At 47.0% G+C, this 57,671-nt stretch carries 53 protein-coding genes and 1 pseudogene (1 of these 54 running past the window's edge); 43 read left to right on the top strand and 11 right to left on the bottom strand.

All coding sequences use genetic code 11. The features are described 5' to 3' along the window. The 13 genes from WH43_RS19500 to WH43_RS19440 form a co-directional block, all read left to right on the top strand. Window positions 1-20: the end of a TraV family lipoprotein gene (locus WH43_RS19500; RefSeq protein WP_286050032.1), read on the top strand. 418 nt of this gene lie to the left of the window's left edge; only the last 20 of its 438 coding nucleotides appear in the window; its start codon lies off the left edge, out of view; its stop codon occupies window positions 18-20. Further along, on the top strand, window positions 17-403 hold the full coding sequence (traA, locus tag WH43_RS19495) for a TraA family conjugative transfer protein (RefSeq protein ID WP_000180225.1): 387 nt from the start codon (window positions 17-19) through the stop codon (window positions 401-403). Before WH43_RS19500 ends, traA begins: the two co-directional genes overlap by 4 nt. 219 nt (window positions 404-622) lie before the next feature. Further along, a complete protein-coding gene (locus WH43_RS19490; RefSeq protein ID WP_053426198.1) occupies window positions 623-1,414 on the top strand; it encodes a type IV toxin-antitoxin system AbiEi family antitoxin in 792 nt (263 codons plus the stop codon). Further along, a complete protein-coding gene (locus WH43_RS19485; RefSeq protein ID WP_053426197.1) occupies window positions 1,407-2,345 on the top strand; it encodes a nucleotidyl transferase AbiEii/AbiGii toxin family protein in 939 nt (312 codons plus the stop codon). Before WH43_RS19490 ends, WH43_RS19485 begins: the two co-directional genes overlap by 8 nt. Before the next feature lie 131 nt (window positions 2,346-2,476). After that, the gene (locus tag WH43_RS19480) at window positions 2,477-3,169 is read left to right on the top strand and encodes a DsbC family protein (RefSeq protein WP_001228924.1); all 693 of its coding nucleotides are present in this window, start codon (window positions 2,477-2,479) and stop codon (window positions 3,167-3,169) included. Next, window positions 3,169-5,568: a type IV secretion system protein TraC gene (gene traC, locus WH43_RS19475; protein ID WP_053426196.1), complete on the top strand. Its 2,400-nt coding sequence runs from the start codon at window positions 3,169-3,171 to the stop codon at window positions 5,566-5,568. The genes WH43_RS19480 and traC overlap by 1 nt, the downstream gene beginning before the upstream one ends. Further along, entirely contained in the window at window positions 5,561-5,908 is a 348-nt protein-coding gene (locus WH43_RS19470; protein WP_001044650.1) for a hypothetical protein, read from the top strand. The genes traC and WH43_RS19470 overlap by 8 nt, the downstream gene beginning before the upstream one ends. 9 nt (window positions 5,909-5,917) lie before the next feature. Further along, on the top strand, window positions 5,918-6,403 hold the full coding sequence (locus tag WH43_RS19465; RefSeq protein WP_502694058.1) for a S26 family signal peptidase: 486 nt from the start codon (window positions 5,918-5,920) through the stop codon (window positions 6,401-6,403). Between the two features lie 7 nt (window positions 6,404-6,410). Further along, window positions 6,411-7,538, top strand: a complete 1,128-nt coding sequence (locus WH43_RS19460; protein WP_286050031.1) for a TrbC family F-type conjugative pilus assembly protein — start codon at window positions 6,411-6,413, stop codon at window positions 7,536-7,538. Continuing rightward, entirely contained in the window at window positions 7,522-8,550 is a 1,029-nt protein-coding gene (locus tag WH43_RS19455) for a TraU family protein (protein WP_001170921.1), read from the top strand. The genes WH43_RS19460 and WH43_RS19455 overlap by 17 nt, the downstream gene beginning before the upstream one ends. 2 nt (window positions 8,551-8,552) lie before the next feature. Continuing rightward, window positions 8,553-12,245 carry a conjugal transfer protein TraN gene (gene traN, locus WH43_RS19450; RefSeq protein WP_053426194.1) on the top strand — a complete coding sequence of 1,231 codons (3,693 nt, stop codon included), beginning with the start codon at window positions 8,553-8,555 and terminating at the stop codon, window positions 12,243-12,245. Between the two features lie 554 nt (window positions 12,246-12,799). Further along, window positions 12,800-14,752: an ATP-dependent nuclease gene (locus WH43_RS19445; protein ID WP_053426193.1), complete on the top strand. Its 1,953-nt coding sequence runs from the start codon at window positions 12,800-12,802 to the stop codon at window positions 14,750-14,752. Between the two features lie 9 nt (window positions 14,753-14,761). Continuing rightward, entirely contained in the window at window positions 14,762-16,666 is a 1,905-nt protein-coding gene (locus WH43_RS19440; protein WP_053426192.1) for a UvrD-helicase domain-containing protein, read from the top strand. A gap of 166 nt (window positions 16,667-16,832) precedes the next feature. Here the strand turns inward: WH43_RS19440 and WH43_RS19435 are convergent, their stop codons facing one another. Continuing rightward, window positions 16,833-17,435: a hypothetical protein gene (locus WH43_RS19435; protein ID WP_053426191.1), complete on the bottom strand. Its 603-nt coding sequence runs from the start codon at window positions 17,433-17,435 to the stop codon at window positions 16,833-16,835. Between the two features lie 367 nt (window positions 17,436-17,802). On the opposite strand from WH43_RS19435, the gene WH43_RS19430 reads away from it, so the two are divergent. The 19 genes from WH43_RS19430 to WH43_RS19350 all read left to right on the top strand — a co-directional run bounded on the left by WH43_RS19430 (window position 17,803) and on the right by WH43_RS19350 (window position 35,821). Next, the gene (locus WH43_RS19430) at window positions 17,803-18,129 is read left to right on the top strand and encodes a hypothetical protein (RefSeq protein WP_053426190.1); all 327 of its coding nucleotides are present in this window, start codon (window positions 17,803-17,805) and stop codon (window positions 18,127-18,129) included. Window positions 18,130-18,144: 15 nt separating this feature from the next. Next, a complete protein-coding gene (locus WH43_RS19425; protein ID WP_012368368.1) occupies window positions 18,145-18,564 on the top strand; it encodes a single-stranded DNA-binding protein in 420 nt (139 codons plus the stop codon). Window positions 18,565-18,643: 79 nt separating this feature from the next. Further along, entirely contained in the window at window positions 18,644-19,462 is an 819-nt protein-coding gene (bet, locus tag WH43_RS19420) for a phage recombination protein Bet (RefSeq protein ID WP_001963281.1), read from the top strand. Window positions 19,463-19,543: 81 nt separating this feature from the next. Next, a complete protein-coding gene (locus WH43_RS21020) occupies window positions 19,544-19,687 on the top strand; it encodes a hypothetical protein (RefSeq protein WP_015066581.1) in 144 nt (47 codons plus the stop codon). Between the two features lie 60 nt (window positions 19,688-19,747). Continuing rightward, the gene (locus tag WH43_RS19415) at window positions 19,748-20,764 is read left to right on the top strand and encodes a YqaJ viral recombinase family nuclease (RefSeq protein WP_000862954.1); all 1,017 of its coding nucleotides are present in this window, start codon (window positions 19,748-19,750) and stop codon (window positions 20,762-20,764) included. 209 nt (window positions 20,765-20,973) lie between these two features. Next, window positions 20,974-21,933, top strand: coding sequence for an AAA family ATPase (locus WH43_RS19410; protein ID WP_053426205.1), 960 nt, complete (start codon window positions 20,974-20,976; stop codon window positions 21,931-21,933). After that, window positions 21,933-22,700 (top strand): hypothetical protein, encoded by a 768-nt coding sequence (locus WH43_RS19405; protein WP_053426189.1) that lies wholly within the window; start codon window positions 21,933-21,935, stop codon window positions 22,698-22,700. The genes WH43_RS19410 and WH43_RS19405 overlap by 1 nt, the downstream gene beginning before the upstream one ends. Before the next feature lie 98 nt (window positions 22,701-22,798). Next, complete coding sequence (locus WH43_RS19400) at window positions 22,799-23,752, top strand: DUF3150 domain-containing protein (protein WP_053426188.1); 954 nt, start codon at window positions 22,799-22,801, stop codon at window positions 23,750-23,752. A gap of 61 nt (window positions 23,753-23,813) precedes the next feature. Then, window positions 23,814-24,248: a hypothetical protein gene (locus WH43_RS19395; RefSeq protein ID WP_053426187.1), complete on the top strand. Its 435-nt coding sequence runs from the start codon at window positions 23,814-23,816 to the stop codon at window positions 24,246-24,248. Window positions 24,249-24,323: 75 nt separating this feature from the next. Next, window positions 24,324-25,268: a hypothetical protein gene (locus WH43_RS21240; protein WP_502694057.1), complete on the top strand. Its 945-nt coding sequence runs from the start codon at window positions 24,324-24,326 to the stop codon at window positions 25,266-25,268. Continuing rightward, a complete protein-coding gene (locus tag WH43_RS21235) occupies window positions 25,244-25,978 on the top strand; it encodes a VWA domain-containing protein (RefSeq protein ID WP_502694056.1) in 735 nt (244 codons plus the stop codon). Before WH43_RS21240 ends, WH43_RS21235 begins: the two co-directional genes overlap by 25 nt. A gap of 49 nt (window positions 25,979-26,027) precedes the next feature. Further along, window positions 26,028-26,558, top strand: a complete 531-nt coding sequence (gene radC / locus WH43_RS19385) for a RadC family protein (protein ID WP_425425097.1) — start codon at window positions 26,028-26,030, stop codon at window positions 26,556-26,558. After that, window positions 26,558-26,899, top strand: coding sequence for a hypothetical protein (locus tag WH43_RS19380; RefSeq protein ID WP_053426186.1), 342 nt, complete (start codon window positions 26,558-26,560; stop codon window positions 26,897-26,899). Before radC ends, WH43_RS19380 begins: the two co-directional genes overlap by 1 nt. A 90-nt stretch (window positions 26,900-26,989) precedes the next feature. Further along, window positions 26,990-28,057 carry a DUF7146 domain-containing protein gene (locus WH43_RS19375; RefSeq protein ID WP_053426185.1) on the top strand — a complete coding sequence of 356 codons (1,068 nt, stop codon included), beginning with the start codon at window positions 26,990-26,992 and terminating at the stop codon, window positions 28,055-28,057. An 88-nt stretch (window positions 28,058-28,145) separates the two neighbouring features. Beyond that, complete coding sequence (locus WH43_RS19370; protein ID WP_053426184.1) at window positions 28,146-28,334, top strand: hypothetical protein; 189 nt, start codon at window positions 28,146-28,148, stop codon at window positions 28,332-28,334. 456 nt (window positions 28,335-28,790) lie between these two features. Further along, window positions 28,791-29,636 carry a DUF8453 domain-containing protein gene (locus WH43_RS19365; RefSeq protein ID WP_053426183.1) on the top strand — a complete coding sequence of 282 codons (846 nt, stop codon included), beginning with the start codon at window positions 28,791-28,793 and terminating at the stop codon, window positions 29,634-29,636. Between the two features lie 276 nt (window positions 29,637-29,912). Continuing rightward, on the top strand, window positions 29,913-30,857 hold the full coding sequence (locus WH43_RS19360) for a thioredoxin family protein (RefSeq protein WP_053426182.1): 945 nt from the start codon (window positions 29,913-29,915) through the stop codon (window positions 30,855-30,857). A 2-nt stretch (window positions 30,858-30,859) separates the two neighbouring features. Continuing rightward, window positions 30,860-32,248 (top strand): conjugal transfer protein TraH, encoded by a 1,389-nt coding sequence (locus WH43_RS19355; RefSeq protein ID WP_053426181.1) that lies wholly within the window; start codon window positions 30,860-30,862, stop codon window positions 32,246-32,248. A gap of 3 nt (window positions 32,249-32,251) precedes the next feature. Next, on the top strand, window positions 32,252-35,821 hold the full coding sequence (locus tag WH43_RS19350; protein WP_053426180.1) for a conjugal transfer protein TraG N-terminal domain-containing protein: 3,570 nt from the start codon (window positions 32,252-32,254) through the stop codon (window positions 35,819-35,821). Between the two features lie 32 nt (window positions 35,822-35,853). Here WH43_RS19350 and eexS read toward each other — a convergent pair whose 3' ends face one another. From eexS to WH43_RS19315, 7 genes are read right to left on the bottom strand one after another with little or no spacing between them, the layout of a single operon-like run. Then, window positions 35,854-36,285, bottom strand: coding sequence for an entry exclusion protein EexS (gene eexS, locus WH43_RS19945; RefSeq protein ID WP_082335864.1), 432 nt, complete (start codon window positions 36,283-36,285; stop codon window positions 35,854-35,856). A 54-nt stretch (window positions 36,286-36,339) separates the two neighbouring features. Then, window positions 36,340-36,873 carry a FlhC family transcriptional regulator gene (locus tag WH43_RS19340; RefSeq protein WP_000566753.1) on the bottom strand — a complete coding sequence of 178 codons (534 nt, stop codon included), beginning with the start codon at window positions 36,871-36,873 and terminating at the stop codon, window positions 36,340-36,342. Then, window positions 36,870-37,169 carry a flagellar transcriptional regulator FlhD gene (locus WH43_RS19335; RefSeq protein WP_000210563.1) on the bottom strand — a complete coding sequence of 100 codons (300 nt, stop codon included), beginning with the start codon at window positions 37,167-37,169 and terminating at the stop codon, window positions 36,870-36,872. Before WH43_RS19335 ends, WH43_RS19340 begins: the two co-directional genes overlap by 4 nt. Further along, window positions 37,166-37,714 carry a lytic transglycosylase domain-containing protein gene (locus tag WH43_RS19330; protein ID WP_000848909.1) on the bottom strand — a complete coding sequence of 183 codons (549 nt, stop codon included), beginning with the start codon at window positions 37,712-37,714 and terminating at the stop codon, window positions 37,166-37,168. The genes WH43_RS19335 and WH43_RS19330 overlap by 4 nt, the downstream gene beginning before the upstream one ends. After that, the gene (locus WH43_RS19325) at window positions 37,701-38,363 is read right to left on the bottom strand and encodes a DUF6475 domain-containing protein (protein ID WP_053426178.1); all 663 of its coding nucleotides are present in this window, start codon (window positions 38,361-38,363) and stop codon (window positions 37,701-37,703) included. The genes WH43_RS19330 and WH43_RS19325 overlap by 14 nt, the downstream gene beginning before the upstream one ends. Beyond that, window positions 38,350-39,219, bottom strand: a complete 870-nt coding sequence (locus WH43_RS19320; RefSeq protein ID WP_053426177.1) for a hypothetical protein — start codon at window positions 39,217-39,219, stop codon at window positions 38,350-38,352. The genes WH43_RS19325 and WH43_RS19320 overlap by 14 nt, the downstream gene beginning before the upstream one ends. A 55-nt stretch (window positions 39,220-39,274) precedes the next feature. Next, entirely contained in the window at window positions 39,275-39,526 is a 252-nt protein-coding gene (locus WH43_RS19315; RefSeq protein WP_000451746.1) for a helix-turn-helix domain-containing protein, read from the bottom strand. Between the two features lie 117 nt (window positions 39,527-39,643). Between WH43_RS19315 and WH43_RS19310 the strand changes: the two genes are divergently transcribed. From WH43_RS19310 to WH43_RS19290, 5 genes and pseudogenes are all read left to right on the top strand, one after another. Further along, window positions 39,644-40,291 carry a LexA family protein gene (locus WH43_RS19310; RefSeq protein WP_000854920.1) on the top strand — a complete coding sequence of 216 codons (648 nt, stop codon included), beginning with the start codon at window positions 39,644-39,646 and terminating at the stop codon, window positions 40,289-40,291. A 256-nt stretch (window positions 40,292-40,547) separates the two neighbouring features. After that, window positions 40,548-42,134 carry a peptide chain release factor 3 gene (gene prfC, locus WH43_RS19305; protein WP_053426176.1) on the top strand — a complete coding sequence of 529 codons (1,587 nt, stop codon included), beginning with the start codon at window positions 40,548-40,550 and terminating at the stop codon, window positions 42,132-42,134. 21 nt (window positions 42,135-42,155) lie between these two features. Next, window positions 42,156-43,895 (top strand): arginine--tRNA ligase, encoded by a 1,740-nt coding sequence (gene argS / locus WH43_RS19300; protein WP_053426175.1) that lies wholly within the window; start codon window positions 42,156-42,158, stop codon window positions 43,893-43,895. A gap of 53 nt (window positions 43,896-43,948) precedes the next feature. Further along, window positions 43,949-44,586 (top strand): annotated as a pseudogene (gene pdxH / locus WH43_RS21145) (pyridoxamine 5'-phosphate oxidase). Next, window positions 44,577-45,383 carry a TatD family hydrolase gene (locus WH43_RS19290; protein ID WP_053426174.1) on the top strand — a complete coding sequence of 269 codons (807 nt, stop codon included), beginning with the start codon at window positions 44,577-44,579 and terminating at the stop codon, window positions 45,381-45,383. Before pdxH ends, WH43_RS19290 begins: the two are co-directional and overlap by 10 nt. Here the strand turns inward: WH43_RS19290 and WH43_RS19285 are convergent. Beyond that, window positions 45,380-45,994, bottom strand: a complete 615-nt coding sequence (locus WH43_RS19285; protein ID WP_053426173.1) for a hypothetical protein — start codon at window positions 45,992-45,994, stop codon at window positions 45,380-45,382. The genes WH43_RS19290 and WH43_RS19285 overlap by 4 nt on opposite strands. An 83-nt stretch (window positions 45,995-46,077) precedes the next feature. Here WH43_RS19285 and serB point away from each other — a divergent pair, with 83 nt between their 5' ends. Together serB and WH43_RS19275 are read left to right on the top strand one after the other, a co-directional pair. After that, complete coding sequence (gene serB, locus WH43_RS19280) at window positions 46,078-47,139, top strand: phosphoserine phosphatase SerB (protein ID WP_053426172.1); 1,062 nt, start codon at window positions 46,078-46,080, stop codon at window positions 47,137-47,139. After that, complete coding sequence (locus WH43_RS19275) at window positions 47,139-48,047, top strand: alpha/beta fold hydrolase (protein ID WP_053426171.1); 909 nt, start codon at window positions 47,139-47,141, stop codon at window positions 48,045-48,047. The genes serB and WH43_RS19275 overlap by 1 nt, the downstream gene beginning before the upstream one ends. A gap of 8 nt (window positions 48,048-48,055) precedes the next feature. Here the strand turns inward: WH43_RS19275 and WH43_RS19270 are convergent, their stop codons facing one another. Continuing rightward, window positions 48,056-50,605 carry a PilZ domain-containing protein gene (locus WH43_RS19270; RefSeq protein ID WP_053426170.1) on the bottom strand — a complete coding sequence of 850 codons (2,550 nt, stop codon included), beginning with the start codon at window positions 50,603-50,605 and terminating at the stop codon, window positions 48,056-48,058. 112 nt (window positions 50,606-50,717) lie between these two features. On the opposite strand from WH43_RS19270, the gene radA reads away from it, so the two are divergent. Continuing rightward, window positions 50,718-52,076: a DNA repair protein RadA gene (gene radA / locus WH43_RS19265; RefSeq protein WP_053426169.1), complete on the top strand. Its 1,359-nt coding sequence runs from the start codon at window positions 50,718-50,720 to the stop codon at window positions 52,074-52,076. Window positions 52,077-52,281: 205 nt separating this feature from the next. On the opposite strand, the gene WH43_RS19260 is transcribed toward radA, so the two are convergent. Then, window positions 52,282-53,034 (bottom strand): outer membrane protein assembly factor BamD, encoded by a 753-nt coding sequence (locus WH43_RS19260; protein WP_053426168.1) that lies wholly within the window; start codon window positions 53,032-53,034, stop codon window positions 52,282-52,284. A gap of 126 nt (window positions 53,035-53,160) precedes the next feature. Between WH43_RS19260 and rluD the strand changes: the two genes are divergently transcribed. The 3 genes from rluD (at window position 53,161) to clpB (ending at window position 57,548) form a co-directional block, all read left to right on the top strand. Then, on the top strand, window positions 53,161-54,135 hold the full coding sequence (gene rluD, locus WH43_RS19255) for a 23S rRNA pseudouridine(1911/1915/1917) synthase RluD (protein WP_053426167.1): 975 nt from the start codon (window positions 53,161-53,163) through the stop codon (window positions 54,133-54,135). Continuing rightward, complete coding sequence (pgeF, locus tag WH43_RS19250) at window positions 54,135-54,869, top strand: peptidoglycan editing factor PgeF (protein ID WP_053426166.1); 735 nt, start codon at window positions 54,135-54,137, stop codon at window positions 54,867-54,869. The genes rluD and pgeF overlap by 1 nt, the downstream gene beginning before the upstream one ends. A 93-nt stretch (window positions 54,870-54,962) precedes the next feature. Then, entirely contained in the window at window positions 54,963-57,548 is a 2,586-nt protein-coding gene (gene clpB, locus WH43_RS19245; protein ID WP_053426165.1) for an ATP-dependent chaperone ClpB, read from the top strand. Window positions 57,549-57,671 lie beyond the last annotated feature (123 nt).

Raw genomic sequence — 57,671 nt, 5'->3', positions numbered from 1 at the left:
ACGGAGAAACTAACGAATGACAAATGCAGTTCGCACTATTCAAACTCAGCGCCTAATGACCATTGGTGCGCTTGGTTTAATGGCGTTAATGATTTCGGAGCCCTCATTTGCGGGCACCGGTGGTGATGCTTTCACTGATGTGTGGGATACCCTAAAAGATTGGACCCAAGGTACTTTGGGGCGGATCGTAGCGGGAGCCATGGTTCTGGTGGGTATTGTGGGCGGTATCGCTCGCCAAAGCTTGATGGCTTTTGCCTTGGGCATTGGTGGCGGTATGGGTCTCTACAATACGCCAACCGTCGTTGAAAGTGTTATGTCTGCAACCTTACCTGTTGTTGCTAGCACTCAAGAAGTCATTGGCACAACAGTTCCAGCAATCAGCGCCGTTTTACTGGGCACCTGAATGTGAGCCACAGTAGGCAGTTCACTTAAGGTAATCAAACTAGGTCTACACAACATTGGGTTATTGGTGATGTTGTGTAGACTTTTTCATTTCAGCGACACCACATTTGCGACCCTGGTTTATATTATTTGGTATGTTAATACCTAAAGTGTTAAAATCACTGTCACAATAAACTATATAGTTTATACTGTTCGTGATATTCATACTTTGGGTATTAAAATGTCATCTAAGATAAACTGGCTTGTTACTCATACTTCTCCTGGTGCGCTAGTACTTCAGCAATGGCTGACTGAAAACGGTGTGAGCTATTCCTTGGCTCAAAAGTACGCGCAGAACGGTTGGCTAAAGAGGCTATGTTCTGGCGTGTATTATCGTCCAGATGCGCAGGGCGATATAAAGCCAACTTGGGTTGATGCCATTCAAGCATTAGATGTGCAATTGGGCGTTTCAGTTCATTTGGCTGGATTGAGCAGCTTAACTCACCAAGGACTGAGTCACTACTTACAGCTGAACAAAGAGCAAGTTTGGATTTGCGTTAAAAACAAGTCGTCCTTACCGAAATGGTTTCGTGAATTCCCTTATCAGAATTGGCTTTACTGTGGAAACCATAAGCTTGAAGTGAATCCCGAGAAAGATTTGAAAAGGATCACGGTTAAAGAGAAAGAACTCACTGTCAGCTGCCCAGAACTTGCTTCCTATGAGGTGGTAGACGCGATTGGGAAGCTGATTTCATTTGAGCATGTCGCAGAATTATTTCAGGGTTTAGTCAATCTTAGCCCTAGAAAAGTACAAGATATTCTTGAACGAAGCAGCTCTGTTCAGGCAAACCGAATATTTCTATTTCTGGGTCGATACTACGATCACCAGTGGGTCAATCGCATAGATGAAACAAGAATTAAATTGGGTGCAGGAAAGCGGCAGGTTGTCGAAAAAGGACGTTTTGATGAGCGATATCAAATCACAGTGCCAGAGATATTAAGCGTCAAAAAAGGTGAACAACATAATGGATAAAGATAGCCCATATTACAAACAGGTTTCCTTGCTCATAAGAATGCTTCCTGTGGTAGCAACAGAGACGGTTTTTGCACTTAAAGGTGGCACCGCCATTAATTTATTTGTGAGAGATTTTCCTCGGTTATCTGTAGATATTGATCTTGCTTATCTTCCACTTGAACCAAGAGATGAGGCTTTGGTTAATGTCAGGGCTGCATTGCAGCGGATTACAGACAGAATAAATACTCAACCAGAAATCCGAGCGGCATTTCAGGATAATAAAGCTGATGAACTGAGAATCGTTGTATCAAGTCCGGTTGCGACAATCAAAATTGAAGTGTCGCCCGTCGCCAGAGGTACACTGCATAGTGCAGAGATAATGCCAGTTAAAGAGTCTGTTGAAGACGAGTTTGGTTATGCTGAGATTCAGGTAGTCAGTCTTCCCGATCTGTATGGTGGGAAATTGTGTGCTGCAATGGATCGCCAACATCCTCGCGACTTATTTGATGTGCGTATGTTACTTGGCAGTGAAGGGATTTCGAGAGAGATTTTAGTGGGCTTTTTAACCTATACACTAAGTCATCCTCGGCCTATTAATGAAGTCATGTCGCCAAACTGGCAGCCTCTGAATGAGAAATTTCAGGCAGAATTTGACGGAATGACTTTTGAAAAAGTTGAATGCGAAGACTTAGCCTCTGTTAGGCCCATGATGTTAATTGAACTGCAAAAACATTTCACAGAAAGGGATCATGCTTTCCTTATGTCATTCAAAAGAGGGCAGCCTGACTGGGCATTGTTTGACTATCCTAATGCAGCAGACTTGCCAGCGATTCGTTGGAAGTTGCAGAACATAAACAAATTGGCAAAGAATCAAGCAAAACATCAAGAGCAATTAGATAAATTGAAGCAAGTGCTTGATGATTGGCTTGTTAACGCAAACGCTGAGTAATTCGTTTATAACAAACCTCAACGAGCTATAAGCCCCCTAGTTAGATTGCGATTTCTTCAATCTATCTAACCGAGTCCACATAGGACAACTGCATAGACTGGAACCTCGATTTACATTAACGAGGACTCCTCATGCGAAAACTATCTCCAATTATTCTGGCGCTTGCGCTGTCTCCATTGGTTCAAGCTGAACCTGTGTCTGAAGTGTCGCCCGTTGGCAAAATTGACGGCATGGTTTCTTTACCTGTCACGGGTATGAAAGCGGTCGAAAGCAATGGCCGTATTGTTTTCATGTCAGACAGTGGCCGGTTCGTCATTGATGGCACGCTCTATGATGCCTGGTCGAAAAAGCCGCTTACCAGCCTTGAAGAAATTCGTGAAGCGGGTAACACGCTGGACTTAAGTCGTCTTGGCTTAAAAATGGATGATTTGAACCCACTGACGCTGGGCGAAGGCAAAAAGAAAGTGGTGGTCTTTGTTGACCCACGATGCCCGCACTGCCATGAGCTTTTGAAACAAGCTTTACCGCTAACCAAAGAATACACCTTCCAAATACTCCCTGTGCCAGTGCTTGGTCCTGATTCAGAGCGTCAGGTTCGCCAGCTTGGCTGTGCGCGTGACAAGAAAGCGGCCACCGATGCATTGCTCAATGGCCGGATTGGTAACCTAGAACAGGATGATGCCTGCAACTTGGAGCCAATGCAGCGTACTTTGGTGACGGCTCAAATCCTGGGCATTCAAGGTGTGCCTTTCATTGTCGCCAATGATGGTCGCATCAGCCGAGGCCGTCCTTATGATCTTTCTGCTTGGTTGGAGGGGCGTTAATGAAAGCCTCTCTGTATTCAGGGCAACGCGCTTCTGAGCTGTTGCCAGTATTGGCCTATTCCGACGATGAGCAACTGTTTTTCATGGAAGACCAAAGTGTTGGCTTTGGTTTTCTATGTGACCCCTTGCCCGGTGGTGATGAGTCTGTTGCAGACAGGGTTAATGTTCTACTCAACAACGACTGGCCAAAAGACACTTTGCTGCAATTTGGTCTGTACGCCTCGCCTGATATTCAAACCGACCTTCAACGCATGATGGGTTTACGGCATCGTCAATCCGATCTATTGCTCAGGGCGTCGATACGCAAACGTGCGGATTTCCTCGATGGGGGCACGGTTCAACCGATAGAAGAATCGACCCAGACTCAGGTACGCAACTTTCAACTGATCGTCACCTGCAAATTGCCTTTGGAAAGTTCTATACCGACGGAGCGTGAGTTGAGTCGAGCATCCGCGCTTCGGGCTTCTTTCTCGCAGGCGCTGGCAACGGTTGGTTTTCGCGTCACTGAGATGACTGACCGAAACTGGCTCGCGGCATTAAGTGCGCAGCTTAACTGGGGAAAAGATGCTTCCTGGCGCAATCCATCACCGATTCGAAGTGAGGCAGATAAACCACTTCGAGAGCAAGTGTTGGACTATGACCGAGCTATCAAAGTGGATAGTCAAGGTCTGATGCTGGGTGATTACCGAGTTAAAACCTTATCGTTTAAGCGCTTGCCTGAGCGGATCTGGTTTGGTCATGCCGCAAGTTTTGCGGGCGATATGATGACGGGCAGTCGCGGTTTACGCGGAAGCTTTTTGCTAAATGTCACCATTCACTTTCCCTCAGCCGAGGCCATGCGATCTCGTTTAGAGACGAAGCGTCAATGGGCGGTCAATCAGGCCTATGGCCCGATGCTCAAGTTTGTGCCGGTGCTTGCAGCCAAGAAAAAGGGGTTTGATGTTCTTTTTGAAGCCTTGCAAGAAGGTGATCGTCCTATTCGGGCAAATATGACCTTAACGTTGTTTTCACCAACGGAAGAGGCGTCCATCAGTTCTGTTTCAAATGCTCGAACTTACTTCAAAGAACTCGGATTTGAGCTGATGGAAGACAAGTACTTCTGTTTGCCCATTTTTCTGAATGCCCTGCCATTTGGTGCTGACCGTCAGGCGATGAACGACTTGTTTCGATTCAAGACTATGGCGACACGACATGTGATCCCTCTGTTGCCTTTGTTTGCGGATTGGAAAGGTACAGGCACGCCAGTGATTAACTTTGTTTCCCGTAATGGCCAGATCATGAGTGTGTCCCTTTATGACTCGGGCAGTAATTACAACTGTTGCATAGCGGCGCAATCGGGGTCGGGCAAGTCTTTCCTGGTGAACGAAATCATCTCCTCCTACTTATCAGAAGGCGGGCAATGCTGGGTGATTGATGTTGGCCGCTCTTATGAAAAGCTGTGTGAAGTCTATGACGGTGAGTTCTTACAGTTCGGGCGGGACAGTGGCATTTGCTTAAATCCGTTTGAAATCGTTGAGGACTATGACGAAGAAGCGGATGTACTGGTTGGATTATTGGCCGCAATGGCCGCGCCTACGCAGTCATTAACTGATTTTCAGATGGCCAACCTAAAGCGTCAGACCCGTGAACTTTGGGAGAAAAAAGGTCGTGCCATGTTGGTTGATGATGTGGCAGAGGCCCTAAAAAATCATGAAGACCGTCGTGTGCAAGACGTGGGTGAGCAGCTCTATCCGTTTACGACACAGGGCGAATATGGCCGCTTCTTTAATGGTCACAACAATATTCGCTTCAAAAACCGTTTCACCGTTCTGGAGTTAGAGGAGCTCAAGGGGCGTAAGCATCTGCAACAAGTGGTGTTGCTTCAACTTATCTACCAAATCCAACAGGAGATGTACTTAGGTGAGCGGGATCGTCGCAAGATTGTGTTCATTGACGAAGCCTGGGATCTGCTGACTCAAGGTGATGTCGGTAAGTTCATCGAGACGGGTTACCGTCGATTTCGAAAATATGGCGGCAGTGCTGTAACGGTAACGCAGTCGGTCAATGATTTGTATGACAGCCCTACAGGTAAAGCCATTGCTGAAAACTCGGCCAATATGTACCTGCTTGGTCAAAAAGCCGAAACCATCAACGCGCTCAAAAAAGAAGGTCGCTTGCCACTCGGTGAAGGCGGTTATGAGTACCTGAAAACCGTTCATACCGTCACTGGTGTCTATTCCGAAATTTTCTTTATTACCGAGATGGGCACCGGGATTGGCCGCCTCATCGTCGATCCGTTTCACAAGCTGTTGTACTCGTCCCGTGCAGAAGATGTAAACGCGATTAAGCAGTTAACGCGCAAAGGCCTTTCTGTTGCTGATGCCATCGCCCAGTTGTTAAAGGAGCGAGGCTATGAATAAGACCACGCTTTGGCCATTTATGGCTTCTATTACTTTGTCTATTGCTGGTAGCGGTTTAATGACCAGCTGGCTCTTAATGAAAACACTCGAACCCATCCACAGCCAGTTGGCGTTAAGTACGCCCATTGCAGTCGTGGATTTTGGGGAGGCGGTGTTGTCACTGGGTCCTAATGCCAGCGAACAAGACATCGAATCCAGGTTGCTTCAGACCAATCAGCAAATTGAAAAGTTAAAAGCAGCCGGTTTTATCGTGCTGGATGCCCAAGCGGTGGTGGGTGCTGATGATTCCGTATTTGTGCCCGTAGGCTCAAAGGAGGTGTCTCATGCAGATACTCCGTAAAAGAATGCCTTGGCGGCCATACCTCATCCGGTTGACCGTTCTTGCGTTAATCATGCTTTGGTAGGCACCTACGCCATGATGCGCTACCGAATAGGTATTGATACCCAGCAAGAGCGCTGCCTGCCTGATACCACGGTGTATCTGATTGACCTATGGAATAAAGAGCCCGTTAAGGATGGTTTGTATGCCTTCCATTCAAAAGGACTCACTCCGTTATATAACGACGGTACTCGTATGCTGAAACGCCTAACAGGGATGCCTGGGGATGAAGTCAATGTGACTCCTGAGCATGTGCTGGTGAATGGTGCTCAAGTCTCTACCGGCATGGCATTAGCCCAGCGTCTTGGTGTGGCTGAAACAGAATTTAGCCGTTCATTGACGCTGCAAGAAAACGAATATTGGTTTTCCGGCGAGGCTGCAACAAGTTTCGACTCCCGATATTGGAATGCCGTTAAGCGCGAGCAGATTGTCGGTCGCGCTTGGCCGCTTTGGTAGGAGGTGGATGATGAGAAGACTATACCTCTTATTTTTGTTGGTTGCTCCATTGGCTTGGGTTCAAGTGTCCTGGGCACAAGAGCCTTATCCGTTGTCTGACGAGGACAAAAAGATCGTCGAAATGAGCCGCAGCATTTTACAAAGTGCTGTGGATGGTTCATCTGAATTTATCGAGCCTTTTGCACCGGTTGAACAACCTGTGTCGCTCAAACACAACGATGAATGGTTGATATTTGCGTCGTCCTCACTGGGGGATTCCTCACTGAAGCAACTATTTAAAGAGGCCAGTGTTACCGGCGCTATTGTGTTGTTTCGGGGAATTCCTGAAGGAAAGACCTTGGGGGCGGCTATCCGTGATTGGCATACCCTGATGGCGGGACTTGATCCTGTTCCTCAGGTTCGAATCGATCCGAAAGCCTTTGTGCACTGGCGGGTGACTAGCGTGCCTGCCATTTTTCGCATAGACGATGACAAGGTGACTGCAAGTGCACTAGGGGTTTACAGCAAGGACTGGTTGCAACGCCAAATTGAAACCGGCAATACCGGTTCATTGGGTCAACGCGGTCCAATTCATTCGATTTTAGAACCGGATTTGATGCAAGTGGCGATGCAGCGTTTACAGTCGCTTGACCTCGGCGCGTTAAAGAAAAAAGCCATTGAGCGTTTCTGGTCTCGCCAAACATTTACTGACTTACCCAAAGCCACGCAGTATCGGATAAGAATGGTTGATCCAACCATCGTCATGCAGCGGCCACTATTGGATGCCAATGGCCGAACATTGATCCCAGCAGGAACGCGTATTAACCCGCTAAAAGCCTTGCCATTTACTCAGCAGCTTGTGGTGTTTAATGCGTCGAACGCTGAAGAAGTGGACGCAGTTGCGCATTGGCTTGAGACGCAAGATAGGACACTGCGCCGCATTACGCTTATCACCACGCAGCTCGACCGTGCTCAAGGTTGGAATAGCCTCAATGCGCTCGAAAAGACATTGGACAGTCCGGTTTACCTTCTCAATGCCTCGCTAAAGCAGCGCTTTGATTTGCAAGTCACCCCGTCGTTTGTTCAAGCAAAGGGGCTCGCGTTTGAAATAGAAGAAATTCCAGCAAAGGAGCTTGTTCATGCAAAAGCTCAATAATACGTATCGTCGGTTGCGGACTCTCGTTGTCATGCTTGTCCTGGGCGCATCTATTCCTGCAAAAGCCGAACTGACCTGCCCAGACGCGGGTTTATTGTCGGGCAAGTTGCTGACGGATGTTTGCTGGTCATGCATTTTTCCTATCCGGGTTGCAGGGCTTCCTCTTGGCTCTGGCAATGTCCCAAGCGGCGCATCAAACAAGTCATTTTGCTTGTGTGAAGACAACTTAGGCGTGCCAAGGCCAGGTATTGTTACCAGCATGTGGGAGCCAGCGCGTCTGATTGAATTGGTCAGAACGCCGGGTTGTTCGCCTTCCCTGGGAGGGATTCGTTTACCGTTAGGTGATAGGAGACTGCAAGGTGGTCACGGCGAAGGTGAATACGACACCGGTGATCTCGCTTTCTACCATTACCATTATTACGCCTTTCCGCTTTTGGTCATGCTCGATTTGTTCATGGATGGCAATTGCAATGCCGATGGTTACATGGACTTTGACTTGATGTATTTGTCGGAATTGGACCCAACATGGCTGAACGATGAACTGGCCTTTTTTACTCAGCCTGAAGCGGCTGCCGTTGCCAATCCATTGGCTATATCTGCTTGTACCGCTGACGCTGCCTCATCAACGCTTGGTAAACCCATCGACCAGTTGTTTTGGTGTGCTGGCAGTTGGGGGCATCTCTATCCGTTATCTGGCCATACCTTAGCCTTTGGCTCATTAGCAGAAAACACCAGCCATTTAGCGGCACGTGCAATCGCAGCTCAACACCGGCGTGGTCTTGCAAGGCGAACAATGGGAAATAGTGCGCTATGTCGACCTGTTATCGAACCCATGCTGCCGAAATCCCAATACAAGATGAGTATGTTCTTCCCTGTACCAGAAACTGAAAGTGCGCATGTCATCGGTGAAAGCACCATGAAATGGGGAGAGTGGCGAACGATCCCCGGTGCCGGAGAAGATGCGCTCTACATTTTGTGGCGCTGGCAAGACTGCTGTAACTCGGGAGGTTAACTATGAAACCAACATTTTTTACCCGAGTGTTAGCGGGTATTTTATCTATCACTATGGCGTGCTTGCCCTTACATGGTGTGGCCGCTGATGTGCAGCGCCAATCCGGCCTAAGCGGACAACAAGAAGGTAAGCAATTGCTGCAAAACTGGACGATGCCCGCACTCAATGGCAATACATTGTCGGTGCCGAATGGCAGTGGTAATGAGTCCATTAACTTGCAAGAGCTTTTCCCTGGTATGGATCAGGGCTCATTGGATGTCTTAACGGGCGTTTATGGCTCTGATGCCAGCATGAATCAATTGGGGACGCAGCGCCAAGAGAGCATGGCATCCGAAAGTGGCGCTACGGGTGAGGCATTTCGTTCGCTACAACAAATCAAAGACAGGTCTCGGCCAGATATGGTCAATGATCCCCTTTGGGCATTAACTGATGCGGTTCAAACTGACCCTAATCTATTGACGCAAAGCTTCCCAGGCTGTGAGTCTCAAGGTGAAGGAAGCCCAAACTACCAGCAATGTGACAGGCTCAATACAGCGGTGAACAGCTGCACTATCACTCACGATTACACGGCAGGCATTATTGAGCATGTTTCAGGGTCGATGAACCTTCGCTCTTGTGGTGAGGGGTGCCTTGAAGTTTGGATTGGACGTATGGGAGACGACTACTGGAGTGGAAACTGTAAAGTATTTGAACAAGCCATCATACTCAAAGTCGTGAACCCCGATGCGATTACCTCAGCCGTTCTTGAGTACGCCAAATGGGATGACTACATGCAGGTGTGGCTTGGCGATCAGAAAGTCTGGTCTGGGCCGAACAATAACTTTCCACCAGAAACGGCAGGTCGCTGCGAGCTCAGTACCAGTTGGGAGCGCAATCCAAATACCGATCTCACTGCCAAGCTAAAAGCGGTAGAGCCAGGTTTAGAAGTGCCGGTGAAAATTCGCGTATCGGTTACGGGTAGTGGTGAGGGGTATGCACGCATTAAGGTGCGCTTTGATCCAACCAAGGTGGTGATGAATGATAGTTGGTCGCCACAATCCTGTATCGAACAAGCAGCGGATATCCCGACGAAGTTTTCAGACTACAGCATTCAATGCACGGATCAGCCGTCTTCAACCAACGGATGTACGGTGGTCAATGGTGTTTCAGTTTGTGAATCCTATTTTGCCCCAAGCCCTGTGGCTGGCATATCGCCTTTGTGTCGGCGTGTACAAGTGAGTGTGGATGACGAAAGCTATAAGGGGATTGAAAATCAGGCCTGCCAAGTGCTTGAAGCGAACCCTTCCTGTGGCTTCATGTCGTCAGAATGTGCCGAAACCAATGATAAAGGTGACTGCATGCGTTTTACCGATACCTATGACTGTGGATTGCAAACCAGCGATCCAAAGTGCGTGGTATCCAACCTTATGCCGAGTAGCTTTGAGGCCTGTGAGCCTACTCAGACGATTACGCCATTTACTGAAACCAAGCATGTACCGGATTACCAGGTGTGCGAGAAGATCAGCACGCTTACTCAGTGTCACTTAGAGCGACGTGTATCCGCTGAAACCCATCAACAAAGCTGGTCCATTGAGCGCGGTTGCTTTAGCTCTGAAACGCTCAGCTTTGTTCCACAGCACAGCAGTACTATGCAAACTGGAAACGCGACGCTGAGAGTTTTCGATAATCAAAATACTGAGATAAAAATCACCGAGTCGCCATCTAAGGCAAATGGTTGGAAAACGACACTCTCTCTGACGGGCAACAAGGAGACGGTCACAGAGACGAAACCGTCCATTAAGTACCCTGACATGATCTGTCCAAAAGGAACCTTGGTTGGCTCATTGTGCAAGGTCGTTAATGGGTCGATTATTTCGTGGCATGAACCCCAGGAGGTCACTAGTTCCAGATGTGAGTCCGGCTGGAACAAAGTCGATTTCGATACTTGCAGCCGAGAAGTTCAGAAGTGTTTGGCTCCTGCGAAACTGAGTGCTTCCTTGACCTTCTCTGGCAAATACTTAGAGCAGGACGTTGTTCATCAATCAAGTGATCCGGGCATAGACCAATGTTTGATGCAAACGGATCAGTTTACTGCGGTGCAGTGGCAGTGTTTGGATATGGGCACAAAACGAATCGACGGGTTAAAGGTTGGTAGTGGCGAGTTGGCCAATCTTGGAAGCCTTTATCCGGCGGTTGTTTCGTCTCCTGCTCATTTAACCAGTCGCGGCAGTTCTGATGGACTGGGACTCTCATGCTGGAGGGCAAGAGCGACCTACAATGCTTCGACTGCTCATCCAGAGTTCAACATGGGCAGCTCAGATAGCTGGGTAGATGCCAATGGTAATACACAAACCATCGTCAATAACGGACAAAACACGACCACCAATACGTGTTCCGCGCTAGAGCAAAACCCGGCCTGCCAGTACGTCAGAACCGAATGCACTGAAGGCGGGGCTGGTCATGAAGGCTTCTGCTATATCCAAAGTTTGGTGTATGACTGCGGACAAAGCGTCGAAGTGCAAAATGCACGAATGGAAACTCAATACAACTGTGAGGGGCCAGTTCGCTGTATGGGCACAGATTGTTTAGAGCCAGAGTCAATCAAGCGGGCTAACTTTGCAGAGGCCGCTGCGATGCTTAATGCGGCGCAGTTTATGACCAATGATATGTCATGCACGGGCGCTGATGGCCAAGATAACGTCGAGTGTACGGTCTTTAAAGGTAATGCTGGCCAGTGCAAAAAAGCCGTTGGCGGCATAGTCGATTGCTGTGAAAAGCCAAGTGGCGTGTCGTTATCGGACTACATCACGATGATAGTGGCGGTCAACAAGCTTGATACGGCAGTCATGGCCATGAATCCGTCTTCGGCAATCTATGGTTCGTGGAATACACTCAGGGAACCGATAACTAGTACCTGGAGTGCGGTTAAAGAGCCTTTTGTGTCTGCATGGGACTCTCTCATGGGGGCTGGGCCATCAACCGCTGCTGGCGCGGGAGCGGAGCAAGCTGCGACTGGCTTCATGCAGGTGTTGACCAACAAAACGGCTGAATGGGTAGGTACGACTTTTGGTTCGGGGGCGCAATCGGCACTGTTTAGTAACGTTGGTGGCGCTGTTGGAGCCGATGGTGTTGTTTCGGGTGGTAACTTCACGCTGGGTGGCGCTGCTGGCGCGGTTCTGAGTACGGTTATGACGGCCTACATGATTTATTCAGTCACCATGATCCTCATTCAGCTTATCTGGAAATGTGAGCAGAGTGAGTTTGAGATGAACGCCAAGAGGGTATTGAAGAGTTGCCACTATGTAGGTTCTTACTGCAAGTCTAAGTTTTTAGGTGCCTGTGTTGAGAAACGGCAATCATATTGCTGCTTTACTTCGCCGCTTTCACGGATCATTCAGGAACAAGTACGTCCGCAATTGGGCCTTGGTTGGGGCAGTGCCAAGTCACCAAACTGTGAAGGTTTGACCGCGAGTCAGTTAAACCAGGTAGATTGGAGCCAAGTCAATCTGGATGAATGGATAGGTATCTTGTCGATCACGGGCAACCTACCTGAAATACCGTCACTGGATCTGGAACGACTCACCGGCTCAGGAAGTACGCTAAACGTGGATGGAAACCGTCAAAGTGCCGCAGACAGAGCCATTGAACGGCTAAACGGAATGGATGCCCAGAAACTGCGTCAGGAGGCGACGGAAGAAATTTCGGGGAATAATTGAGCACGTCCTTCTAAAATAGCTGCGCCAATAATGTTCCATATTGGTTACTTTAATGTGTTTTTCCGCTTTAAAGTAACCATTTTTGCACTTTGTGATCACAGATCGAACATATTTCAGCTAACGCGCTTTTGCCCCATTCCGTGCCAGCAAGGCGTAACCTCTCAAACAGCGTTAGGCAGTCTGCCTTACTTTTTCTAATATTTGGTGAGAAGAATATGGTGCCCATGTTCGCTTCATTTGAGCTAGAAGCGTTGATGCTGCCAATTCTAGATAAAGCCATTAGGAGAGAGCTAGTGTGATGGCTTGGCATACGATGTCAGTGCTTCGATATCTGAAGATGATTCTCATAAAGTTTGCAAACAGCTGTCAGGGACATAACTCACCTGATAACACTGCTTAGAAGCGACTTCAACGTTGCTTTCATTATAGTCTTCCCTGGGTGGACGTATTTGATCCAGTAACCCATATGCGATCACATGGCCGTGCTTTGTCAGTTGAAAGTTTGCAATAGAAACCCCATCTAATATATGGGTACTTAGGAGAGAGGATCTGCTGTGCATATCGAGAGGATAAAACTACAGAACTTTAGAAGCTTCGGGCCAGAGGTCCAGAGCATAGCTGTCGATCCGGATCTAACCACCTTGGTTGGAGCAAATGGTGCTGGGAAAACGGTCTTGATGCAGGCCTTACAGCGCATGTTTGGCATCTCAAATGAACAACGGACGATTCGCCGTCAGGATTTTCACATTCCCTCTTCTGAAGAAGATAGCCCCAGTAAGCGGACTCTAACGCTTGAAGCCATTGTCGCCTTTCCTGAACTGGATGATGAAGACGGAGACCACTCCGTGATACCAGACTTCTTTCACCATATGAGCGTGACTGATGAGGGGGGCAAGCTGAAATGCCGTTTGCGTTTGGACGCGGAATGGGAAGATGATGGTTCAATAGATGGGTACATCACGAGCCAGTTCCGCGCGGTTACAACCTGGGGTGAGCCAGAAGATGCTGATTTTCACAATGTGCGCCCAGCGGATCGTTCTCGAATCCAATTAATTTACGTACCTGCCACACGATGTGCAGCTTCCCAGGTATCAGCCTTTCTGAAAGGTCGGCTTTGGAAAGCTATTAACTGGTCAGAACAAGTACGGTCATCTTTTACTCAAAAGGCTACAGAGCTGAATGAATCCTTTGAGGGTGAAAATGCGATTAGTATCGTTACTGAAAAGCTCACAGGCCGCTGGCAGGAGCTGCATTCTGCTGGAACTGATAGTACACCGAAGTTTCGTCCGGTCGACCTACGTTTTGAAGAATTTGTTCGTAAGGTAGAGGTACTGCTGCACCCTGATGAAAGTGGTCGCGATCGGAGCATTGATGAGCTAAGTGATGGCCAAAGTTCGTTGTTTCACATCGCCATGACTTCAGCCACTCTTGATGTTGAAACCGAGATCTTAGCCCAACCAGAGAGTGAAGATTTTCTGGGTGCAGACTTGCCCTTGCCCTCATTGACTATTTTGGCACTTGAGGAGCCGGAGAATAACCTAGCCCCATACTATCTATCTCGAATTATAAGCCAGATCAGCAGCCTAGTGCTTGGCTTAAGAGCTCAAGCAGTACTATCTAGCCATTCGCCGAGTATTCTCGCCAGGATCCAACCAACGCAAGTAAGACACTTCAGGCTAGCAACAGAATCAAACACCACTGTTGTTCGTCAACTTACTTTACCCGATGAAGAGAATGAAGCTGCAAAGTATATTCAGCAGGCGGTGAGAGCCTATCCAGAATTGTATTTTGCTAAGGTCGTGGTTCTCGGGGAGGGGGCTTCAGAAGAGGTAATTCTTCCTGCTATATCAGAAGCGATGGGAATACCAATTGATAAGTCTTTTGTTGCCATGGTTCCATTAGGGGGCCGCCATGTAAACCACATGTGGCGTCTACTAACAGATTTACAGATTCCTTTTATTACATTACTCGATCTGGATTGGGGGCGGCACGGCGGTGGCTGGGGTAGGATTAAGAACGCAGTCTCCAAGTTGATAGAGTATGGGGTAGACCCAAGTGAGATATTTGGGCAATACCTCAACCCGTTAGGATACCAGCATAATCTTGCTGCATTTGATACCGGGTCTGCTGCTGATTTGACTAGCATTAGCTCTTGGGTTAACGCACTCAGGCACTATGGTGTTTACTTCTCAAGCCCATTAGATATTGATTATTCGATGTTGAAGGCATTTCCTGACCAATATTGCGTTGCTCTAGACGAAAGTTCTACCGGGCCATCTAATCGTGGTGAGCCTGGGAATGCAGTTATGGGGGACGAGGGAAGTCCTGAATTTTATGCAGATGATCTGCAAAATTTGCGCTGGTACAGGTACCTGTTTTTAGGAAGAGGTAAGCCTAGCACGCACATCCGAGTGCTTGGATCTATTCCGTCAGTTCAGTTGGCTCAGAACGCGCCAGAAGAATTGCGGTCTTTGGTTCAGTCTATTCACGCAGCCCTTCAGAGATAGGGGGGGAAAGTGAAGTTTATTCAATCTGATCACTGGCAGCCCCAGGGGATCGATGATCTTGAGCCAAATGCATGGCAAGCACTAAGGCGAAGAGAATCCATAAGCGTCATAGCTGGACCTGGAGCGGGAAAGACAGAGTTTTTAGCGCAAAAGGCTGCATATCTACTTGAGACAGGCCTATGCCCACCAAACAAGAAAATTCTAGCTATATCATTCAAGACCGACGCTGCAAAAATTCTCGCAGATAGGGTGGAAAAACGGTGTCCAGAAGAGCTAGGTAGTCGATTTGTTTCGATGACTTTCGACGCTTTTTCTAAAAATATAGTTGACCGTTTTCGTATGGCGTTGCCACCACAATGGAGACCAACAAAACCATATGATGTCACTTTTGCAACTCGCCAGCAGATAACCTGTTTTTTAGGTAGAGAGCGGCAAAAAAATAGTCATATCTCTGGATTGTTGAATGCTATAGCCAGAATAAACCCAATAACTTTTGAGTCTACATTTGTTGGCTCAAGGAGACTTGGTCTAGCTTCGAACGACATAGGGGAACGGACTCTTTATGATAATTGGTTATCCGAACAAGTAAGTTGCGGAGATGAAGAGCCATCACAGCTGACATTTATGACAATAAATCGGCTGGCTGAATATATAATTCGTACCAATGACCATGTGCGGCGAGCTCTGAGAGCAACGTATCCATATGTCTTTGTGGATGAATTCCAAGATACGACTTATGGTCAATATGATTTCCTGTTGTCAGCCTTCGGTTATAGTGAAACAACTGTAACGGTTGTGGGGGATTATAAGCAGAGGATCATGGGTTGGGCAGGAGCCCGAGGTGATGCGTTTCATCAGTTTGAGGCCGATTTTTCGGCACAACGATATCCGCTGTTGCTTAATCACCGCTCTTCTCCTGAACTGGTCAGGATACAACATGTTATTGCACAAGCTATTGACCATGAGGTTAGAGAGGTTCAAACAAGTAACCACAGTCAGGTCTCTGGTGATGCAGCTTGGATTTGTTTTAGTCGTAACGTAGATCATGAGGCCAGTTACTTGGCGCAGTGGATTGCGAGTGACATGCGAAGCAGATCATTGAATCCAAGGGACTATTCCGTTCTGGTGCGTCAAAGACCTGAGGATTACGAAGAGCAGCTGTCTTCATATTTAACTCAGTACGGGCTTCGCTTGAGAAATGAAAGTGTAAAAATAGGTAAAACTACTCTTCAGGATTTACTTGCTGAGGAGCTGACTATTTTGTTTACTAATCTTCTAAGGCTGGGACTTGGGCATCGAAATGCGCAAGTTTGGAATCAATTATCAGCAGATGTACAGCTGCTTCGTAACACAACACCAGAAGATGACAAAGCACTGAGACAGGTTGAACGCCTATTAGCATTATTTATTTCTGAACTCAAGGAGTTGATGCGACAATCGCTTACACCAGACAATGCTCGTCTCGTTTTTGAACGAATTATTACCTTTATTGATTTGAATGATCTTCGGAAAACATTTGCTCGTTATGCTACTGGAGATCTACTTGAAATTAACCTGACAGCGCTTGAAGAGTTTTTTACAAACTGTGCTGATACCCAGAGTTCCTGGGAAAATTTCCTGGAAGAATTTGAAGGTACAAATCAGATTCCTCTGATGACTATCCATAAAAGCAAGGGACTGGAATTCGATACAACTATTTTCATGGGGATCGATGATAATGCTTGGTGGTCCTATCGACCTGGCGATTCCGAAGGGTTATCGACATTTTTTGTAGCACTGTCTCGTGCAAAACAAAGGGCAATATTTTCCTATTGTCAGCAAAGAGGACAAAGAGCGAATGTCGCAGACTTCTATGCATTGTTGGAAGCCGCTGGTGTTCAGGAGTATGTGATTCCACCAAGTGTAGTGTCATAGTGAATTTGGCCACCCCATTTGGTTTTTAGTGATACCGTTGCTAAATTGTTAACTGCTAATTAGGCGAAACCGCGACTCATTTATGTCCAAAACTGTGTTTCAAAATCCACAACACTAAATTTCAATAGCCCCTTCGAGAGGGGCTGGTTGATGGGAGCCCAGTTGGCTAGTTGGCGGGGGTATCTGTTTCCTCTTCAGTGATATCGTCATCGGTTGAAGGCACCGCTTGCGCAACTTCTGCTTCTTTACCCTTAGCTTGGGCTGATTTTCGTGCTCGAATTTCGATATCAATAATGCGCCTAGCCAGTTTGATAATGCGCTGTTGCCATGCGTAGTTACCATCAACACGTTGCTTGTTGCTAAGCACGCTAGATAACCAGAGTGTGTCCATTGAGATCATCAACGCATCGAGTTTGCGCACTAAGCCAACAAACTGGCCAACTTGGGGCGAGCTTATTTTGGCGTTGAAGGTAATTGGGTCGGTGTAGTCAGGTACTTCATCGATGCCGTTGGACTCCATCAGTTTGTCCAAACGAGCTTGTTCGTTGTCTACCGCTTTAGCGCAATCCTCGATCAACTGGCTAATGATCTGTTCCACTTCATCAATTTCGTTCTCATCGCCAATGATGCGCAGGATCACATCGATTCCGTAAAGCGCACTGACCGTCCGTCTAAAAACACGGTCAACGACACGTTGTGCCTGTAAGCTGTTAATTGTGAATGATTGTTCAAAGATGGGTTTTGAGTAATTGGGTTTTGCTTGGGCCATAAGTTTGCTCCTGATATGACAATAATCAGTCCCTAGCCTAATCCTCTGTGAGGTAATGGCCTTTCAGCTAGGTGGAAGAATTGAGCATCTTTCTAACTATCCTGTCTGGATAAGACGGTTACACTGACTATCAAATATTGCTGATATGTTTCAGTGATATCTGCGCCTGAGAGCATGAGCTCAAAGGAAGCCCGCCGCTGAGTTTTCTCAGTGGTACTAAGAGGTAGCTAGCCTCCTTAAACAAATAGCCTGCATGTTTTTACATGCTCAACCATGCGTTCCTTGCGGTTCGCCTTTTCACCACCCAACTGGGGGAGTTCTCCCCAGTTGGGGGTGACTCCTTCACAACCAAATTAAGGAGTCACCAATGGAATATATCTTCGGATTTATTATCCAAATCGCAGGCATTATGTTGCTTGCAAAACTGAGCTGGTCGCTTTTGCGATTGCTTGCTCGTCAAAGCGTGCGCCCGTTTCGATTTGTACTTACTCAAATCAAGCGATTGCTCACACCAACACCAAAACGTCGTCCAATGGCAGTGCCTAAAGCTCCTGGTATGCCCCGTTTGACATCTGCGTTTTACAAAGAGCCACATCAGTACGACATGGCTTTACTCGAAAAACCAACCTATCTGCGTCGTCAGTCTTCTTTGCCCAGCCGGGTAGAAGCAACTGTGTGCACAGAGTTCAACTAAGACGAGGAGAACATCATGAAAAACCAAGTAACACTCATAGGCTACGTTGGCTCTGAGCCAGAGACGCGAGCCTATCCATCAGGTGATTTAGTGACCAGCATTTCACTGGCCACTTCTGAGAAATGGCGCGACCGTCAATCCAATGAGCTCAAAGAGCATACGGAATGGCATCGGGTTGTTTTTCGAGATCGTGGTGGATTTAAGTTAGGGCTAAGAGCAAAAGATTTAATCCAAAAAGGAGCGAAGCTTTTTGTTCAAGGGCCTCAGCGCACGCGATCATGGGAGAAAGATGGAATTAAGCATCGATTGACCGAAGTGGACGCGGACGAGTTTCTGCTTCTTGATAGTGTGAATAAAGCATCTGAGCCATCACCGGCGGATGATGCGAGCTCCCAAGCTAATTGGGCACAAACTTATCCTGAACCAGATTTTTAACCGAGCAAAAATGCTTTAACCCAGCCGGGAGTACTTTCCCGTCAGGGGCAGACTCCCACTTTGATTGTCGGAGTCCATAATGGAAAAACCAAAGCTAATCCAACGCTTTGCTGAGCGCTTTAGTGTCGATCCAAACAAGTTGTTCGATACCCTAAAAGCAACAGCATTCAAGCAACGTGACGGTAGTGCACCGACCAATGAGCAGATGATGGCGCTCTTGGTGGTTGCAGATCAGTACGGCTTGAACCCTTTCACCAAAGAAATTTTTGCGTTCCCTGATAAGCAAGCTGGGATTATCCCAGTGGTAGGTGTCGATGGATGGTCTCGTATCATCAATCAACATGACCAGTTTGATGGCATGGAGTTTAAGACTTCAGAAAACAAAGTCTCCCTAGATGGCGCGAAAGAATGCCCGGAATGGATGGAATGCATCATCTACCGGCGCGACCGTTCGCACCCAGTCAAAATCACTGAGTATCTGGATGAAGTCTATCGACCGCCTTTTGAAGGTAACGGCAAAAATGGCCCTTACCGGGTAGATGGTCCATGGCAGACGCACACTAAGCGAATGCTAAGACATAAATCCATGATCCAGTGTTCCCGCATTGCGTTTGGCTTTGTGGGAATTTTCGATCAAGACGAAGCGGAGCGAATTATCGAAGGCCAAGCAACACACGTTGTTGAGCCATCTGTGATTCCACCCGAGCAAGTTGACTCCCGAACCCGAGGGCTTGTTTACAAGCTTATTGAGCGGGCGGAAGCTTCAAACGCATGGAATAGTGCATTGGAATATGCCAATGAACATTTTCAAGGTGTTGAGCTGACGTTTGCGAAACAAGAAATATTTAATGCACAGCAACAAGCAGCCAAAGCGCTCACACAGCCTTTAGCTTCTTAGCGTCACGCATTCATTTTACTAACCCTGGCGGGATTATTCTCCCGTCAGGGGGAAGGTCTCGTCTTTTTTTGGAGATCTTCCATGACTAAATCAGCCTCACTTTTTCGCTTGGTATTGGTTGTTGCCCTTGTCTTAGGTTCGATTCAAGCCGGTAAAGCGGCAATTGATTCGGTTCAAGCAAGTGTTGTTCAGCACCAAACAGCGTTAGCACAAGCTGCAAAGTAACCACTTAACCCTGAAGGGGAGTTCTCTCCTTCGGGGGAGTCTCCCCTCAAAGGAGGCAATATGAAGGTTATCGACCTATCACAACGTACTCCTGCATGGCACCAGTGGCGCATTGCAGGAGTTACGGCATCTGAAGCCCCAATTATTATGGGGCGTTCACCCTACAAAACACCTTGGCGATTATGGGCAGAAAAAACGGGATTCGTATTACCGGAAGACCTGTCTAATAATCCTAATGTGCTTCGCGGTATACGGTTGGAGCCTCAAGCAAGGCGAGCATTTGAGAATGCACATAATGACTTTCTTCTGCCGTTATGTGCAGAAGCCGATCATAACGCAATCTTTCGAGCCAGCTTTGATGGCATCAACGATGCGGGCGAACCCGTCGAGTTGAAATGTCCTTGCCAGTCAGTTTTTGAGGATGTGCAAGCTCACAGAGAACAAAGTGAGGCGTACCAGTTGTATTGGGTGCAAGTACAGCATCAAATACTGGTCGCCAATAGCACGCGTGGTTGGTTGGTTTTCTATTTTGAGGATCAACTGATTGAGTTTGAAATTCAACGAGACGCCGCGTTCTTAACTGAGTTGCAAGAAACAGCGCTTCAGTTTTGGGAGTTAGTACAGACCAAAAAAGAACCGTCAAAATGCCCTGAGCAAGATTGTTTTGTTCCCAAGGGTGAAGCCCAATACCGCTGGACATCGCTGTCTCGCCAGTATTGCTCAGCACATGCCGAAGTTGTCCGACTGGAAAATCACATTAAATCTTTGAAAGAGGAAATGCGAGACGCTCAGTCAAAATTGGTCGCCATGATGGGTAACTACGCTCATGCGGATTATGCTGGGGTCAAACTCAGCCGCTACATGATGGCGGGTACGGTGGACTATAAGCAATTGGCCACCGACAAATTAGGCGAACTGGACGAACAGGTTTTAGCCGCTTACCGAAAAGCGCCACAAGAGCGGTTGCGTATCAGCACCAATAAGCCAGAGCAGCCCGTTGAAACACCAATCAAAATCAGCCTTGAGCAAGAGAACTTGGTTCTGCCAGGTGACTCGCCGAGCTCATTTTATTTTTAACGTTCACTTGGAGCCGATTTCGGCTCCTTTCTCATGCGCTTACATCGAGTGCATCAGAAAGCAGTTTCACTCGTAGCCAATGCTGGGTACGAATGATAGAGCGAGCTGAACTCTTACATACACAGCCATACCACAATCAACACACTACCCGACGGGGACTTCATTCCCTGCTGGGGCATGGGGCCTCGTCAAAACTGATGAGGTTTACCATGACTGAACAATCCCCATTCTTGGTTCAAGTGAATCAAGCGTTTAATGTCCCGGCTCCTGATGCTTTCGTTCTGGAAGGATTTAGTGCCGACACTACCCATCCAAACATTCCCGTTCGCAAGGACGAGTATGTTTTTAGAAAAGAAGACTTACGTGACGTATTGGCATTCTTGTCTAACTCAGACGGTGACGGTTTGTATATTACAGGCCCCACTGGATGCGGTAAGACCTCGCTAATTTGCCAAGTTGCTTCTCGATTGAATTGGCCTGTTCAGCAAATTACTGCGCACGGTCGGTTGGAGTTGTCCGATCTTATCGGTCACCACACACTGGTTAATGGCAACATGACCTTTGTGTATGGACCGCTGGCACTGGCTGTCAAGCATGGCCATTTGTTGATCATTAATGAAATGGATCTTGCTGAGCCTGCTGAACTGGCTGGGCTCAATGACATTTTGGAAGGTGCCCCGTTGGTCATCGCACAAAATGGCGGAGAGATCATCATGCCACATAACAAGTTTCGTTTTATCGCTACCGGCAACAGTGCGGGCAGCGGTGACCAAACGGGCTTGTATCAAGGTGTGCTTCAACAGAATTTGGCTTTTCTTGATCGCTTTAGAATCATCGAAGCGACCTATGCAGAGCCTTCTGTAGAGGAAGCCATTCTGGAGAACGTTGCGCCGGGCTTGCCAGAAGTCTTTCGCCAAAAAATGGTGAAAGTGGCTGGTGACATTCGTCGTCTTTTTATTGGGGGCGCGGATGGCGGTGCAGAACTCAGTATCACCATGTCCACAAGGACCTTGGTGCGCTGGGCAAAGTTAACACTTGCTTTTAAAGGCGCTCCCAACGCAGTGGAGTATGCACTGGTTCGGTCTTTGACGGCTCGTGCTGAGTTGGAGCAACGTGAAGCCATTCACCGTATTGCCGCTGATGTCTTCGGTGACCATTGGGAGGATTGATGATGGAAAAGTGCTTTGCTCTTTACCGTTACAGTCATTCTGATGGGACAGCCAAAGAATGGGCGATTTACGTTGGATCAGATAACCAGGAGATTGAAGTTCGGTTTGGAAAAGCAGGTCAATTGTCGCAGCAGCGATTGATTGATTCGACTGATCCTAACGCTGAAGCAGACCGACGAATCAATGAGAAAATCAATAAGGGTTATCGATTGGTTGGACAAGTCGGCATTGATCATCAAGGGCGGCCATTTGAACTCTCAAATGCGCTAGATAGCGTCGCGTGTGCCAATAACGTCAGTTGGGAGTTTCGTACTCGCAAGGACGTCAATGGCCAAATCTCGCTGGCACAAAAAGCGTTGTTCGATATGGCAAAGCTGCTTGCAGCCTATGGCTTGGCTGTTATTGATGATAATCAGGTCAGGATTGGAGAGTGGTCATTAGGGTTTTGCAAAAGCGGATTACCTAGTACCAATCAAATTAGCATGGTGTCAGGTGAAGGCGCTGGCATTGTTAACACTGATGATGGCCCGTGGCCATTGTTGCTGTTACTCGCCTTTAAGCGTCAATTACCACCACTGTGTTCGCTCACAGTAGCGAGTCCTGAAGGGATAGAAGTATCTGACCAACTGAAGTTGGAAAAAGATGTCTTGCGGTTGCTAGGCAGTGATTTAGAGCGGGTTCGCCCGATAGCTGAAGCACTGGACTTAATGCCTGTGAAAATCGATCTCAACCAATCGTCGCCTGATTCGCAAAATTACTATTTCTGATAGCGGTATTGCCATTAGCGCGTCAACTACTACCACCCAAGCGGGGGCCATTGCTCCTGTTGGGAGTGGTGTGTCCCCATCTCGCATGAGGATGCACTATGAGTATTCAAACCCTCGACAAACTTTTGATTTGTCACATCGACTGTTCCATCTGGAGCGGTAGAAAAAAACTACGGCCTGAAGATTTCAGATTAGCCAATGGCAGCCAACTTCCACCGAAGGATGTTGCCAGCTTAGGGAGTAAAAAAATTTGCGACCCAGAGGCATTGGCGAACTTTGAAAGGCTTAAGAAAGAAGCGCAGCGCTTGTGTGAGCAAGTCGGTGTACGGTTTTTAGGTGGCTATGCCGTCCCTGAAGATCGAATTGATCAGATTGTTCCTGAGCTTGACCGGATCGGTCAGGAGTTTGCGCAGTGCAAGCAGTTGTTCTTGGACAACTATGATCAGGTGACGTTTGACTGGGTTGCGAAACACCCGGAATTTGCAGATGCAATCCGACGTGCATTATCACCCATCGAAGACGTGGAACAACGGCTTCAGTTCGATTATGCCATCTATCGAATGCAACCGGCTGACCAAGCTGGTGGCTTAGATGACAAGGTCAATGGTATGGGACACACCCTCTTTAGGGAGGTGGCTCGTGATGCCAATGAACTGTTTGAGCGTTCCGTTGCAGGTAAGAATCAAATCAGCCAGCGAGCCCTTAATCCTCTCAAACGGTTAAGAGACAAGTTGGATGGTTTGTCCTTCCTGGATCATCGAGTTCAGCCAATGGTTGAAGCGATGGACAATTTATTTGTTCGTCTGCCGAAGACCGGCCCTGTGACAGACAATCTCTATCACGAACTGATGGCGACCATTTTAATTTTGTCTGATCCAGACAAGATGAGAATGCACGGTGAAGGTCAATTGGATATCAGACAACTGATGCCCAAACCTGAACCTAAACCCGCACAGCCGGTATCTGCTCAGGCAGATAACTTACGTGCAATACCACAACCAACCGTCAGACCAAACCTTGGTTCGACTGTACCAAACTCATTTTATTTCTAACGTCCTTGGGGGCATGTTGCCCTGAAGGGCGCATGTCCTCTGAACTATGTAAGAGGAAATTATGCAATCAACTATCCATAACCCCAGCCAACTGAACCAGTTTGAAGCACATTTTCGTGGTGTGACTGATTCTGTTGAAAGTGAATCGATACCAGAAGTGGCGTGTTGTCGAACGTTAGTACAACGGTCGTACTCAACACATAGTGTCGTAATCCCCAAGAACCCTATGCTGATCGCAGATGCGGACGCACAAGGGGTTTGGGTAACGGCCATGGTATTTGTTCCAAACATGGCATTGCAGCAAACCGCTCATGAGCGGGCCTGGCTGCAATATCAACACGAGGTGTCTACTCAGTTACAAGACCAGTACGGTCTGACATTGGATGACATCCTCAGTTTAAACCAGCTTAAAACGTCATTTGAGCAGCATGAAAGTCCTGCTCAATTGGTGGCTTGGTTAGGTCAAAAATACGACCTGGATAAGCTAAAAGCATAGGTTAAAACACCCTCATTCCCAGCGGGGAAATACTCCCGCTGAGGGAGTATTCCCCCTAATGATTAGGAGACTCCCATGAATCATCCATTAAAAAACGCACTGCCAATCGTTGCCGCAGCTTATGGCGAAAAGTTTGGTGTGAAGGTGCTTATTCAAGGACAAGATGCGTTTACCGATGGTGAGCGGATTGTGATCCCAACCGCAAACCCAGACGACCCGCACTATCAACAGATAGCTTGGGGTTATCTGGCTCATGAAGCGGCGCATATTCGGCATACCAATTTTGACATGGTGCAGAAGGCGTCGTCCAAACCGATCCGTAAGGCACTTCTCAATATTATTGAGGATGTTCGCATTGAAAACGAATTGGCAAAGGATTACCCCGGAACCAGGCGCAGTATTTCGCAAGTGATTGAGTACATGGTGGACACACAGCAAATGTGTGTACCTGAACAGCTTGAGCCTGCATCTAACTTGCAAGCATGGTTGTTGTTCCGCTTGAGATGCCATTTTCTGGGCCAGAAAGCGCTGACGCCTTTGTATCAAGCGATTGATGAAAGAGTGAGACAACTCTTTCCTGCCGCAGCGATGAGCCGGTTAAGCGCCATGCTGACAGCAGTGCCTAGCTTAGGGTCTACAGGTGAAGTGCTGAAACTTGTCGATGCCATCGTTGCCATGTTGGAAGAAGAATCTCGTCCACCACAGGATGAGTCGGATGCTGATAGCGGTAATGACATTGGACAAGATGCGAGTAATGACAGCAATAACAGTAGTGATAGTCAAACCCCAGAAACAGATTCGTCTGCAACGGGGGATTTTGCTGAAACGGGTGATTCAGATAACTCTGATCAAGCTGACAATTTGCGACAAGCCTTAGAGGCCAGTGCCGCTCAGTTTGAACCCGATACCTTTGCACAAGTGGCAGAAGTGTTGTCGGAACAAGCTGAAGGACATCAGGCGTCACTCCACTCAGTTTGCCCCAAGCAGAGCAAGCTATGTTGGGTGATGAGGCCATCTTGACCTTATCGGCGTCTGAGTCGGCTCAAATTCGAGCCCGACTTAGAGGTATGGTTCAGTCCAGTCAGGACAATCGGAATCATGCCAAACGGCACGGTCTTCGAGTTGCAACCCATCGTCTTGCCGCTTCCCAAGCAGGTGAGTCGAGATTGTTTATTCAAAGGCAGCCGCGCATTGCGCCCAATGCTGCTGTGCACTTGCTTGTCGATATATCGGGCTCAATGGGTAAACCCATTGGCGAAGGTAATCGCAAGTACTTTCATGTTGCCAATGAAGCTGCTTTGGCTTTGGCCATGGCATTGGAAGGTATACCGGGTGTTGTACCTGCGGTCAGTTATTTTCCTGGTATTCATCAGGAAGTTTCTATCGCGTTATTGCCCAAGCAATCGGTTCGACATCGGGCCGCCTGTTTTGACCAAAAACCACGAGGTTGTACGCCTATGGCACAAGCTATGTGGTTTGCGGCAAACAGTTTGTTGGCACAAAAACAGAAGCGAAAGCTAATGATAGTGCTAACCGATGGTGACCCAGATGACTGGGCTGCTACGCATGACATTGTTGACCGTTGCAGACGAAGTGGCTTTGAGCTGCTGGGGATCGGGATTCAAACACGCAGTGTTGAGAAATTCTTTCCTCAAAGCATCGTGATTAACGACGTCAAAGATCTGAAGCGTGAGTTATTCGAAGTAACACAACAACTGTTAATTCAGTAACCACATCAACTTTACCACCCTGCGGGGACGATTCCGTCCCCGTCAGGGCATGGGTTCGTCTCCGTTTTTTTTGGAGACTCCTATGAAAAACAGAAAGTTCTTAGCTGGCGAAGAAGCCGGTACTTACATCGTTCCTGAGCAAGTGACTGAAGCGGATATATTAGATATGGCGCTCAAGCTTGCCCGTGGTCGATTGAGTAAAGGTCGCAAAATTGAACAGCCATCGTCGGCGTTCTCATACCTGCAAACACTGATGCACGAGTATGAGCACGAAGTCTTTGGCGTGCTGTTTCTTGATACAAAGCATCGGGTTATTCGATTTGAAGAGCTATTCAAAGGCACTTTAGATGCGGCGAGCGTGTATCCAAGGGAAGTAACAAAGCGGGCGTTGGAACTTAATGCGGCAGCAGTGATACTGGTTCATAACCATCCATCGGGTGATCCTGAACCCAGTGAAGCTGATAAACGCATCACTCATCGACTCCGTGACGCCTTGTCACTTGTTGATATTCGAACGCTTGACCATGTCGTGGTCGCATCCGAGGGCTGCGTTTCGCTTGCCGAACGCGGTTATCTTTAATGAATGGGCGCATTGCCCATTCTCCTTCATCACAAAAGCAGTCCCATCAGCACACATCAGCACAGCTCGAATTTCTATTTGAGTTTGATGATGCCCCTGTCACTTGGTCTGACACAGAAATCTGGCAGTTACGCGAAGGCATTCTATTGGATGCAATCCGTGTGTTGCTGGACGGTCGTGTCAGTACTCGGTTGCGCAAGGATGTGTTGTCGTGGATTCAAAATGACGAAATAGCGCCATTTTGCTTTCGTGTTTGCGCGATGGCTGCGGTTGTCGATCCTGATGTGCTTCGTGATTCCATCATGTGGCTATTAAGACGACATGGTATCCAGCTTGACTAACGTTCCTGCATTAACCAAACGGCTAATGCAGGTCCTAAGCTGACTTTTACCACCTGTGGTAGGAGTCGGCATTTTACTTAAGGAGGTTATATGGCGTTACCTTTACAAATTGACACAGTAAGGCCATATCTCAATGGCCAATGGCTTCAAGTCTTGGCGGCATTGGTGCCAGAACTTGATGCCGCTATTGCTCGAAAAGGCCGACATGTGGCTTGTCCTGTTCATGGGGGTCGTGATGGCTTTAGGCTGTTCAAAGATGCTGAATATACCGGTGGTGGTGTTTGTAATACCTGCGGGATCTTTCATGATGGCTTTGAACTGTTGTCTTGGATTAATGGATGGAACTTTGCTCAGTCTATTGAAGCAATCGGTCAAGTTCTAGGTATTCAACCCGGACAAGTACCAACTCGGGCAATACCGAGTAACGCGGTTGACTGGAAGACTAAAAAGCAGGAAGAGGACAAAGCAATTATCCATCGCTTGAATCAAACCTGGGGAGAAACCTTATCCCTTGCAGATACTCGTGCGCAACCAGTTTGGAACTACTTGCATCGTCGTGGCATTGTTACGCGGCTTCGTCCTGAATGGGATTCGGTGCTGAGGTTTCATCCAAACTTGCCTTACCATAATGAAGATGGTCTGTTTATCGATAGCTACCCAGCGCTGCTAGGTAAAATCGTTACGCAGCAAGGGCGTTCGGCCACGTTCCATCGGATCTACCTAAGTGAAGATGGATTCAAAGCACCGGTTGAAAAGCCTAAAAAGATGATGCCCATACCCAGTGACCGAACAATCACAGGTGGTGCCATTCCGATAGGTGAACCTGGTGAGGTATTAGGTGTGTCTGAAGGTATCGAAACAGCTTTAGCGGTTACCAGAGCAACGGGGCAAACATGTTGGTCGGTTGTAAATGCAACGCTACTGGCTAGGTTCGAACCACCAAGTAATGTGAAAATGCTGTACATCTGGGCAGACCACGATCTCTCTGAGACAGGCCTGAATGCAGCGAATGAACTCAAGAAAAAGGCCTGGCAGAAAGGCATTCTGACACAAGTGTTGATCCCTCCGATACCAACGTCACTCGGCGTGAAAAGTTGGGATTGGAATGATGTGCTGAATGTTTACGGTGCAATGGGCTTTCCGAAAGTTCATATCTGATCCAAGGGGCTTCGGCCCCTTTTTTACGCCTTGCATATTTGAAAAAACATGGAGAATGAAAAATAGATAACCAATAGGAGAAACAAACATGATGGTATTAACCCTGTTAACAAAGCAGATTGATGGTGAGTTTACGGTTTACTGGAAGACAGGCCTTCGAAGAGGAGGCGAACTAAAGGTCGATTTAGGTGAGCAATACGACAAGCTACCTGAGCAGCAAAAGCCAATTGCAGCTGAGCTCTATGCGATTCATCACCTACTGTCAGTGAAAGTGTAGTGGCAAACTGAATTTGGCCACACGATTAGAAATAATTTGCTGGGCTATCGAAAATCGAATGTCCGCAAATAAGGCAAAGTAGACATTCGTTTTTCGAGAGTGCCAGATCTTAACAGCCGCTTTTCGCTCATTGCTGCCAGTTTACCTAAGCCGCCTGGCGGTTAAGTGCCAATAGCTGATATTCGGTGTTGTGGTAAATGCCTATTCATCATTCCTCTGATTAGCCCAAACCACTGGTCAAAATTCCATCTATCCAGCTTGAGTAAAAATAAGAATAACTAGCGCATCCCCTTTATAAATTTTGTCGTAGTCAGATTTGCTGATTTTAGAGATATCTGTTGAAAAATAGGTACATCACCGTTAGTTTGATGTGAGTAAAATCAGCAAAGAAAGCAAAAAACTTCCGACTTGCAAGTGTTTTGCTTTTGAATAAGCATTAAAAGTTTAAGGAAAGCCATGAGTAAACAGAAAAATGAGAGAAGTTTGATTCCTTTAGTGTCAGTTATCGGACTTGTAAGTGCTCCGCTAATTTTCATACTTGGAATGGTAGCAGGTAGCCAAATTCAATTATCTTCAATTCTAACTGCTGACTCATTATCCTCGTGGGTATCTGCTTTAGCTACTGTTGCTATAGCAGTTCTAACATTCATCTTAGCTAAAGAAACTTGGTACTTAAGGGAAGCACAGATAGAGCAACTTAATTCCCTTAGAAAAGAAAATATCAGGCCTAGTGTTTCAGTAACTCTTAGAAATAGTGATATCTCATTTAATTTGATGATGATTAATGTGAGTAACCTAGGAAAAGGCATTGCTCGAAATGTAAATTTCAAGTTCATTGATAAAAGCGGAGCTGAAATTTCCGAAGGTAAAAATGTAATCGTGGATCATTTTTTAAAGCTTCATATCTTTTCTAACGGCATGCACTCCTTAGGAATTAATCAACAAGTTGATAGCTTTTTGTTCAGTTTTTTTGAGCTAAAAGAAAAATTTGAAGGTGATGATATCTTTACTCCGTTTTTCAAAATAGTTGTTTCTTTTGCCGATGTTGAAGGTAATAACTATTCGAATGAGTTAACCATTGATTTTGCAGAACTAAAAGGGATTACAGAAATTGGAGGCGGCGATCCTCTGCATAAAATGGCAGGAGATTTAAAGAAGCTCAGAGAACAATTTGAAAGAATGACTAAGTCTTCATCTAAAAGATTACACGTTAATACTTACACTTCAAAAGACCGTGAGGCAGAGCGAAAAGCAGATGAAGAATTGTTTGCCGAATATAAGAAGCAACAGGAAAACGGGTAAAAACTGCTAACCAGTTGCTCAGGCAGGACTCGTAACAGTTGGCCCGGTTCCTCTTCTATACACATTTTAGCCAACTATTACTAGCCGCTTAGCAAGGCGTTAATGCCTGCTTTTCGCTCAAAGCGGTCCAAGTATAAGGTTGGCTCGTTAAAGCTAGCTGTTGTTACTGGTCATAACAGCTAGTCAGAAACACACACGATTCCTTCATCTATCTGGCCAATCGCTCTAACGGGGATCTTTAGCATGTTAGCTCTATGAAATTTTCTGGAGCTGACAATGAGAACGCCTTTGTTACCTTGGTTCATCCTATGGGTGACCATCCCAATCATTATTTTCTTTCTATTCATCTTGCCCGCCTATGCTAGTGATGGGCAATTCTATCAGCGTGGTCAGGAAGGCTGGTTTTGGTATCAGGTCATTCCTGAGCCAGCGGAGTCTGAAGAGCAAATAAAGCCGGAATCTGGAGTCATAGAGCCCACAAAGGACGAGCTAAAACCCTTCAGTGCTGCATGGTTTCGTGAGCACATGCAGTCGTTCATGGACAAGGCTATTGATGAGCCGACGAATGAGAATGTCAGAGCCTATCTGTATCTCCAGCGAGTCATGATGGATAAGGGCTCACAGTTTGCTGATGTTAGTCAGCAGGTGGTCATGGGCGATCCTGTTTTGGATGAAATCAGTCGCAGACCCTTGGCGACCTATGCTGCCAATCGGATGGATCGAGAAGCTGGCGCTCAACGTGATGTAGCTTTAGGTGAAGTAGCAAAACGGGCTGGCTTGTTCTTCTTCTATCGTTCGGATTGCCCTTACTGCCATGCTCAAGCGCCTATCATCGAATCCATGGCTTTGAACTACGGTTTCGAGGTGTTTGCTATTGCTGTCGATGGCTTGCCTTTACCCGGTGGAGAGTTTCCCAATTACAAGGTCGATTCAGGACAAGCACAATCGTTGTCCGTTACGACTGTTCCAGCGGTCTTCTTAGTAGACCCGCCTAATGTCATCACTCCGATTGGCCAGGGCGCAATGAGCCTTGATGAGCTCAATAATCGAATCATTCTTGCAGCCCATCAAGCCGGTTGGATTGACGATCAAACTTACTATGCCACCAGACCTGTTCAACCGGGCGTGTCACTCGCGATGTCAGCCCAAGAGCTTAACGAAAAGATATTACAGGACCCTGAGTTCCTTGTTCGCTATCTGCGTGCACAAGGAGGGTTATAACGATGAAAAAAGTATTTCAAGTATCGCTAATCGCCTGTGCGATTGGTTTTTCGTCTATGAGCCAAGCAAGTTTGCAACAGGAGATGAACCAGTTGTTTGGTTCAATGACCAACAGCACTGCGCCTGGTGTATTCGAGAGTCAACGACGTGGCGTTATATCTGGAGGAAGTGTTGTTGTTCGTAACAGGATCATGAATGAGAACCTCGTCTCTATGGTGCCACCGTCATTCCAAGCCGGTTGTGGCGGAATTGATATGTTCGCGGGAAGTTTGTCATTTGTCAACGCGGATCAGTTTGTTCAATTACTTCGCTCTGTTGCTGCAAACGCCAAGGGATACGCATTCCAATTGGCGCTCAGTGCTATGTGTGAGAAATGCTCCCAGCACATGGAGACACTGCAAAAGAAAATCCAGCAGTTGAACGAGTATTTTGGCAATTCCTGTCAAATGGCTCAGGGAGTCGTGAACGATACCCTGGCCGCCTTTGGTAAGAAGGGGCAAACAGAGGCCAGCATGTTGAGCTCACTTAAAGGGGCTGGAGACATTTTTACCAGTTGGAGTGAATCCAACGGTAAGAACCCTTACGAGAATGCTTCAAGTGTCGCGGCATCTGATGTGAACAAAACGATTAAAGGTAACTTGGTCTGGCGAGCACTGAAACGTCACTCGGCATCAAGCTGGTTTGCATCGGGGGATGATCTTTTTCTTGAAGCGGTTATGTCGGTGACTGGTTCGATCATCGTTGGTGATTTGGCTAATGCGGCTGATGGTCAAGGTAAAGCCCCAAAACTGACCAGACTGAATGGCAATAAAGTGACTATTGAGCATCTAATTCATGGCGGTAACGTCGCTATGTACCGATGTGACACAGTGACACAAGACGGCTGTCTAAATCCGACAATCACTAACGTGACCCTAACCGGGTTATCAACTCAGGTCGAAAATTTACTTCTTGGTACAGGTTCTAGTAACGGCATTATTTTTAAGTTTGCTCGAAATACTGGGGCAGCTAGCACCACCGAAAAGGCTTTTATGACCTCGGCTCCTGCAAGCATTGGCGGCATGATTCGAACACTTTCTGCATTAAATGAAGGGGCTGCTAGGTCGTTTGCTTCAAGAGCTGCGCCATTTATTGCTGTTGAGATGGCCCGAGCATTGGTTGAAGACATGCTCAATGCAGCTAGAAGTACCTCCGGTGTGGAAGATCATGCCTATGCGAAGTTATTAACGGAAGACCTTGAACGTGCACGTCGCCAAATCAATGAGGAGTACGCTGCGTTGCAGCGAAGATACGGCTCAGAGCAAGAATTGCTGGCGCATTTTAACCAGGTGATTCAGACCATTCGCAAACAGCGTTATTACACCGTTAAATCTACGGCGCTGGGGGAATAGATAATGTGGGAGATCTATTCCATCGGGGATTCGGCATTTTTAGAGCAGGTCTTGAACGCTGTCGCGATGATTACTGGTACAGGCGACTTTACTTCAATGGTTCGGATTGGCTTGCTCATTGGGGTATTGATGGTCTCTGTTCAGGCCTTAATGCAAGGTGGTCGTGGGATTAACTTTCAGCACGTTTTAGTCTCATGGCTAGTCTTTGCAACCATGTTTGGACCCAGTACCCGAGTGAGTATTGAGGATGCGTACACGGGGCAAGTTCGAGTGGTTGATAATGTGCCCATCGGTGTTGCTGCCGCAGGTAGTACGATTTCAACTGTTGGCTTTCAAATCACGCGATTGTTTGAAACGGCGTTCTCAACTCCCGCCATGACGGAATACGGCTTTGCATCCAGTTTACAGTCACTGATTAAAGTGAGAAAACAGGTTATGGATCGCTCTGGGTTGGGTGATGCAAATCGTGTCGGCGGCTCGGATATCGAGCAGTCGTGGTTTAACTACATTAAAGAGTGCACCTTGATTGGTATCGACATTGGCCAAAAGAACCTCGATCAGGTGCTGAGTGATCCTAACCCGATGACTGCGATTAGGTTTGATTCGCGCATTTATGGCACGCGCATCATGCTCAGTGGTAGCAGTAGCGATCTGGACTGCACCGATGCCTATAGCCAACTGAAACTCATGACAGAATCAACCTTCATTCCGAGGCTTAAACAGGTTCTGTCAGCCTCATTGGGGACTTCGTCAGCCACTGACACTGATGACGTGATCCGGAATGCACTGAATAACCTTGGTTTGGCTTCGGTTAACACCCAAGAGTACATGAGCGCGTCAGTGCTTTTGCCTATTTATGAGCAAAGCGTGACGGGCAAGTATATGGATGATCAAGCTTTCACCGCCGCCGTTATGGTTAACCAAGCGATTGAACAGCGCAATACACAATGGGCGGCGGAGCAGACTCTTTTCCAAAGTATCGTTCGTCCGATGATGACGTTTTTTGAGGGGTTCATTTACGCCATCACCCCTTTGATGGCCTTTGTGATAGCCCTTGGCCAAATCGGGATGCGAATGGCCGGTAAGTACTTGTTAATCCTGCTTTGGATTCAACTTTGGATGCCTGTCATGGCCATCATTAACCTGTATATTCATTTAACCGTTGCAGGGAAAATGTCGGCGCTTGATGCCTTTGCAGGTACAGAAGTGCCATCTTTTGCTGGGATGATGCAGATGGATTCAGTGCTGCAAACCTGGATAGCTACTGGCGGCATGTTGGCGTCGAGTGTTCCAGCGATTTCGCTCATGCTCGTGTATGGCTCAGCAATAACTGCAACCCACTTGGCTGGACGTCTTCAAAACGGTGACTCCATTGATGAAAAGCTGGCAAGTCCAGATGTCGCGAAAAATGCCCCGGTAATGCAATCACAGTCAATGTTCCAGAATTCAGCCCTCACTGGTTCTGCTATGACCGGCGCGTCAAACTTACTAAGCAGTTTCTCTGTCGGAAACGCAGTGGGTTCAATGGTCGGCTCTGCAAAAGAATCCATGACTCAGGCAACCCAAGCCTTTAGTCGTCAGGTTGGGAATACTATGAGTCGAACTTTTGGTGAAAAGCTAAGTTACGACAACCTGTCTTCGGTTGGACGTCAGATCGGCTCATCTAACTCCGCATCTAGCGCCGTTGTTAATCAGGTTACTGATGACCTGCAAACTCGGTATGGTTTTGGAGACGATAAAAAAGATGCTGTACGTGGCTTGGTATCGGGCGTGCTATCGGGAGGCCTAAGGGTCGGTGGCGATGGAACTATTACTAATCCCGGTGAGAAAGAAGTTGCTGATAAGGGCTTTCTAGGAAGGCTTCTTGGTACTGGCGGCAATGATTCTCCACAGGGCAACTTGCCAGGAGTCGATAAGCCAGACTCATCTCGTGTACCAAAACTATCAAGGGTACGAGCAGGGCTGGATTTAGGTGGTAACTTTAGTGGCCAAGTTGAGTCGTCAGAAGGCAGTTCTCGATCTACGACCGCAAATACGCTCACAGGGGAGATGCAAAGCTTGGCATCGAGTGATTCACGACGTGCTGAGTATCGCGATGCAATGGTTAAGGACCTTTCAGACTCAAGACGTTCTGGCTTTGAGATGTCCTTGTCTAACCAAGACTATCAGTCACTTCAGAGTTCAGCACAAGACGTTGTCACGGCATCAAATCGCTTTAGTGAGCTTGATCAGGCCAGCTACAGTCTATCAGGACAAAGAAACACGGATGGTGCGACGTTAACCCGATTAGCGGCGGACAATCCTGAAGTCATGGATTATTTAGGTCGCTATATGAACCAGCATGTTGAAGCAGGTAACCGTTTACGTGAAAACCTTCCAATGTATCAGCGCTTGTTACCTGATGATAATCAGGCGTATGTGGCCGCAGCTATGGAGTCTTTAACCTATAGCAACTCTTCAACGCCCGCTGAACGCGACAATGATTATCAAGCTGCAATGACGGTTATGGCCATGGCTACCGGAGCCGATTTACGATCAATTCAGCCGCGCTCTAATGAAGGCATGTCATCAACTGCACCTACTTTTGGTGGTATTCAAAGCCAAGTTGAATCGGGTGTATTGGGCGGATACGAGGATGCAGCAACAGTTCAAACTCAGTTCAACGCAGCTCAATCGGCTTACCAAACCAATCTGTCTGGTATAGATGAACAGTTGAATGCGCATCAGCAGCAAGCTCAGCAGGCCGTAGCTTCTGACACAAGTACCTATCAATCTGGACTAAACAGTGAAGCTGGATCTCAGTGGCGATCACGCATTATGGCTGATGATAGCGGAGTTTCTGGTGTTGAAATGTTCTTCAACAGCGCCAGTGCTATTGGTGATTTCAGTGGCAAGCATACTGATGCAGCACTGCATACCTTGAATCACTTTGGCGAAGACTATGAGAGTTACAAAGAACAAGCGCTTGAAGATCCTGGCTCACGAGGTTTCTTGCACAATGCAACGGTGGCCAGCAAATCAACCTGGGATGGCTTAAAAGCCGCCGTTGATGCCGGAACCACTTTGGAAAATCCATTGACGGCGTTTAATGATGCATACAGTGGTTCGAGTTCGCAGTATGCCTCCGAAGTAAACTGGGGCACTAAGTCTGAAGCCATGTTGGCGGGGGCATTTGGTGCGGCAGTTAACAATCGGTATGGTGAGTTCTTAGAACAGTACGCCGATGATTTTAAACAGGAAGCATACAGCGAAGGGCAGAGAATGGGATTGACCCCGATTCAAAGTCAAGTGTTCGCTCAAGCTTTCAATGAAGGTTTGGCGGGGCGCGTTTTCAACTCTGAAGACTCATCGAGTTGGTCGCCTGAAATGCTTGGTCTAAGGGAGCAAATGCTAAATGACTATCGTCAAAAGGATGAGAGTGGCGCTTACATCCTCGACAGTGTGTCCGAAGAAGATAAAGCATTTGTGGATAAGCAGATAGCGGTGATCTCAAATGCATCCCTTGCGGGAGATTATGCTCAGAACAACTTGATCGATATTAGGGCCTATAACCAGGCATCAGGAAGGAACTGAAAATAGAAGGTAGCCAGCTTGTGGTGGGCTGGCTATTTTTTTGGCTTTTGGGGATACCTTGGATAAAAACCATCAAAAAACGAATGGAGCTTATACCAATACCATTTTTCTTCAATGCTCAAAGTTCTACCCGAATCTTTAACTTGGCTGCTCAAGAATCTAATTCCAGTACAAATAGCTATGAAAAAGAGTCCCAAACCAGCAATTGTCCAACTCACTTGCCAATATGCGATTGCTAAAAACATAGTGGTGATGGCCATAAGGCTGATGGGGTTGCAGGTCGCTTTGAATCCCAAGTAGCTGAAAAAAACGACGGTGCAGAACAGAAATGGCAGAGCCGCTAACTTGGCAGATGCCGTTAATATTTCTGATGGAAAAAAATGAGCCGCAGCCAAAGTCGCCAGAAAAAGCCCCAGTGATATAACCCAGCAGCGTGCTGGTAAAGATTTAAGTAAGTTTGTCATCTTAGTACTCTCAAAGTGCACGGGCGGTGCACAATCAAATCATGTATCAGCATGTTAGTTCTCAAAAAGTGCTCTAGTGGTTTGCTCGGCCATAATCTCGCACACAGGACATTTAAGCTGAATGCGCTGTTGAGATACCGTCAAATACAGACTACCGCATCGACACCGGTGTAAGGATGCAAGCTGTGATCTTAAATCACGAGCTAGAACCCAACCTTCATTGATGGTCAGTTTTTTCCAGGGGATTTCAGCTGGAAGATCTGCCTCTTCTCTTGCAACCAAGTACGCATCGTAAGCCTTCATCAAAGCATCGATATTTAATTGCTTGTAGACATTATCACCACCAATATTGACATAAAGCGCCATCAGCAGGGAGCCTTCAACTAGGGCTCTTCTGCTTTTAACGATGGCATCAGATTCTGGCAATTGACCAGGACAAGGTGACTTGCCAGTCACTTCTTTGTGCAGCCTTCTGATAATGTGGATTGGCAAACCTGTATCGAGCGCGATAATGGTCGTTCGAAATCCGTACTTAATAAGCAGCGAGGCTCGGGTAAACAGCTCACTTTTGGACAGGTTATCAATCATGCATCCCCCTTGTTGTTTAGGGTTGATAATAAATAAGCGATTCTTGGGATACCTGTGCCTTTGCTCTTCACCATCTCAATCAGTTGGCTTTGGTTACCCCTTGGTTGAAACAGCATGAATGATGAGGTCGCCACTCGTTGCAGGTCGTCAACACCGGCATTAATCAGTGCATCCACCACGTCGCGTGTAAGTCCAAAGCGCAAGACCGCCTCTTGCGGATCAATTCGCGCTAATTCACGTGCTGCGTGTAGGTACGCCAAATTTAATTGATAGAAGTCTTGTTGATTGGTTGTCATTGACGGACCTCCAGTTCATGTAAAATATTGCGATAGATAGAAAGCACTCTTTGCCCATACCAGCGTGCACGCTCTTCGTTCCAACTGTGATAGCGGCCTATGCCAAGCTCTAAATCGTTTGGTGAAGACTTGATTGCTTCGGCCAAAATACTAGAGCCGACAGTAAGGTTGGTGATGGGGTCTAGCAGTTCAGCTGCTGAGCTCACTCGATGCCCATGCCAATGCAAATTGATTTGCATAAGGCCAATATCGAGCTGGTATTTTTCACTCTCTTGCAGTGCTTGGTTTAACAGTTGCTCCGCTTCTGTCTTAGATTTGGCGTAGGTTGCGTTTGAACCATTGCGAATTGCGTATGGCCATGGACTGGTCATGTTAAGACCTCGATGTGAGGCCGACTCAGCCAAGGCAACGGCGTAGAGCATGACTGGATCAATACCAACACTTTGTGCTGCTTTTTCCCACTGATAGCCCGGAAACGCATAGACTGAAGTGCTTGCGGACATGGCTATCACTAGGGCAACGGTTTTTGCTTTAATCGTTTTCATTTTTGTCCTCTAATTGATTTCCGAGAAGCGCCTGAATGGCTTTCGGGCTTATTCTTTTCAAAGGCACTGCGCTAAAATTGGCGATGCCTCTCGTGTAAACTTGTGCCGCTTTTGACCAGTCACCCACGGCAACAGGCGCTTGCATATCAAATCCTTTTTGCTGGTTCTGATGGTCTGCAATACCCTGTAATAGCCTTGGGTATTCACCCACTTCGTCCCGCAGCAAGTAAGCCTGGTAGCGTGTTAAAAACTCTTTTTGCTTAAAGGGGTATTCCCTGTCATCTACCTTGCAGAGTTCAACCCATCCCCCCATGTCTGAAATAACGCGGTGAATAAGCGCATCGTCAAACATCACGGATGTCCAAGCGCCAACCCGACGAACAGCCTTGTCAACTTTGTTCCAAGCAACCATGGCTCTTGAACCCGAGTTGCCATCGATATGCTTGATGACGTCAGCGGGCTTTGGAAAAAATTGCCCAGTATCCGGTGATTGAATATGCCGAGTCAGACCGATTCGCACTTCTTCAATGCTATAAGCACGAAGGGCTTCAAATGCGATGGATAGCAATTGCGGTGATACGCTTTTGCCATACATGGCCCAAGCGGCTCCCCAGACCTCAGCAAACTCGCGTTTATCAACCTCCTGCACTTGAACGAACCTCCCGAATACCTGGTCCGGCCCAACTTTCAGCGATGCGACGATTGCTTTCTTCAATATTCAACTGGTGATTGCTGCCTTTTAGGCTCGTAGGTGTTTGCTGTGCTTCATCAATGCGAACGTACTCGTCTTCCCATTGCCGGTTTAAAAGCCAGTTATGTGGCATAGGGGTCTTCGTCCGATCTTGATACTGCAATCGGTTGTCACGTTGCTCTTTCCAGCGTGTTAGCACTTCCAAGGCGAGTTCATGGTCTTCATTGAGGCCCATGCGTAGCCATTCTTCTTTGGCTTTCGCTTTTTTTTCTTTGCGTATTTGTACATCCCAGAAGTCTTCAAACTGTATGTGGTCAACAGTTTTAACTGTTGACTTATTGCTTCTCTCAGAGTCATCCGACCGTTGAGAGTCCCTTACCGGGTTGCCATCAGGCATAAACAATGATGAAAATTCTTCTGGAAGCCGAGCTTGGAAAGCGGCAAGTGACTTCAAAAGCGATGCCATACCAACGAAGTCGGCAGGTACATCTTTAAGTAACCGAAAGGCTGCCTTACCTTGGTTTGGGTTTTCGATTGGGTTGTGCTTCAGAAAGCTCCGAATCAAAGTCCAACCGGATTCCTCGCAACGAATCAGGAACTTATCTTGTTCTAGCTCACTTAAAGCCTTAGCAACTTGTTGCTCATCCCAGTTCAAGTCAGAAGCAACGTAACCAATCGGCAATCGAAAGCAGCCAAGCAAATTACAGTGTGGGCATGTAAGCAAATACAGTCCTAGCAACTTCGCAGAGTCACTCCAGGACAAAACGTTTTGCTTTAGCCAAAAGCGGGTATAGACCTTGCCATAATCACGCATGCAGGTACTCGCTTCTGTGTTTACGTAAAATGCTGACCATTACTTGCCCTTAATCCTACTGGTTACTGGCTTTCAGCTCGCTTGGGCATTCGGGATAGATGTCCGGTCTTAACTGGGATCGGGTTACCTGTCCTTGCGTAGCTTGTTCGATGGGTAAAACGAATTCAGCGGGAACACGCCCTGATTTATTCAACCAAAACCAGACGTTTTGCTGCTTTGAGTTGATGGCTCGTGCTAATGCTGATTGCCCGCCGACCAAGTCAATGGCACGGCGGAGATGTTTTTGTGTCGTGTTGAACACTTCCATACCGTCTCCTGTTACAATAAAAACTGTTACAAGACTGAATGTTACAGTTTAAACTGTAGATAAGTCAACAGTTAAAATTGTTGAAAGGCTACAGTTTTATTTGTAGAATACGGGCTTATGAAAACTTTATCCGAACGACTAAACCATGCCTTGCAGCTTACTGGGGTGACTCAGTCTGAGTTGGCTCGTCGCATTGGTATCAAACAGCAGTCGATCAGCCAGATTTGCTCTGGTAAATCGGCTAGGTCTCGTTACACCATGCAGATCGCGGAGGCGCTTCGCGTGAATGCTCATTGGCTCGCCACAGGTGATGGCGAGATTGGCTTGGGGGTCGGTAATGTAGAAGTCGGGCCTGATATTAAGGGAAGAATTCCTCTTATTAACTGGGTTCAGGCCGGTGATTGGACTGAAATAGCGGAGGGATTTGCCCATGAAGATGCTGAGGAGTGGCGTGAAGTCACTGGGAAAGCACATGAGGGTTGTTTCGCACTTCGCGTAAAAGGCGACAGTATGGAAAATCCAAGCGGAAAAAAATCCATACCTGAGGGAGCAGTGATCGTTGTTGATCCTGAGTTACCTTACTCTTCAGGTTCATTGGTTGTTGCGCGTTTGGATGATTCGAAAGAAGCAACATTTAAGCAGTTGGTTATTGATGGTGAACAGAAGTATCTAAAACCTTTGAACCCGCAATACCCGGCAATACCGATCAACGGCAACTGCACCATAATCGGTGTAGTACGACAAGCTATCATCGATTTCTGGTAGCGAAGGAATTTGTGGTTTAGCCACAGTTGTTCATGAGCTGAAGAAGCAACGATTGCAAACAGCTACAACTGAGCATTGGCGCACGCTGAGAGTAAATGGTAACAGATTAGATAACCATTGATTGTTTATAAAGTCAAGATCAGCGAAAATAGCGGCCAATTACGATTAACACGACGGATTTGACAAGCGAAGAACTGAAAAGAGAGTACTTCCAAAAGTGTGTACAAATCCGTGTACAAACTAAAAGAATTTATACATGGCAAACCAAGATTTTCTCAATGAAATCAATAAGCGAAGGACCTTTGCGATCATCTCTCACCCCGATGCCGGTAAAACCACCATCACTGAAAAAGTGTTGTTGTTTGGACAGTTGATCCAAAAAGCAGGGACGGTCAAAGGTAAAAAGTCTGGCCAATACGCCACCTCAGACTGGATGGAAATGGAGAAAGAGCGGGGGATCTCGGTCACTACTTCTGTAATGCAGTTTCCTTATGCCGATTGCTTAGTCAACCTGCTGGATACTCCAGGTCACGAAGACTTCTCTGAAGATACTTACCGAACTTTAACGGCGGTGGATTCATGTTTAATGGTGATTGACGGCGCTAAAGGTGTTGAAGACCGGACCATTAAACTGATGGAGGTCACCCGTTTACGTGATACGCCAATCATCACTTTTATGAACAAAATGGACCGCGATATTCGTGATCCTGTTGATTTATTAGATGAAGTAGAAAGCGTATTAAAAATCGCCTGTGCCCCTATTACCTGGCCTATTGCCTCGGGTAAAGAGTTCAAAGGTGTTTATCACATTTACCGCGACGAAATTATTTTATACAAATCAGGTATGGGCCATACCATCCAGGAGCTGGATGTGATTAAAGGCATCAACAATCCTGAACTGGATCAACGTATTGGTTATTACGCTGGCCAATTGCGCGAAGAGATGGAGTTGGTCAAAGGAGCCAGTCACGAATTTGATTTAGAGTTGTTCCGCAAGGGCGAACTCACGCCGGTATTTTTTGGTACCGCCTTAGGTAACTTTGGTGTGGATCATATGCTGGACGGTTTAACTGAATGGGCACCTGCACCACAACACCGTGCGACTACCACTCGTGTTATTGAGCCGTCTGAACCTGCTTTTACCGGATTCGTGTTTAAAATTCAGGCCAATATGGACCCGAAACATCGTGACCGTGTGGCCTTTTTACGTATCTGTTCAGGTAAATATGAAAAGGGCATGAAAATGCACCATGTGCGTATTGGCAAAGATATGCTGGTGCCACAGGCATTAACCTTTTTAGCGGGCGATCGTGAGCATGTTGAGGAAGCCTACCCTGGCGATATCATAGGTTTACATAACCACGGCACTATTCAGATTGGTGATACTTTTACCTCTGGTGAGAAGTTTAACTTCACAGGTATTCCAAACTTTGCGCCTGAGTTATTCCGCCGTATTCGTTTGCGTGATCCTTTAAAACAAAAGCAGTTACTTAAAGGTTTAGTGCAGTTGTCGGAAGAAGGCGCGGTACAGGTGTTCCGTCCGCTGGATAACAATGATTTGATCGTAGGTGCTGTCGGTGTGCTGCAGTTTGATGTGGTAGTGCATCGTTTAAAATCTGAGTACAACGTCGATGCGATTTACGAAAGTGTCAACGTGACGACTGCGCGTTGGGTATACAGTGATGATCAGAAAGCCCTGAGCGAGTTTAAAAACAAAGCCAGTATGAACCTGGCTTTGGACGGTGGCGATAACCTGACTTATCTGGCTCCTACTATGGTGAACCTGAATTTGTCGATAGAACGTTATCCGAAGATCAAATTCCATAAAACCCGTGAACATTAATTCAGGCGCTAAAGGTTTTTTATGAATATCAAAGAATTACTATCGAGCAAAACCCAGGCCGCTATGGTGGCATTGGGGTTGCCTCCTGACACCAACACAGCGGTGACCATCAGCACTAAAGTTGAATTTGGCGATTACCAAATTAACGGCGCTATGGCTGCGGCCAAGTTACTCAAAACAAATCCGCGTGCTTTAGCGGAGCAGCTGGTGCAACAACTGGATTTAGCTGAACTGGCTGAGAAAGTAGAAATTGCAGGCCCAGGTTTTATTAACGTCACGCTACGCAAAGACTGGATAGCGGCACAGTTAGCCGGTGCTTCACAAAACCCACGCTTAACTTTAAGTGCAAACCCGGCTCCACAAACTATCGTAGTGGATTACTCAGCGCCTAACCTGGCTAAAGAGATGCACGTTGGACATTTACGCTCCACCATTATTGGCGATGCAGTAGTGCGTTGTCTGGAATTCTGGGGCGATAAAGTCATACGTCAGAACCATATGGGCGATTGGGGTACGCAGTTTGGTATGCTGATTGCGCATCTGGAAGACAAGCTGGCTGCCGGTATCGATTTAGAGCAAGTGGCCTTAGCCGACCTTGAAGACTTTTACCGCGAAGCAAAAAAACGTTTTGACGATGAAGCAGGTTTTGCCGATAAGTCGCGTGATTACGTGGTGAAATTACAAAGTGGCGATGCACATTGCCAGAAGTTGTGGCAGCTGTTTATCGATACTTCGATTAAGCACAGCGATGAAGTCTACAAAACCTTAAAAGTCACCTTAGGCCATGAGCATATCAAGCCAGAAAGCGCGTATAACGCTATGTTGCAGCCTATAGTGGATAGCTTAAAGCAGCAGGGTTTAGCGGTTGAAAGTGAAGGCGCTTTAGTGGTGTTTTTGCAAGAACTGGCAGATAAAGAAGGCAATCCTTCGCCTTTTATCGTGCAAAAAACCGGTGGTGGTTTCCTGTATGCCACTACAGATTTAGCCGCCTGTCAGTACCGTAGTGTTGATTTGGGTGCCGATCGTATCGTGATTTTTACTGATGCCCGTCAGGCACTGCACTTTAAACAAGTGGAATTAGTGGCCCGTAAAGCCGGCTTGTTAAAAGACCATGTGGCTTATGATCACTGTCCTTTTGGTACCATGATGGGTGAAGACGGTAAGCCGTTTAAAACCCGTACCGGTGGCACTGTCAAACTGGCTGAATTGTTAGAAGAAGCCGTAGTGCGTGCAAAGGCCGTGGTTGAGCAAAAGTCCTCTGATTTAAGCGCTGAAGAAATGGCTGAGGTGGCGCGTAAAGTAGGTATAGGCGCGGTGAAATTTGCCGACTTGTCGAAAAACCGCACCAGTGATTACGTCTTTAGCTGGGATGCGATGCTAAGTTTTGAGGGTGCTACAGCTCCTTACCTGCAATATGCCTATACCCGGGTCAGCGGCATTTTGCGCAAAGCCGGTATCGACGAGAGCTTTGTAGCTCCGCTGCAACTGCTGGAAGAGCAGGAAAAGCAGTTAGCCGTCAAACTGTTACGCTTAGAAGAAACTTTACAGGCCGTGATGAAAGATGCTGTGCCTAACCTGTTGTGTAACTATTTATACGAGTTATCCAGCCAGTTTATGAGTTTCTACGAAGCTTGCCCTATTTTAAAAGAAGGCATTGAACCAGATATAAAAAACAGCCGTTTAATGCTGAGTATTTTGGTGGCCAGTACTTTAAAACAAGGCCTGGATTTGTTAGGCATTGAAGTGATGGAGCGGATGTAATCCGCTTCAGGCCAGGAATCTCCTATAGATCTTCGCTGTTCAAGGACAAACTGATGAAAATTGCTGATATTCGCCGCAGTTATACTATGGATAAACTGGACCTGGATAAGCTCAACGCCGATCCATTTGTGCAGTTTGAAGCCTGGTTAAACGACGCTGTAACTGCAGAATTACCAGACCCTACTGCTATGTGTGTAGCGACAGTGGATGCGTCAGGTCAGCCATCACAACGTCTGGTTTTGCTTAAAGATGTCAGCAGTAAAGGTTTTGTGTTTTATACCAACTTAGGTAGCCGTAAGGCTCTGAGCTCGAGCACAACCCTAAAGTTTGTCTGCATTTTCCATGGCATCCACTGGAGCGTCAGGTCATCGTTTATGGCACGGCAGAGCGGGTTCCGACCAGTCAGGTGATGAGTTACTTCTTGTCCAGACCTAAAGAGAGTCAGCTGGCGGCCTGGGCTTCAGAGCAAAGCCGTCCAGTTTCGACCCGTCAGGTGTTGATGCAAAAGTTTGCTGAAATTAAACATAAATTTGAGCATGGTGAAGTGCCCGTGCCTTCGTTTTGGGGCGGCTTTTTAGTTAAACCCCATCAGATTGAATTCTGGCAAGGCGGCGAGCACCGGCTGCATGACCGCTTTATGTACAAACAGCAAGCCGATCAAAGCTGGGCCATAGAGCGTTTATGCCCTTAACTCTTCCGTCACAGGCCGCCGAAACGCGGCCTGTATTATTTGATAGCCACTGTCATCTGGATTTACCAGAGTTATTGCCTGATCTGGAGTTGCATCTGGCGAGCGCTAAAGCTGTGGGGGTGGATGACTTTTTAGTGCCTGCAGTGCAATCCTCCGCCTGGTTGCCTTTGCTGGCATTAAAGCAGCGTTATGGTTTTTACATTGCCTTGGGTGTGCATCCCTGGTGGGCAAGCGAATCTGAACGTGAGGCTCTATCGCAGCTTGAAGCTTTAGCCGCTTTACCCGAAGTCAGTGCTATAGGTGAAATAGGGCTGGACTTCGCTTTGGATGAACATAGTTTCGCTTTGCAACGGCAGTGTTTTGAGGCTCAATTACAGCTGGCAGGCAAACTAAAAAAGCCAGTGATTTTGCACCATCGCAAATCACAGAATGAGCTGCTACATACCCTGAAACAGCAGCAATTTAGCCAAGGCGGCATATTGCATGCGTTTTCCGGTAGTTTCCAACAAGGCAAAGCCTTTATTGATATGGGCTTTAAGCTGGGGATTGGCGGTACTATTACTTATGAGCGTGCTGAGAAAGCCCGCAAGGCAGTGAAACAATTTCCGTTGGAGGCTTTAGTACTGGAAACTGATTCTCCTTCTATGCCGCTAAATGGTTTTCAGGGCCAGATCAATACACCAGCTCAGTTACCTTTGGTACTAACAGAGTTGGCGGAGTTAAGAGGCGAAGATCCGCTGCAGATAGCAAAAGCGCTTTGGAACACAACAGCACAGCTGTTAAATAAAATAACCTAAAGCAAATTGGCAGCGTCCGCTTGTTTGCCTTTGCGCCATTTTTGCCATTGATGCACAATTTTGCTCCAGGTGCCGCGTAGCATAAAAGCGACCACGCCAGCGAGTAACAACATCCAGAATACCTGCTGCATCAACTGCTGCCAGGCCTGAGTCACTGGCAACAAGCTGGCATCGAGCTTCATACTGATTTTGATATAACCAATCACTCTGTTGTCCTGAGTAATCTCCTGCACCATGGCAAGCAAAGCTTGTTCGTGTTGAGGGGCGTATAACAACTGAGCTGCGGCTGTGCCTTCTGAGGCAGATAACTTCACGCCGTTGGCATCGTACACTACGACATCCTGCAAATAAGGGGTGGCGGCAATATGGGTGGTGAGCTGATTTAAGCTTTCCAACTGGTCGTTGTCTATCAGGTAAGCAGCAGTATGAGACAAAGCCACAAGAGTAGACCGCATCAGTTCAGCGCTTTGTTGCTGGAACAACAGTTCGCCCTGTTGGTTACTGTTCCACCACCACTGTGAAAGCACCCAAATCCCGAGCAAAGCCAGCAACAGCTGAGCCAGTCTGAAGTATTTTGAGTTTTTATTGTGCTGATAACCGCTTAATTGCATTAATTTGCCTGATTTTTACACTGACAATGGCTTAAAAATGTCGGTAGAATGCCACGGCAACAGAATGAAGTACAGGTGGCCTTTTGAGCTTTTATTATAAGATTGACCCAAACTCCTTTGCTGACAACAGTTTAATTCAATGGTTAACAGCATATGGCGCAACGCACGACACAGTGCATTTGCACGCTTCCGGCTATTATCAAAGCGAACGTGAAGCTACTGATGCTGTTTCAGCGCCAGAATTCTGGTCCGGATTAATCACAAGGCAAAGCTCCGCCAGCCTGCGGATTTTTTCAGGGAGTTTCACGCTATCGCAGCTATTTGCGGTGCTTAAGTTATTGCCTGCTGATGCGGCTTATCCCTTGAGTCTGTATCGACCTCATGCCGATTTAGCTTTGGCCGTGCGTATCGACTTACCGCAAGCCCTAAGCGCAGAGCAAATTCTGGCTTTACGCCAGTTGAGTGAGCTCTGGACTGCTGAATTGGTCTATCTGCCAGCTCCTGTGTTGTTACAGCAACCTGGTGTATTGGTGATGGATATGGATTCGACAGCCATTCAGATTGAGTGCATTGATGAAATTGCCAAACTAGCCGGTGTTGGTGAGCAAGTGGCAGCTGTCACAGCCCGAGCTATGAACGGTGAGCTGGATTTTGCCCAAAGCCTGCGACAACGTGTCGCCACGCTCAAAGATGCCCCACAGACAATTCTGAAACAAGTGTTAGACGCCGTGCCACTGATGCCAGGTTTAGAATCTTTAGTCGCATTTTTACAGCAACATCAATGGCAAGTGGTGATCGCATCCGGTGGTTTTACTTATTTTACCGAAGCTCTAAAACAGCGTTTACAACTGACAGCTACTTTTGCTAATCAACTGGAAATTATCAATGGCAAGCTGACAGGGCAGGTGTTGGGGGCTGTGGTGGATGCTCAGACCAAAGCGGACGTGGTGCAACGAATCGCCAGCCAATACCATATTCCGTCCAGTCAGACTGTCGCTATCGGTGATGGCGCTAACGATTTACCTATGCTTGCTGTCGCAGCCCTTGGGGTGGCTTTTCATGCCAAACCTAAAGTACAGGCGCAGGCCAAAGCGGCGATACGACAAGGTTCGCTGCTGCAATTACTTTATTTATTGGACTGCTGATGCAACATCACCAACAATCTGAATGGCTGACAGTTGCTGATTATCAGCTGCATTTGCGCCAGCTCACACCAGTCCAGCCCGATTCCGCTTATCCGGTGCTGATGCTGCATGGCGCCATTGAAAACAGCCGGATTTTTTATAATGAAAAGGGTCGCGGTTTAGGCTGTTTTTTAGCAGACCATGGTTTTTATGTGACTTGCGCAGACTTTGCCGGGCGGGGCTTATCTCAGCCTAAAGCCAGCAGGGATTTTAATCACAGTCAGCAGCAACTGATTTGTCAGGATATTCCGTCTCTTATTCAGCATCTACAGCAGCAGTATCAACAGCCTGTAGTCGTGATTGCGCATTCTTGGGCTGGTGTGGTGCTGGCCGCAAGTTTAGCTCGTTTTCCACACTTGCTGCCTAAGGTAAAAGCCATCATCACTTTTGGCAGTAAAAGGGTGATTCGTGTCGGAGGCTTCAAAAAACGTCTGCATATTGATTTGGTCTGGAACAGACTATCACCGCTGCTTTGCCGTTTATATGGTTATTTGCCCGCGAAACAATGGCGTTTTGGTGCTGATAACGAACCAGCTCAGTATTTATTAGATACTATTGGTTGGATCCGTGGTCATGCTTTTACCGATCCGACGGATGGTTTTGATTATGCCGCCGCTTGTGCCAAGCTCAGCTGGCCAGTCAGTTGGCATTTCGCTGCCATCAATGATCAGTTGTTAGGTCATCCGCTGGATGTACAGGCTTTTCTGACAGAAACAGGCTTAAACAAGGGACGTTATACCTTGCTGGGGAAAGCTCAGAGCCACCATCAGGATTATGACCACATTTCCATGCTGACCCATCCTTGCGCCTGTAAGGATCACTTTAACGAAGTGGTGTTGTGGTTAAAGCAGATTGAGCCTCAGTACTGAGGCTAGGCTTATTCAGGCAGTTGAATACTCGCCAATAACGTCAGTCGTTTTTGCTGTTGCTGCGCTATTTGTGTATTGCTCAGGTTAGAACGCAATAGAACTTCATCTGTAATATCAACGACTTCACCTACACCTACGACGCTCCACAGCTCCTCTTCCAGTACTTTTGCTTTGTGAATAGCATAAGTGCTGACATAACCAAGTTCTTTAGCTATATGCTCGGTGTCAGGGCGACCAGTGCGGGATAAAAAGATTTTAAAAGCAAACAACAGATCAGTATTGACCACATCATCGATAAACGCTTTTTTTGCACTATGCAACTGAAAGTCAAAATCAAACTTAGTTTCAAAGCTTTGCTCTATGCTGTCTTGCCCTGGAATAAAACGTAAAAATACCTCATAACTGAATGGTACTTCCTGACGCTTCATTTTTTTTAGCTGATTGGCAAAATGCAAATTGGTGGCGTTGTTTTTCAACAGCGGCAGCATAGTTATTGAGTTGGCATTATCACTAAACTGCGCCAGCAGCTTGTGTAGTGAATTGGGTTTAGCGCCAACAGCGACCACATCCAGGTTATAGCGCACGCCTTGTCGATGTACATAAAACGCGAAGTTATCCAAAGCCTTGACGTACATATTTCGTAATGCAGGACCAAGGCCAGGAAACTTAGGAGTTTCCTCTGCCATGGTCAGTTTGCTTCTGTTGTTATTAATCAGTTGTTGGAAAAATATTTTTCCTGGATGATCATTGGTTGGGTCTATTACCCGCATATTCATAATCAGTTTATTTTTACTGACGGCCATCACTTCATAAGCTAAGCCAGAAAGCTGATGTTTAGTGGTGATTTTTTGTAGTTCCGGCAAACTGATTTTTACCTGATCACCTTTTGAAAAACTGACAGGTTCCGCACATTCAATTTGCAGGCCTTTACTGGAAAAGTCGCGGCTAAATGCCTGAATATCAGGTCCTTTAGCCTGTGCCAGCATCACTGTAGTTTTATGTAAAAATCGGCTCTCAGAACGTAAGTTGACATACTGCACTGAGGCACTTTCAATCGGAGGAATATGTTCCAGTTTGCCATGACCAAATACTTTGAGCTTATTCAGCAGAGCGGCGTCATAGGTCATGGCTTTATACAGGCTAGAGCTGTGCGCAGTACTGATATCAGTCAGCTCCACTATATAACGCAAGTTACGAATAAAGTTTGCGATTAAAGGTGTAGGGGGCTGGTTTAGCTTTTGTATTTCCTGATCAGCACTGTTTGGTAAGGACAATGGAATATGTGCATGAGCAGGCAAAGTACGTAATACCGACATTCTGAACGCACGAAAGCTGGGTTTAGCCGCACCAAAGCCAAAAAATACAGGTTTTAGTTCAGAGTGTTGCTGCAATTCTTCACTGGTCGCTGAATAAAAGAATAATCTGCCTTTGGCTGCATGAGTAAAGGTATAAAGCACAGTGCTGTGCTCGTTGGCATCTTTGGCCAGACATTGTTTTAAGCGACGGACATGCAGTAACTGAGGCAAGACATGTTGCTGGCGCTCATCCTGAAAATAATGCATCAGATGCCTGTTATTTTCCGTGGTCAATACACAGCTCGGTGTCGCTTTGCCATCCTGAACAGAGAGAAATACGGGTAAAGAACTGATACGTGGCAGGTAAAACTGTTCGTAACCTTTGATAAATACCGCTTCATAGGTGTTATCCAGATTGACCTTATAGCGTCTTTTATTGCCATGAATAAAATGCTGCAGAAACTCTGAAAAGCCTTTTTCGTCCGCCAGAGGTAAACGTTTTAATCTGACATAATAACTTTTGTCAGCAGCTTCAACGTCGATCACCTGATAAGGGATGCCATTATTGATACCTAAGGCAAACTCTTGTTCTAAACCACTGAAAAATATGGCAACTTTTTGCCCGGCACTCATCTCTATTGCAAGAGGTATTTTTATCTTGCAGCCAGAAACGGACAAATCACTGGTCGTTGCGGGAAAACGTTCGTCCTCTTGCAACAGAACTTCAATATCAATGGAGAAATTCATCCGTTCTTCGCGGCGAACACTATAACCGGCAAAGCGGATCAGGTGAGCTGCTTTATAATCGTTTATTGTTGCATCAATATCTGAGGTTTGCGAAGTCAGATTGCTTGTGCTGGTGGTCTCTTTGGATAACACATCCTGCAGCCTTTTATTGGTTTCCTGCTGATGTCTTACTCTGAAGTTGTTATCGGTGTTGGTGACATCTTCAAAAATCCCAATAGTGTATTGGCCATATTGTCTCAGTCCTTTTTCAAAGGTCTGTATTGCCACTTCATCCAGATAATGAGTCTGACCCTTATACTCAAAAGGACGAACTTCGCCGTCGACCCTGCCACGTAAATCTATATAATAGCTGCAGGGTTGGGCCAGACGTTTTAATTCCATTTTGATCAGGAATTGTTGTGATTTGGCTAAGTCTGCGGTCAATAACTTAAATTCCTCATCAAACATCTTTGTGTTAATAAGGGGTTTCAGGCGTTCCAGCACGCTGCTATGAGCTTGTAAGTCGTTTGTTGTCATGCTCGCTTAAACACTTACAGGGCATCATGCCCCGCATCAATAATTGGGTTAGAGTAAAACCAGTACGATGTAAAAGCAATAATCGTGCCTTTTAATAAAAAGAGATTAAAAAATGGCTAAAACTAAAAGTGCTTACGTCTGCAATGACTGTGGCGCAGACTTTGTGCGCTGGCAAGGCCAATGCACAGAATGTGGTGCCTGGAACAGCATTAGCGAAGTGCGCTTGCCAAGCCTGACAAAACAGCAACGTTTTGACGGTTATGCTGGTGCGACTGCTGCCAAAGTGATCCGGTTGGATCAGGTCGACCTGCAGGATGTACCGCGATTTAGCTCTGGTTTTGCCGAATTTGACCGGGTTCTGGGAGGTGGTATTGTGCCAGGTTCTGCCATCTTAATAGGCGGTAGCCCTGGTGCAGGTAAAAGTACCTTGCTGCTGCAAATTATGTGTGGTCTGGCAACAGCAGATAAAGCTCTGTATGTCACGGGTGAGGAGTCGCTGCAACAAGTAGCGCTGCGAGCTCACAGATTAGGTTTACCGACACAAAACTTAATGATGCTGGCTGAAACCAATGTTGAAACTATTTGCCAGCTGGCGCAGCAGGAAAAGCCGCGCATTATGGTCATAGACTCCATTCAGGTGATGCAGATGAGCGATATTCAGTCTGCGCCAGGCAGTGTGTCGCAAGTGCGGGAAAGCGCGGCTTATTTAACCCGTTTTGCCAAGCAGCATAATGTCGCCGTGATTATGGTCGGTCATGTTACCAAAGATGGTTCTTTAGCTGGTCCCAAAGTTCTTGAGCATTGTATCGACTGTTCTATTTTACTGGATGGTGATACGGACAACAGATACCGCACGTTACGAGGTAATAAAAACCGTTTTGGTGCTGTGAATGAACTGGGTGTTTTTGCCATGACAGGGCAAGGTATGCGTGAGGTGAAAAACCCATCCGCGATATTTTTAAGCCGTGGCAAAGAAGACACGCCAGGCTCTATTGTGATGGTGCTGTGGGAGGGAACCCGACCTTTGCTAGTGGAAATTCAAGGCTTAGTGGATTATTCACCGCTAAATAACCCACGTCGCGTCACTTTGGGGATGGAGCAAAACCGTATTTCGATGTTACTAGCTGTATTACATCGTCATGCCGGTATTCAAATGGCGGATCAGGATGTGTTTGTCAACGTGGTGGGGGGCGTCAAAGTCAACGAAACCAGTGCTGATTTAGCCACTTTGCTGGCATTGGTCTCCAGCTTTAAAAATAAGGCTCTGCCTAATGAGTTGGTGGTGTTTGGTGAAGTGGGGTTGTCCGGTGAAATCCGTCCTGTACCCAGCGGTCAGGAGCGCTTAAAAGAAGCAGCGAAACATGGCTTTAAACGCGCTATAGTGCCAGTTGCCAATGCGCCCAAAGAGGCCATTCCAGGCATGACAGTAGTTGCAGTCAGTAAATTATCAGAAGCCTTGGATGCGTTGTAAACGCAAAGTTAGGCATAAGCAGACATAAAAAAAACGGCCTAAAAGCCGTTTTTTCTGTTTTTATACCCTAGGTAATTGATGTTGCAGCGAGGCGACAAGTGATTAAGACCCCAGGCGCATAGTGAACTATGTGACTGGGGCGATACTCTTCTTCTTAAAATCAGACGCAGTCAACAAAGCTGCGGCTTCAATTACGACGGGTATATTAATTCAGAGCGTTAGGGAAGTTCAGCAACAACACCGCTTTAGCGTCATCACGTAATTTCGCCAAGCCTAATTTATCGTAACTTTCGACCATAATCTTCAGTGCTTGCTCTACCTGTGGTGAATCACGATAGTACTCAACAATGTATTTACAACGGTTAGCCGCTGCCAGATGAGCACCACGACGAACATAATAATCAGCAACTAGTAATTCGTAACGAACCAGTTTTTCTTTGATGGCAAACATACGCTTTCTGGCATCGTTGGCATATTTACTGTTTGGGTAAGTGCTCACCAGAATTTTGAAATCTTCAAAACCTTGTTTGGTGCTGGACATATCGCGGTCAGCTCTGTCTATGCCAACAAACTCCTGAAAGGAGTTTTCATCTGCTTTAATATTGCTCAGGCCACGCATGTAGTAGGCGTAGTCTAAATCCGGATGGTTTGGATTTAACCGGATAAAACGGTCGATACTGGCTAACGACTGAGTGGTATCACCACTTTGGTAGTAGGCATAAATCAGATCCAACTGCACCTGACGAGACAGTGGGCCAAATGGATAACGACTTTCCATCGCCTTTAACAGCTCAATAGCTCTGTTATACAGACCTGAGTCCAGCACATTTTTGGCTTCTTCATACATTTGCTGAGCAGACTGGTTGGTATTAACCAGCTCTTCTTCGGCATTTTTGTTCCCCGCACAGGCGGTAAGTGTTAAAGCTAGGGCGATTATGGCTAAAAAATTCACTTTCATTTAAAAATCCGCTACTACTTAAACCTATTGGCTATTTAGTCTGGAGTAAAACCGTTAAAATAGACTTTTATAGCCCGATTCTAACCCAGACAGTTCGGGTATGCACACAGGATAACTGGTTCCGACATGACAAAACAGATAAAACTTGCAGAAATTGTACCTGACCATCTTTTTGGTAAGCGCTTAGATCAGGTATTAGCGGAAATGTTCCCGGACTATTCGCGTTCCAGAATAAAAGAGTGGATTTTAGCCGATTGGGTTCAAATCAATGGCCAGCTCTGCAACACCCCCAGAGAAAAGTTACTGGGAGGGGAGTCTGTATTGATCCAGGCCGAGTTACCGGACGATGAACGTTTTGAAGCTGAGCCTATTGATCTGAATATCGTTTATGAAGACGAGCACATTATGGTGATCAATAAACCTGCGGGTTTAGTGGTGCATCCTGGTGCGGGCAATGCCGACGGTACTTTACTTAACGCGTTATTACACCACTGTCCTTCTATTGCTGAAGTGCCACGTGCGGGTATAGTGCATCGTTTAGATAAAGACACCACAGGTTTAATGGTGATTGCCAAAACTATTCCGGCTCAGACCCATTTAGTGGAAGCGATGCAGGAGCGGGAAATTACCCGTGAATACGAAGCGATCTGCCATGGCACTATGACAGCGGGCGGCACAGTGGATGAGCCAATAGGCCGTCACCCTACCAAACGTACTCATATGGCGGTAACCAGCTCAGGTCGTCCTGCTGTAACCCACTACCGTGTAATGGAAAAATTCCGTGCCCACACTCGTTTGCGTTTACGTCTGGAAACAGGTCGTACCCACCAAATTCGTGTGCATATGACCTATATCAATTACCCGCTGGTAGGCGATCCAGTATACGCAGGACGTCCACGTCCACCGCGTAAAGCTGATGAAGCTCTGCTGACTGTATTGCGTGGTTTTAAACGTCAGGCATTACATGCGGCTATGCTGCGTTTAGCCCATCCTATTACCAGTGAAATTATGGAATGGCATGCGCCTATTCCGGACGATATGGTTCAACTGACGCTGGCGCTACGTGAAGACACTGAAATCCATGGTCTGGACTTTACCTGATGTTCAAAGCAGACTGGCCTGCGCCATTGAATGTCAAAACAGCAATCAGTACTCGTGAGGGGGGCGTCTCTTTGCCTCCTTATGCTGGCTTGAATTTAGGCAGTCATGTCCATGACAGGCCTGAAGCTGTGGCGCAGAATCGTCAGCTGTTCAGGCAAGAGGCCAAGATGCCAGCTGAACCTTTATGGCTCAATCAGGTGCATGGCACAGACTGTCTGTTGCTTGAACACACTGATTTTTCTGCAGGACCTGTGACTGCCGATGCCAGCACCACTAAAACCAAAGGCCTGGTGTCAGTGGTACTGACAGCAGATTGTCTGCCGGTATTGTTTTGTGATCTGGATGGTACTCAGGTGGCGGCCGCTCATGCGGGGTGGCGAGGTTTAGTGGATGGAGTGCTGGAACAGACATTGCTACAATTCCCTGATCCCCGTCGGGTAATGGCTTGGTTAGGTCCAGCTATTGGCCCCAGCGCTTTTGAAGTTGGTGACGAAGTACGGCAAGCTTTTGTGGAAAAAGATGCCAAAGCTGATGCTGCTTTTGCAGCAGTGCCGGATAAAACCGGTAAATGGCTGGCTGACTTATATCAACTGGCGCGATTTCGTTTGAACGCTTCTGGTGTGACTCCATTATACGGTGGCGGTTTTTGTACGTACTCCGACCCACAACGTTTTTACTCCTATCGCCGTGATGGCCAAACAGGTCGCATGGCCTCCTGTATCTGGATGGATTGATATAAGTCAAATTTTTGACGTTTTACTGCTTGATAATTAGTCAGCTCTCCCCCATCTTAATGTCAACAGCAGTTTGACTTATGCGGAGATGTTATGAGACTCGACAGATTCACCAGCAAATTCCAATTGGCCATAGCCGAAGCTCAATCTATGGCTTTGGGCCGTGACCATCAGTTTATAGAACCTATTCATTTGATGTTTGCTTTGCTGGATCAGGAAGGTGGATCCACTAAAGATTTATTTAGCAAAATTGGTATCAACACCAACGAACTGCGTTCCAAATTATCCCAAGCCTTAGAGCGATTGCCCAAGGTAGAAGGCGCGGATGCGAATGTTCAGCTGTCTGCGGCCACTATTAATATGCTGAATTTGTGTGATAAATACGCGCAGAAGCGAAAAGATCAGTACATTTCCAGCGAGTTATTTGTGTTGGCCGCCTGTGAGGATAAATCTGAACTGGGCCATTTATTACGCCTGCTTGGATTAGACAAAGCGGCAGTGGAAAAAGCTATAGATCAGATCCGTGGCGGCCAGAATGTGGATGATCCGAACGCAGAAGACAGCCGTCAGGCTCTGAACAAATATACGGTGGATTTAACAGCGCGGGCTGAAGCCGGTAAGTTAGACCCGGTGATAGGCCGGGATGAAGAAATCCGCCGTTGTATTCAGGTTTTGCAGCGCCGCACTAAAAACAACCCGGTACTGATTGGTGAACCTGGTGTAGGTAAAACCGCCATAGTCGAAGGTTTAGCGCTGCGTATTATCAATAAAGAAGTACCGGAAGGTTTAAAAGACAAGCGGGTATTGTCTTTGGATATGGGCTCGTTATTGGCGGGGGCTAAGTACCGTGGTGAATTTGAAGAACGTTTAAAGGCGGTATTGAACGAGCTTTCAAAAGAAGAAGGCCGGGTGATTCTGTTTATCGATGAAATTCATACCATGGTCGGTGCAGGCAAAGCCGATGGTGCTATGGACGCTGGCAATATGCTCAAACCTGCGTTAGCGCGGGGTGAACTGCATTGTTTAGGTGCGACCACTTTGGATGAATACCGCAAATACATTGAAAAAGATGCGGCACTGGAGCGACGTTTCCAGAAAGTCATAGTGGATGAGCCCTCAGTAGAAGATACTATCGCCATTTTACGTGGCCTAAAAGAACGCTACGAGTTGCATCATGCGGTCGAAATTACCGATCCGGCCATAGTGGCGGCTGCTACTTTGTCACACCGTTATGTCAGTGACCGGCAACTGCCGGATAAAGCCATAGACTTAATTGACGAAGCAGCGTCCAGCATCCGAATGCAGATGGACTCCAAGCCAGAAGAGTTGGACAGATTAGAGCGGCGTATTATTCAGCTGAAGCTGGAAGACAATGCGCTTGCCAAAGAAACTGATGATGCGACCAAAAAACGCCGTGACATGATCCAGGAGCAAATTCGTGAACTGGATTTGAAATACAACGAGCTGGATGAAGTCTGGACTTCAGAAAAAGCGGCCTTACAAGGCACACAGAATATCAAAGCGGACTTAGAACAAGCCCGACTGGATATGGAAGTGGCTCGCCGTGCTGGTGATTTAAACCGCATGTCACAGCTGAAATACGAACGTATTCCGGCGTTAGAAAAACGCCTGGATTTAGCCTCTCAGGCTGAAATGCACGAAATGACTTTGCTCAGGAATAAAGTAACAGAGCAGGAAATTGCCGATGTCCTGTCCAAGGCCACTGGTATTCCGGTCAGTAAAATGCTGGAAGGCGAGCGTGATAAGCTGCTTCGGATGGAGCAGGAACTGCAAAGACGTGTAGTAGGCCAGACAGAAGCTTTAGAAGCGGTCTCGAATTCTATCCGCCGCTCCCGTGCAGGTTTAGCCGACCCGAATAAACCTATAGGCTCTTTCTTGTTTTTAGGCCCGACAGGGGTTGGTAAAACTGAGCTGACCAAAGCTTTAGCGCAGTTCCTGTTTGATACCGAAGAGGCGCTGATCCGCATTGATATGTCGGAGTTTATGGAAAAACACAGTGTCTCGCGTTTAGTTGGAGCACCTCCTGGTTATGTTGGTTATGAAGAGGGAGGGTATTTAACTGAAGCTGTGCGGCGCAAACCTTATTCCGTAGTACTGCTGGATGAGGTAGAAAAGGCGCATCCGGATGTGTTTAATATTCTGTTGCAGGTACTGGACGATGGTCGTTTAACCGACGGACAAGGTCGTACTGTGGATTTTAAAAACACAGTGATCATTATGACCTCGAATTTAGGCTCAGACCTTATTCAGGAGCATTATCAGCATCAGGATTATCAGCAAATGAAAGACATGCTGATGGAAGTACTGAGTAAACATTTCAGACCTGAGTTTTTAAACCGTCTGGATGAAACCGTGGTATTCCATCCGCTGGATAACGCTCATATCCGCCACATTGCTTCGATTCAGTTGCAGCGTCTGCGTTTGCGTTTGCAGGATAAAGGCTTTGGTTTGTCGGTGACTGATAGCGCTTTGGATCTGTTAGCTGCAGCTGGTTTTGATGCAGTCTTTGGTGCACGGCCGTTAAAACGTGCTATTCAGCACTATATAGAAAACCCCTTGGCGCAGACCTTACTCAAGGGGCAGGTTAAACCTAATTCAATAGTGACTGTTGATGCACAAGAAGGGCAGTTTGTGATTGGCTCTGCGAATCCGCATTAAGCCGCGCCATTGAGAATAAAAAAGCCCGCTGCTGCGTAATGCCAGTCAGTTAAGCTGACTGGCATTATTTTTTGTACGCATATTTGCTGGATTTCCTTTTGATTTGCCTTGGATAACTTCGCT

The organism is Rheinheimera sp. KL1, assembly GCF_001275035.1.
Classification (GTDB): Bacteria; Pseudomonadota; Gammaproteobacteria; order Enterobacterales; family Alteromonadaceae; genus Pararheinheimera; species Pararheinheimera tangshanensis.
The sequence above is the reverse complement of the archived record's forward strand: the minus strand, read 5'-3'. Positions and strand labels throughout refer to the sequence as shown.

Coding starts and splice junctions, on each gene's coding strand:
- WH43_RS19375 (WP_053426185.1), top strand. CDS start 26,990: ATGGCGTTACCTTTACAAATTGACACAGTAAGGCCATATCTCAATGGC.
- eexS (WP_082335864.1), bottom strand. CDS start 36,285: ATGACAAACTTACTTAAATCTTTACCAGCACGCTGCTGGGTTATATCA.
- WH43_RS19430 (WP_053426190.1), top strand. CDS start 17,803: ATGGAATATATCTTCGGATTTATTATCCAAATCGCAGGCATTATGTTG.
- radC (WP_425425097.1), top strand. CDS start 26,028: ATGGGTTCGTCTCCGTTTTTTTTGGAGACTCCTATGAAAAACAGAAAG.
- WH43_RS19485 (WP_053426197.1), top strand. CDS start 1,407: ATGGATAAAGATAGCCCATATTACAAACAGGTTTCCTTGCTCATAAGA.
- WH43_RS19405 (WP_053426189.1), top strand. CDS start 21,933: ATGATGGAAAAGTGCTTTGCTCTTTACCGTTACAGTCATTCTGATGGG.
- WH43_RS19490 (WP_053426198.1), top strand. CDS start 623: ATGTCATCTAAGATAAACTGGCTTGTTACTCATACTTCTCCTGGTGCG.
- WH43_RS19435 (WP_053426191.1), bottom strand. CDS start 17,435: ATGGCCCAAGCAAAACCCAATTACTCAAAACCCATCTTTGAACAATCA.
- WH43_RS21240 (WP_502694057.1), top strand. CDS start 24,324: ATGAATCATCCATTAAAAAACGCACTGCCAATCGTTGCCGCAGCTTAT.
- WH43_RS19395 (WP_053426187.1), top strand. CDS start 23,814: ATGCAATCAACTATCCATAACCCCAGCCAACTGAACCAGTTTGAAGCA.
- pgeF (WP_053426166.1), top strand. CDS start 54,135: ATGTTCAAAGCAGACTGGCCTGCGCCATTGAATGTCAAAACAGCAATC.
- WH43_RS19285 (WP_053426173.1), bottom strand. CDS start 45,994: ATGCAATTAAGCGGTTATCAGCACAATAAAAACTCAAAATACTTCAGA.
- WH43_RS19370 (WP_053426184.1), top strand. CDS start 28,146: ATGATGGTATTAACCCTGTTAACAAAGCAGATTGATGGTGAGTTTACG.
- WH43_RS21020 (WP_015066581.1), top strand. CDS start 19,544: ATGACTAAATCAGCCTCACTTTTTCGCTTGGTATTGGTTGTTGCCCTT.
- WH43_RS19480 (WP_001228924.1), top strand. CDS start 2,477: ATGCGAAAACTATCTCCAATTATTCTGGCGCTTGCGCTGTCTCCATTG.
- WH43_RS19335 (WP_000210563.1), bottom strand. CDS start 37,169: ATGACAACCAATCAACAAGACTTCTATCAATTAAATTTGGCGTACCTA.
- WH43_RS19320 (WP_053426177.1), bottom strand. CDS start 39,219: ATGCGTGATTATGGCAAGGTCTATACCCGCTTTTGGCTAAAGCAAAAC.
- WH43_RS19415 (WP_000862954.1), top strand. CDS start 19,748: ATGAAGGTTATCGACCTATCACAACGTACTCCTGCATGGCACCAGTGG.
- WH43_RS19270 (WP_053426170.1), bottom strand. CDS start 50,605: ATGACAACAAACGACTTACAAGCTCATAGCAGCGTGCTGGAACGCCTG.
- WH43_RS19290 (WP_053426174.1), top strand. CDS start 44,577: ATGCCCTTAACTCTTCCGTCACAGGCCGCCGAAACGCGGCCTGTATTA.
- WH43_RS19275 (WP_053426171.1), top strand. CDS start 47,139: ATGCAACATCACCAACAATCTGAATGGCTGACAGTTGCTGATTATCAG.
- WH43_RS19400 (WP_053426188.1), top strand. CDS start 22,799: ATGAGTATTCAAACCCTCGACAAACTTTTGATTTGTCACATCGACTGT.
- WH43_RS19350 (WP_053426180.1), top strand. CDS start 32,252: ATGTGGGAGATCTATTCCATCGGGGATTCGGCATTTTTAGAGCAGGTC.
- traA (WP_000180225.1), top strand. CDS start 17: ATGACAAATGCAGTTCGCACTATTCAAACTCAGCGCCTAATGACCATT.
- WH43_RS19340 (WP_000566753.1), bottom strand. CDS start 36,873: ATGATTGATAACCTGTCCAAAAGTGAGCTGTTTACCCGAGCCTCGCTG.
- bet (WP_001963281.1), top strand. CDS start 18,644: ATGGAAAAACCAAAGCTAATCCAACGCTTTGCTGAGCGCTTTAGTGTC.
- WH43_RS19360 (WP_053426182.1), top strand. CDS start 29,913: ATGAGAACGCCTTTGTTACCTTGGTTCATCCTATGGGTGACCATCCCA.
- rluD (WP_053426167.1), top strand. CDS start 53,161: ATGACAAAACAGATAAAACTTGCAGAAATTGTACCTGACCATCTTTTT.
- WH43_RS19355 (WP_053426181.1), top strand. CDS start 30,860: ATGAAAAAAGTATTTCAAGTATCGCTAATCGCCTGTGCGATTGGTTTT.
- WH43_RS19365 (WP_053426183.1), top strand. CDS start 28,791: ATGAGTAAACAGAAAAATGAGAGAAGTTTGATTCCTTTAGTGTCAGTT.
- WH43_RS19330 (WP_000848909.1), bottom strand. CDS start 37,714: ATGAAAACGATTAAAGCAAAAACCGTTGCCCTAGTGATAGCCATGTCC.
- radA (WP_053426169.1), top strand. CDS start 50,718: ATGGCTAAAACTAAAAGTGCTTACGTCTGCAATGACTGTGGCGCAGAC.
- traC (WP_053426196.1), top strand. CDS start 3,169: ATGAAAGCCTCTCTGTATTCAGGGCAACGCGCTTCTGAGCTGTTGCCA.
- argS (WP_053426175.1), top strand. CDS start 42,156: ATGAATATCAAAGAATTACTATCGAGCAAAACCCAGGCCGCTATGGTG.
- prfC (WP_053426176.1), top strand. CDS start 40,548: ATGGCAAACCAAGATTTTCTCAATGAAATCAATAAGCGAAGGACCTTT.
- traN (WP_053426194.1), top strand. CDS start 8,553: ATGAAACCAACATTTTTTACCCGAGTGTTAGCGGGTATTTTATCTATC.
- WH43_RS19260 (WP_053426168.1), bottom strand. CDS start 53,034: ATGAAAGTGAATTTTTTAGCCATAATCGCCCTAGCTTTAACACTTACC.
- WH43_RS19315 (WP_000451746.1), bottom strand. CDS start 39,526: ATGGAAGTGTTCAACACGACACAAAAACATCTCCGCCGTGCCATTGAC.
- WH43_RS19410 (WP_053426205.1), top strand. CDS start 20,974: ATGACTGAACAATCCCCATTCTTGGTTCAAGTGAATCAAGCGTTTAAT.
- WH43_RS19470 (WP_001044650.1), top strand. CDS start 5,561: ATGAATAAGACCACGCTTTGGCCATTTATGGCTTCTATTACTTTGTCT.
- WH43_RS19455 (WP_001170921.1), top strand. CDS start 7,522: ATGCAAAAGCTCAATAATACGTATCGTCGGTTGCGGACTCTCGTTGTC.
- WH43_RS19425 (WP_012368368.1), top strand. CDS start 18,145: ATGAAAAACCAAGTAACACTCATAGGCTACGTTGGCTCTGAGCCAGAG.
- WH43_RS19310 (WP_000854920.1), top strand. CDS start 39,644: ATGAAAACTTTATCCGAACGACTAAACCATGCCTTGCAGCTTACTGGG.
- WH43_RS21235 (WP_502694056.1), top strand. CDS start 25,244: ATGTTGGGTGATGAGGCCATCTTGACCTTATCGGCGTCTGAGTCGGCT.
- WH43_RS19380 (WP_053426186.1), top strand. CDS start 26,558: ATGAATGGGCGCATTGCCCATTCTCCTTCATCACAAAAGCAGTCCCAT.
- WH43_RS19460 (WP_286050031.1), top strand. CDS start 6,411: ATGATGAGAAGACTATACCTCTTATTTTTGTTGGTTGCTCCATTGGCT.
- clpB (WP_053426165.1), top strand. CDS start 54,963: ATGAGACTCGACAGATTCACCAGCAAATTCCAATTGGCCATAGCCGAA.